The 54,793-nt window shown below is 68.0% G+C and carries 61 protein-coding genes and 2 tRNA genes (2 of these 63 running past the window's edge); 30 read left to right on the top strand and 33 right to left on the bottom strand.

The annotated features are described in order from the left end of the window. On the bottom strand, positions 1-93 hold the 5' end (the start) of the coding sequence (gene clpB / locus ACYVBN_RS12365) for an ATP-dependent Clp protease ATP-binding subunit (RefSeq protein ID WP_460600767.1). Its footprint begins 2,496 nt before the window's first position; the window shows 93 of its 2,589 coding nt (coding positions 1-93); its start codon is at positions 91-93; its stop codon lies off the left edge, out of view. A gap of 213 nt (positions 94-306) precedes the next feature. On the opposite strand from clpB, the gene ACYVBN_RS12360 reads away from it, so the two are divergent. Further along, complete coding sequence (locus ACYVBN_RS12360; protein WP_460600766.1) at positions 307-768, top strand: SRPBCC family protein; 462 nt, start codon at positions 307-309, stop codon at positions 766-768. A 96-nt stretch (positions 769-864) separates the two neighbouring features. Here ACYVBN_RS12360 and ACYVBN_RS12355 read toward each other — a convergent pair whose 3' ends face one another. Then, the gene (locus tag ACYVBN_RS12355; RefSeq protein ID WP_460600765.1) at positions 865-1,026 is read right to left on the bottom strand and encodes a hypothetical protein; all 162 of its coding nucleotides are present in this window, start codon (positions 1,024-1,026) and stop codon (positions 865-867) included. An 82-nt stretch (positions 1,027-1,108) separates the two neighbouring features. On the opposite strand from ACYVBN_RS12355, the gene ACYVBN_RS12350 reads away from it, so the two are divergent. After that, positions 1,109-2,002 (top strand): LysR family transcriptional regulator, encoded by an 894-nt coding sequence (locus tag ACYVBN_RS12350; protein WP_440284121.1) that lies wholly within the window; start codon positions 1,109-1,111, stop codon positions 2,000-2,002. Here the strand turns inward: ACYVBN_RS12350 and ACYVBN_RS12345 are convergent. The 6 genes from ACYVBN_RS12345 to dnaK all read right to left on the bottom strand — a co-directional run bounded on the left by ACYVBN_RS12345 (position 1,999) and on the right by dnaK (position 7,519). Then, positions 1,999-3,009 carry a GNAT family N-acetyltransferase gene (locus tag ACYVBN_RS12345; protein WP_460600764.1) on the bottom strand — a complete coding sequence of 337 codons (1,011 nt, stop codon included), beginning with the start codon at positions 3,007-3,009 and terminating at the stop codon, positions 1,999-2,001. The two genes, ACYVBN_RS12350 and ACYVBN_RS12345, sit on opposite strands and share 4 nt — an antisense overlap. Before the next feature lie 81 nt (positions 3,010-3,090). Continuing rightward, a complete protein-coding gene (locus ACYVBN_RS12340) occupies positions 3,091-3,366 on the bottom strand; it encodes a hypothetical protein (RefSeq protein WP_460600763.1) in 276 nt (91 codons plus the stop codon). A gap of 34 nt (positions 3,367-3,400) precedes the next feature. Further along, a complete protein-coding gene (locus ACYVBN_RS12335; protein ID WP_460600762.1) occupies positions 3,401-3,853 on the bottom strand; it encodes a MerR family transcriptional regulator in 453 nt (150 codons plus the stop codon). Next, the gene (locus ACYVBN_RS12330) at positions 3,853-4,860 is read right to left on the bottom strand and encodes a DnaJ C-terminal domain-containing protein (RefSeq protein ID WP_440281882.1); all 1,008 of its coding nucleotides are present in this window, start codon (positions 4,858-4,860) and stop codon (positions 3,853-3,855) included. Before ACYVBN_RS12330 ends, ACYVBN_RS12335 begins: the two co-directional genes overlap by 1 nt. Before the next feature lie 86 nt (positions 4,861-4,946). Continuing rightward, complete coding sequence (locus ACYVBN_RS12325) at positions 4,947-5,615, bottom strand: nucleotide exchange factor GrpE (RefSeq protein WP_460600761.1); 669 nt, start codon at positions 5,613-5,615, stop codon at positions 4,947-4,949. Further along, positions 5,612-7,519, bottom strand: coding sequence for an Hsp70 family protein (gene dnaK / locus ACYVBN_RS12320; protein WP_460600760.1), 1,908 nt, complete (start codon positions 7,517-7,519; stop codon positions 5,612-5,614). The genes ACYVBN_RS12325 and dnaK overlap by 4 nt, the downstream gene beginning before the upstream one ends. Before the next feature lie 291 nt (positions 7,520-7,810). Between dnaK and ACYVBN_RS12315 the strand changes: the two genes are divergently transcribed. The 3 genes from ACYVBN_RS12315 to ACYVBN_RS12305 all read left to right on the top strand — a co-directional run bounded on the left by ACYVBN_RS12315 (position 7,811) and on the right by ACYVBN_RS12305 (position 10,927). After that, a complete protein-coding gene (locus ACYVBN_RS12315; protein WP_460600759.1) occupies positions 7,811-8,557 on the top strand; it encodes a TnsA-like heteromeric transposase endonuclease subunit in 747 nt (248 codons plus the stop codon). Next, entirely contained in the window at positions 8,554-10,560 is a 2,007-nt protein-coding gene (locus ACYVBN_RS12310; RefSeq protein ID WP_460600758.1) for a helix-turn-helix domain-containing protein, read from the top strand. The genes ACYVBN_RS12315 and ACYVBN_RS12310 overlap by 4 nt, the downstream gene beginning before the upstream one ends. A gap of 97 nt (positions 10,561-10,657) precedes the next feature. After that, entirely contained in the window at positions 10,658-10,927 is a 270-nt protein-coding gene (locus tag ACYVBN_RS12305; protein ID WP_460600856.1) for a hypothetical protein, read from the top strand. 108 nt (positions 10,928-11,035) lie between these two features. Here ACYVBN_RS12305 and ACYVBN_RS12300 read toward each other — a convergent pair whose 3' ends face one another. Then, entirely contained in the window at positions 11,036-11,638 is a 603-nt protein-coding gene (locus ACYVBN_RS12300) for an ATP-binding protein (RefSeq protein WP_460600757.1), read from the bottom strand. 358 nt (positions 11,639-11,996) lie between these two features. Here ACYVBN_RS12300 and ACYVBN_RS12295 point away from each other — a divergent pair, with 358 nt between their 5' ends. Then, the gene (locus ACYVBN_RS12295; protein WP_460600756.1) at positions 11,997-12,719 is read left to right on the top strand and encodes a nucleotidyltransferase domain-containing protein; all 723 of its coding nucleotides are present in this window, start codon (positions 11,997-11,999) and stop codon (positions 12,717-12,719) included. A gap of 81 nt (positions 12,720-12,800) precedes the next feature. Here the strand turns inward: ACYVBN_RS12295 and ACYVBN_RS12290 are convergent, their stop codons facing one another. Continuing rightward, positions 12,801-13,424, bottom strand: coding sequence for a phosphotransferase-like protein (locus tag ACYVBN_RS12290; protein WP_460600755.1), 624 nt, complete (start codon positions 13,422-13,424; stop codon positions 12,801-12,803). A gap of 48 nt (positions 13,425-13,472) precedes the next feature. Between ACYVBN_RS12290 and ACYVBN_RS12285 the strand changes: the two genes are divergently transcribed. Both ACYVBN_RS12285 and ACYVBN_RS12280 read left to right on the top strand, forming a co-directional pair. After that, positions 13,473-13,874: a hypothetical protein gene (locus tag ACYVBN_RS12285; protein WP_460600754.1), complete on the top strand. Its 402-nt coding sequence runs from the start codon at positions 13,473-13,475 to the stop codon at positions 13,872-13,874. Positions 13,875-14,226: 352 nt separating this feature from the next. Continuing rightward, positions 14,227-15,024, top strand: a complete 798-nt coding sequence (locus ACYVBN_RS12280; protein WP_440281885.1) for a sigma-70 family RNA polymerase sigma factor — start codon at positions 14,227-14,229, stop codon at positions 15,022-15,024. A 22-nt stretch (positions 15,025-15,046) separates the two neighbouring features. Here ACYVBN_RS12280 and ACYVBN_RS12275 read toward each other — a convergent pair whose 3' ends face one another. Then, positions 15,047-15,508: a phage tail protein gene (locus tag ACYVBN_RS12275; protein WP_460600753.1), complete on the bottom strand. Its 462-nt coding sequence runs from the start codon at positions 15,506-15,508 to the stop codon at positions 15,047-15,049. Between the two features lie 71 nt (positions 15,509-15,579). On the opposite strand from ACYVBN_RS12275, the gene ACYVBN_RS12270 reads away from it, so the two are divergent. The 4 genes from ACYVBN_RS12270 (at position 15,580) to ACYVBN_RS12255 (ending at position 18,092) form a co-directional block, all read left to right on the top strand. Further along, on the top strand, positions 15,580-15,912 hold the full coding sequence (locus ACYVBN_RS12270) for a YnfA family protein (RefSeq protein WP_460600752.1): 333 nt from the start codon (positions 15,580-15,582) through the stop codon (positions 15,910-15,912). Between the two features lie 164 nt (positions 15,913-16,076). Next, positions 16,077-16,463, top strand: a complete 387-nt coding sequence (locus ACYVBN_RS12265) for a YciI family protein (RefSeq protein ID WP_440281888.1) — start codon at positions 16,077-16,079, stop codon at positions 16,461-16,463. 1 nt (position 16,464) lies between these two features. Continuing rightward, complete coding sequence (locus ACYVBN_RS12260; protein WP_460600751.1) at positions 16,465-16,851, top strand: YciI family protein; 387 nt, start codon at positions 16,465-16,467, stop codon at positions 16,849-16,851. Then, positions 16,848-18,092: an RNA polymerase sigma factor gene (locus tag ACYVBN_RS12255; RefSeq protein ID WP_460600750.1), complete on the top strand. Its 1,245-nt coding sequence runs from the start codon at positions 16,848-16,850 to the stop codon at positions 18,090-18,092. The genes ACYVBN_RS12260 and ACYVBN_RS12255 overlap by 4 nt, the downstream gene beginning before the upstream one ends. A gap of 33 nt (positions 18,093-18,125) precedes the next feature. Here ACYVBN_RS12255 and ACYVBN_RS12250 read toward each other — a convergent pair whose 3' ends face one another. Continuing rightward, entirely contained in the window at positions 18,126-18,293 is a 168-nt protein-coding gene (locus tag ACYVBN_RS12250) for a D-arabinono-1,4-lactone oxidase (protein WP_460600852.1), read from the bottom strand. Positions 18,294-18,725: 432 nt separating this feature from the next. Between ACYVBN_RS12250 and ACYVBN_RS12245 the strand changes: the two genes are divergently transcribed. Next, positions 18,726-19,436, top strand: a complete 711-nt coding sequence (locus ACYVBN_RS12245; RefSeq protein WP_460600749.1) for a YciI family protein — start codon at positions 18,726-18,728, stop codon at positions 19,434-19,436. Positions 19,437-19,458: 22 nt separating this feature from the next. Continuing rightward, positions 19,459-20,643 carry an RNA polymerase sigma factor gene (locus ACYVBN_RS12240; protein WP_460600748.1) on the top strand — a complete coding sequence of 395 codons (1,185 nt, stop codon included), beginning with the start codon at positions 19,459-19,461 and terminating at the stop codon, positions 20,641-20,643. A 74-nt stretch (positions 20,644-20,717) separates the two neighbouring features. Here ACYVBN_RS12240 and ACYVBN_RS12235 read toward each other — a convergent pair whose 3' ends face one another. Then, the gene (locus tag ACYVBN_RS12235; RefSeq protein WP_460600747.1) at positions 20,718-22,397 is read right to left on the bottom strand and encodes a peptide-N4-asparagine amidase; all 1,680 of its coding nucleotides are present in this window, start codon (positions 22,395-22,397) and stop codon (positions 20,718-20,720) included. 147 nt (positions 22,398-22,544) lie between these two features. Here ACYVBN_RS12235 and ACYVBN_RS12230 point away from each other — a divergent pair, with 147 nt between their 5' ends. Beyond that, positions 22,545-23,258 carry a class I SAM-dependent methyltransferase gene (locus tag ACYVBN_RS12230; RefSeq protein ID WP_460600746.1) on the top strand — a complete coding sequence of 238 codons (714 nt, stop codon included), beginning with the start codon at positions 22,545-22,547 and terminating at the stop codon, positions 23,256-23,258. Positions 23,259-23,777: 519 nt separating this feature from the next. On the opposite strand, the gene tadA is transcribed toward ACYVBN_RS12230, so the two are convergent. Beyond that, on the bottom strand, positions 23,778-24,401 hold the full coding sequence (gene tadA, locus ACYVBN_RS12225; protein ID WP_460600745.1) for a tRNA adenosine(34) deaminase TadA: 624 nt from the start codon (positions 24,399-24,401) through the stop codon (positions 23,778-23,780). Positions 24,402-24,417: 16 nt separating this feature from the next. On the opposite strand from tadA, the gene upp reads away from it, so the two are divergent. Next, positions 24,418-25,056 (top strand): uracil phosphoribosyltransferase, encoded by a 639-nt coding sequence (gene upp, locus ACYVBN_RS12220; protein ID WP_460600744.1) that lies wholly within the window; start codon positions 24,418-24,420, stop codon positions 25,054-25,056. On the opposite strand, the gene ACYVBN_RS12215 is transcribed toward upp, so the two are convergent. Genes ACYVBN_RS12215 through ACYVBN_RS12205 form a run of 3 tightly spaced genes read right to left on the bottom strand, consistent with a single transcriptional unit; the run spans position 25,041 to position 27,868 of the window. Beyond that, positions 25,041-26,297, bottom strand: a complete 1,257-nt coding sequence (locus ACYVBN_RS12215) for an MFS transporter (protein ID WP_460600743.1) — start codon at positions 26,295-26,297, stop codon at positions 25,041-25,043. The genes upp and ACYVBN_RS12215 overlap by 16 nt on opposite strands. Beyond that, on the bottom strand, positions 26,294-26,854 hold the full coding sequence (locus ACYVBN_RS12210; protein ID WP_460600742.1) for an ArsR/SmtB family transcription factor: 561 nt from the start codon (positions 26,852-26,854) through the stop codon (positions 26,294-26,296). The genes ACYVBN_RS12215 and ACYVBN_RS12210 overlap by 4 nt, the downstream gene beginning before the upstream one ends. A gap of 57 nt (positions 26,855-26,911) precedes the next feature. Next, the gene (locus tag ACYVBN_RS12205; protein ID WP_460600741.1) at positions 26,912-27,868 is read right to left on the bottom strand and encodes a small ribosomal subunit Rsm22 family protein; all 957 of its coding nucleotides are present in this window, start codon (positions 27,866-27,868) and stop codon (positions 26,912-26,914) included. A 219-nt stretch (positions 27,869-28,087) separates the two neighbouring features. On the opposite strand from ACYVBN_RS12205, the gene ACYVBN_RS12200 reads away from it, so the two are divergent. The 8 genes from ACYVBN_RS12200 to ACYVBN_RS12165 all read left to right on the top strand — a co-directional run bounded on the left by ACYVBN_RS12200 (position 28,088) and on the right by ACYVBN_RS12165 (position 33,373). Further along, positions 28,088-28,261, top strand: a complete 174-nt coding sequence (locus tag ACYVBN_RS12200) for a hypothetical protein (protein WP_440281902.1) — start codon at positions 28,088-28,090, stop codon at positions 28,259-28,261. A gap of 9 nt (positions 28,262-28,270) precedes the next feature. Further along, positions 28,271-29,131 carry a YdbT family protein gene (locus ACYVBN_RS12195; RefSeq protein WP_460600740.1) on the top strand — a complete coding sequence of 287 codons (861 nt, stop codon included), beginning with the start codon at positions 28,271-28,273 and terminating at the stop codon, positions 29,129-29,131. Between the two features lie 117 nt (positions 29,132-29,248). Beyond that, positions 29,249-29,824, top strand: coding sequence for a peptide deformylase (def, locus tag ACYVBN_RS12190; protein ID WP_460600739.1), 576 nt, complete (start codon positions 29,249-29,251; stop codon positions 29,822-29,824). A gap of 73 nt (positions 29,825-29,897) precedes the next feature. Further along, on the top strand, positions 29,898-30,767 hold the full coding sequence (locus ACYVBN_RS12185; protein WP_460600738.1) for an SMP-30/gluconolactonase/LRE family protein: 870 nt from the start codon (positions 29,898-29,900) through the stop codon (positions 30,765-30,767). Positions 30,768-30,841: 74 nt separating this feature from the next. Next, positions 30,842-30,914, top strand: a tRNA-Arg gene (locus ACYVBN_RS12180). An 84-nt stretch (positions 30,915-30,998) separates the two neighbouring features. Continuing rightward, positions 30,999-31,394 carry a (deoxy)nucleoside triphosphate pyrophosphohydrolase gene (locus ACYVBN_RS12175; protein ID WP_460600737.1) on the top strand — a complete coding sequence of 132 codons (396 nt, stop codon included), beginning with the start codon at positions 30,999-31,001 and terminating at the stop codon, positions 31,392-31,394. A gap of 50 nt (positions 31,395-31,444) precedes the next feature. Beyond that, complete coding sequence (locus tag ACYVBN_RS12170; protein ID WP_440281907.1) at positions 31,445-32,356, top strand: glutaminase; 912 nt, start codon at positions 31,445-31,447, stop codon at positions 32,354-32,356. 309 nt (positions 32,357-32,665) lie between these two features. After that, on the top strand, positions 32,666-33,373 hold the full coding sequence (locus ACYVBN_RS12165; RefSeq protein ID WP_460600736.1) for a hypothetical protein: 708 nt from the start codon (positions 32,666-32,668) through the stop codon (positions 33,371-33,373). Positions 33,374-33,508: 135 nt separating this feature from the next. On the opposite strand, the gene ACYVBN_RS12160 is transcribed toward ACYVBN_RS12165, so the two are convergent. Further along, positions 33,509-33,595 (bottom strand) — tRNA-Ser (locus ACYVBN_RS12160). 117 nt (positions 33,596-33,712) lie between these two features. Between ACYVBN_RS12160 and ACYVBN_RS12155 the strand changes: the two genes are divergently transcribed. Continuing rightward, positions 33,713-34,087 (top strand): YtxH domain-containing protein, encoded by a 375-nt coding sequence (locus ACYVBN_RS12155; RefSeq protein ID WP_440281909.1) that lies wholly within the window; start codon positions 33,713-33,715, stop codon positions 34,085-34,087. Between the two features lie 184 nt (positions 34,088-34,271). Continuing rightward, the gene (locus tag ACYVBN_RS12150) at positions 34,272-34,550 is read left to right on the top strand and encodes an HU family DNA-binding protein (protein ID WP_188836899.1); all 279 of its coding nucleotides are present in this window, start codon (positions 34,272-34,274) and stop codon (positions 34,548-34,550) included. Positions 34,551-34,650: 100 nt separating this feature from the next. On the opposite strand, the gene ACYVBN_RS12145 is transcribed toward ACYVBN_RS12150, so the two are convergent. From ACYVBN_RS12145 to cysK, 3 genes are all read right to left on the bottom strand, one after another. Next, entirely contained in the window at positions 34,651-35,091 is a 441-nt protein-coding gene (locus ACYVBN_RS12145) for an SPW repeat protein (protein WP_460600735.1), read from the bottom strand. 274 nt (positions 35,092-35,365) lie between these two features. After that, on the bottom strand, positions 35,366-36,001 hold the full coding sequence (gene epsC / locus ACYVBN_RS12140) for a serine O-acetyltransferase (RefSeq protein ID WP_460600734.1): 636 nt from the start codon (positions 35,999-36,001) through the stop codon (positions 35,366-35,368). Positions 36,002-36,007: 6 nt separating this feature from the next. Beyond that, positions 36,008-36,937 carry a PLP-dependent cysteine synthase family protein gene (gene cysK / locus ACYVBN_RS12135; RefSeq protein ID WP_460600733.1) on the bottom strand — a complete coding sequence of 310 codons (930 nt, stop codon included), beginning with the start codon at positions 36,935-36,937 and terminating at the stop codon, positions 36,008-36,010. Positions 36,938-37,124: 187 nt separating this feature from the next. Between cysK and ACYVBN_RS12130 the strand changes: the two genes are divergently transcribed. Further along, positions 37,125-39,389, top strand: coding sequence for a (Fe-S)-binding protein (locus ACYVBN_RS12130; RefSeq protein WP_460600732.1), 2,265 nt, complete (start codon positions 37,125-37,127; stop codon positions 39,387-39,389). 191 nt (positions 39,390-39,580) lie between these two features. On the opposite strand, the gene ACYVBN_RS12125 is transcribed toward ACYVBN_RS12130, so the two are convergent. From ACYVBN_RS12125 to ACYVBN_RS12110, 4 genes are all read right to left on the bottom strand, one after another. Next, entirely contained in the window at positions 39,581-40,324 is a 744-nt protein-coding gene (locus tag ACYVBN_RS12125) for an amino acid ABC transporter ATP-binding protein (RefSeq protein ID WP_440281513.1), read from the bottom strand. A 1-nt stretch (position 40,325) separates the two neighbouring features. Further along, positions 40,326-41,420, bottom strand: a complete 1,095-nt coding sequence (locus ACYVBN_RS12120; protein WP_440281512.1) for an amino acid ABC transporter permease — start codon at positions 41,418-41,420, stop codon at positions 40,326-40,328. A 34-nt stretch (positions 41,421-41,454) separates the two neighbouring features. Next, positions 41,455-42,333: an ABC transporter substrate-binding protein gene (locus ACYVBN_RS12115; protein ID WP_460600731.1), complete on the bottom strand. Its 879-nt coding sequence runs from the start codon at positions 42,331-42,333 to the stop codon at positions 41,455-41,457. A gap of 125 nt (positions 42,334-42,458) precedes the next feature. After that, on the bottom strand, positions 42,459-43,544 hold the full coding sequence (locus ACYVBN_RS12110; RefSeq protein ID WP_460600851.1) for a tellurite resistance/C4-dicarboxylate transporter family protein: 1,086 nt from the start codon (positions 43,542-43,544) through the stop codon (positions 42,459-42,461). Between the two features lie 174 nt (positions 43,545-43,718). Between ACYVBN_RS12110 and ACYVBN_RS12105 the strand changes: the two genes are divergently transcribed. From ACYVBN_RS12105 to ACYVBN_RS12095, 3 genes are read left to right on the top strand one after another with little or no spacing between them, the layout of a single operon-like run. Further along, positions 43,719-44,018, top strand: coding sequence for a hypothetical protein (locus ACYVBN_RS12105; RefSeq protein ID WP_460600730.1), 300 nt, complete (start codon positions 43,719-43,721; stop codon positions 44,016-44,018). Next, positions 44,015-44,662, top strand: a complete 648-nt coding sequence (locus ACYVBN_RS12100; RefSeq protein ID WP_460600729.1) for a hypothetical protein — start codon at positions 44,015-44,017, stop codon at positions 44,660-44,662. Before ACYVBN_RS12105 ends, ACYVBN_RS12100 begins: the two co-directional genes overlap by 4 nt. Next, on the top strand, positions 44,649-46,106 hold the full coding sequence (locus ACYVBN_RS12095; RefSeq protein WP_460600728.1) for an alpha/beta hydrolase family protein: 1,458 nt from the start codon (positions 44,649-44,651) through the stop codon (positions 46,104-46,106). Before ACYVBN_RS12100 ends, ACYVBN_RS12095 begins: the two co-directional genes overlap by 14 nt. Positions 46,107-46,112: 6 nt before the next feature. Here ACYVBN_RS12095 and ACYVBN_RS12090 read toward each other — a convergent pair whose 3' ends face one another. The 8 genes from ACYVBN_RS12090 to ACYVBN_RS12055 all read right to left on the bottom strand — a co-directional run. Next, the gene (locus ACYVBN_RS12090) at positions 46,113-48,116 is read right to left on the bottom strand and encodes an ABC transporter ATP-binding protein (protein WP_460600727.1); all 2,004 of its coding nucleotides are present in this window, start codon (positions 48,114-48,116) and stop codon (positions 46,113-46,115) included. Next, a complete protein-coding gene (locus tag ACYVBN_RS12085; RefSeq protein ID WP_460600726.1) occupies positions 48,116-49,852 on the bottom strand; it encodes an ABC transporter ATP-binding protein in 1,737 nt (578 codons plus the stop codon). Before ACYVBN_RS12085 ends, ACYVBN_RS12090 begins: the two co-directional genes overlap by 1 nt. Further along, positions 49,853-50,530: a TetR/AcrR family transcriptional regulator gene (locus ACYVBN_RS12080; RefSeq protein ID WP_460600725.1), complete on the bottom strand. Its 678-nt coding sequence runs from the start codon at positions 50,528-50,530 to the stop codon at positions 49,853-49,855. Positions 50,531-50,683: 153 nt separating this feature from the next. Continuing rightward, positions 50,684-51,616, bottom strand: coding sequence for an ABC transporter substrate-binding protein (locus tag ACYVBN_RS12075; protein WP_460600724.1), 933 nt, complete (start codon positions 51,614-51,616; stop codon positions 50,684-50,686). A gap of 64 nt (positions 51,617-51,680) precedes the next feature. Continuing rightward, positions 51,681-52,418 carry an ABC transporter permease gene (locus tag ACYVBN_RS12070; RefSeq protein WP_440281503.1) on the bottom strand — a complete coding sequence of 246 codons (738 nt, stop codon included), beginning with the start codon at positions 52,416-52,418 and terminating at the stop codon, positions 51,681-51,683. Continuing rightward, positions 52,415-53,059 carry an ABC transporter permease gene (locus tag ACYVBN_RS12065; RefSeq protein ID WP_440281502.1) on the bottom strand — a complete coding sequence of 215 codons (645 nt, stop codon included), beginning with the start codon at positions 53,057-53,059 and terminating at the stop codon, positions 52,415-52,417. The genes ACYVBN_RS12070 and ACYVBN_RS12065 overlap by 4 nt, the downstream gene beginning before the upstream one ends. 6 nt (positions 53,060-53,065) lie before the next feature. Further along, positions 53,066-54,229, bottom strand: coding sequence for an ABC transporter ATP-binding protein (locus tag ACYVBN_RS12060; RefSeq protein ID WP_460600723.1), 1,164 nt, complete (start codon positions 54,227-54,229; stop codon positions 53,066-53,068). A 100-nt stretch (positions 54,230-54,329) separates the two neighbouring features. Then, positions 54,330-54,793, bottom strand: partial view of an alpha/beta hydrolase family protein gene (locus tag ACYVBN_RS12055; RefSeq protein ID WP_460600722.1) — the 3' portion only. 202 nt of this gene lie beyond the right edge of the window; only the last 464 of its 666 coding nucleotides appear in the window; the start codon falls outside the window, past its right edge; it ends in the stop codon at positions 54,330-54,332.

Raw genomic sequence — 54,793 nt, 5'->3', positions numbered from 1 at the left:
TGCCGGCTCCACCTGGGGGTTGCCGGCGGTGGTGGCGAGCTGGACTGCGTCGGAGACAGCCTCTTGCGCCTTGGTGGTCAGCTGTAGAGCCACGTTGGTTGGTCCTCCCTGGTCGGGTCGTCTGTCGTTCGCTGGTGTGCCGGTCTCCCCTCTACCCACCTTTGCGCGGTGGGCGACACCGGGGCAAGGACGGCACACGCCTCGCCATACACAACGATCAAAAAGTTGAGTCTATTCCGCTCAACTATGCGTCACCATGCACCGCGCGCGGTTGCGGAAACCAGGTCGAGGAGGCAGGTTGGAGACATGAGTGATGACACGAGGATCAGCGTTTCCCGCACGATCGACGCGCCTGCCGCGGCGATTTTCGAGGTGCTCACGCTGCCGGCCAATCACGTCCGACTGGACGGTTCCGGTTTCGTGCGCAGCGCCGTGGGCACCGACCGGATCAGCGGCACCGGCGACGTCTTCACGATGAACATGGAGGGCGATCACATGGGCGGTGAATACCAGACCGACAACCACGTGACCGGCTACGAGAAGGACAAGCTGCTGGCCTGGCAGACCGCCCCGGCCGGCACTCAGCCACCCGGCTGGGAGTGGGTCTGGGAGCTCACCCCGCAGGGACCCGACCAGACCGAGGTCACCCAGACCTATGACTGGAGCCGGGTGACCGACAAGGAGCTGCTCAGCCAGAATCTCTTCCCGCTGGTGAGCCGGGATCAGCTCGAGGACACCCTGGCCAAGGTCGCCGAGCTGGTCGCGTAGCGAGCAGCCGCGCCGGGCCTTCTCGCCGAGAACACCAAACGGCCCCTGACCTCGTCGGTCAGGGGCCGTTCTGCGGATGGTGGACGGGTATGGCGCTCAACGGCGACGCAGCCAGGGCGCCTGCTTCTCCAGCAACAGCTCCTGGGCGTCCTGCTGATCGCGCCAGAACGCGCGGATCCGCCCGGCGAAGCCGACCGGCGCCCGGCCGTGGTCGTGGTGCTGCCGCGATGACTTGTTCAGTGACTGTGTTGTGTTCATAAACATCATTCTGAACTGCTTAACAATTCAGCACAAGCTGTGATTTCTTCATGATCATTAAGTGTTGCTGTAGTCTGATGCGATGCTCGACATCCACCGGCTGAGGGTCTTCCGTTCCGTCGTCGCCAGCGGCTCGGTGCAGGCGGCCGCCGCCCACTTGGGCTACACCCCCTCGGCGGTCAGCCAGCACATCAACCAGCTGCAGCGGGAGACCGGCCTGACGCTCTTCGAGAAGGCCGGACGCGGGATCTGCCCCACGCCCACCGGCCGGCTCCTGGCCCAACAGAGCGAGGACGCGATGGGCGCGCTCGCCCGACTGGACAACGTCGTCACCGACCTGCGGCACGGTCGCACCGGCAGCTTGTCCATCGCCTGCTTCGCGTCGGCCGGCGAGGAGTGGGTGCCGCAGCTGGTCGCGAAGCTGCAGCGCGAGTTCAAGGACGTCCTGATCACGGTCGACCTCAACGAGCACCACGAGGCGGCCCGCTCCGACTGCGACCTGGACATCCGCACCGAGGACCTGACCGAACGCCCCGTGACACCCAAGGGCTACACCCGGCACGCGCTGATGACCGAGCCGTATGTCGCGGTCCTGCCCGCGAAACATCCGCTCGCCGAGGCCGATGAGGTCTCGATGGGTGACCTGGCCGACGAACCGTGGATCGACGACAGCAACGAGGACCAGACCTGCGGGCGCATCCTGCGCCGGGCGCTCAACAAGACCGGCATCGCACCGCGCACCGTGGCCGAATGCCAGGACCACCACACGAGTTTCGCGCTGGTCGCGGCCGGCATCGGCATTACCCTCGCGCCGCGGCTGACCCTCGGCTCACTCCCGCGGCGCGCACGAGCGGTGCCGCTGACCGATCCGGTGGTGCAGCGCGGCATCTCGGTGCACGTGCGGGATGCCGCGGCCGGCAGCCCGGTCACTCGCCGCGCACTCGAGCTGCTGCACGAGATCTGCGCCGCGGGTTAGCGAGCGGACAACTCCGCCACCCACTCGATCGCGGTCTCCACGACCTCGAAGCCGAGCTCCAGGTTGATCGACACCATGTGCGCGTTGGTTTCGGCATTGGTCGTGCGCACGAACGGGCGCCCGGGGTAGTCGCGTTGCAGCCGCTGTAGATTCGCCACCTTCACCATGGCCCCGAGCCGGTGACCACGGTGCAGCCGGTGGACGTAGGTGCCCTCCTGCTCGACCGGGTCGAGCGTGTCATCGAAGACCAGATCGGTCTGCGCCGCAACGACACCGGTCCGATGCTCGATCGCCAGTGTCGACAAGCGGACCCGGCCCTGCTCCGCCTCGCGTGCATAGATGTGGCGCAGCCGCTCCGGCGTCACCGCCTCCGCCTCGAAGTCGACGTCGCCGGACGGCGCGTCGACGGCGAGCATGGCCATCAGATCGGCCAGTCCGGGCAGCAGGTCGTCCGGCACCCGACCGACGAACGTCTCGATCCGGTAGCCGGCGCTGCGCGACGCCGCCGCGGCAGTGAGGTCGCCCAGTCGGGGGTCGGGCACCGGCAACTGCAGGTGCCGGGTGGTCTCACGCCAGGCCGTGGTGAATCCCCGCGAGGTGGCGAAGGATCGGTGTCCATCTGCACCGGACCCGTCACCGGGCGCCAGCGACTCGGTGAACAACGTCGAGCGGCCGAGTTGGCGGACACGACGCTTCGCGTGGTCGACGAGCGCGCTGCCCACGCCGTGGCGCCGGTGCTGCGGCGCCACGGCGAGGTCGGCATACACCTTCTCCAGGTTGTCGTGCTCCGGGATGAACAGCAGGGTGCTGCCGAGGCAGCCGCCGCCCTCGGTGCAGAAGCCGTAGAGCTCCCGCGACTCCTCGGGGTCCGGGTCGCGCATGCCGATCAGCCACGACGTGTATGACGGCGGCGAGAACCACGGGCGGCCAAGGCTTTTCGAGGCGCAGCCGACGTCGTAGACCTGCCGCATCAGAGCGTCGTCGGCGGGATCGATGAGTCGGATCACGTGCACGACGCTAGGCGGCGACGCAGGTGCGTCACCACCGAATTTGCCGGCGCACGCCGGACTGCCGGACGGCGACCGACGTCATTCGACCGAGGAGCGGTCCTCGTCCAGCCAGCCGTCGTTCTCCTCGGCCAGAGCGGTGAAGCGCTCGGCCAGCCCACGGGCGACCGCACCGGAGGGATCGTCGATGGTGTCCACTACCACGTGCACGACCCAGTCGACGTCCTCGGCGTCGTCCTCACCCGCGAGAGCTTCGGAAATGACGCGCACCGAGGCGAATTCGTCATCATCGGAGAGTTGGTCGGCCACTTCCTCCGCCACGTCGCGGTCGGGGAAGACCATGAGGTGCTCGATCACGGAGTCCACTGTGCCAGACGGTCGTCACCCACGGTCAGCCACGCTTGCGCCATACGACCAGGGCCCGCTCGGCACGGACCTGGGTGACCCGCTCTCCGGGGCGCAACGGCGTGATCTGTCCGTCCGGCGCGGCTGCGAAGACGCGGCCGATGCCCTTACTGCGTTCGCGCGCGAGTTCGTCGGACAACTCGACCACCCGCGAGCGCAGAGCCTCGATCTGGTCCTCGAGCTGGAGGATCCGGCGGATGCCGGCGAGCGAGACACCCTCCTCCTGGGAGAGCCGCTGCACTTCACGCAGCACGTCGAGATCGTGCATCGAGTAGCGCCGCCCGCCGCCTTGCGTGCGGGACGGCGTGACGATGCCCAGGCGGTCGTACTGGCGCAGGGTCTGGGCGTGGATGCCGGCCAGTTGCGCCGCCGCCGAGATCGCGTAGATCGGCGCATCTCTCGGCGGCGGCGACGTGCCCTGCCAGGACGACCGCACCATCACTGCGCGGCTTTCGCGCTCAGCTCGGCGCGTGGGTCGACACCGTCGGCCCGCTCCTGCTCGGCGATCGTCTCGACCGCCTTCTTGGCGTCACCGGTCAGCTTCTCGGGCACGACGACCTGCACGGTCGCGATCAGGTCGCCGGTGCCGCTCTTGGCCTGGATGCCCTGGCCCTTGACCCGCAGCTTGCGACCCGAGGGTGTGCCGGCCTTGATCTTGACCTTGACCTGCTTGCCGGTGAGCGTCGGCACCGTGACGGTGGCGCCCAGCGCGGCCTCGGCGAAGGTCACCGGCAGCTCGAGCGTCAGGTTGTTGCCGTCCCGGTGGAAGACCGGGTGCGGCTGCACGGTGATGTGCAGCAGCAGGTCGCCGGGCTGCCCGCCGTTCGGGCTCGGACGGCCCTTGCCGCGCAGCCGGATCGTCTGCCCGTCCTTGACCCCGGCCGGGATGCGCGTCTTGATGCTCTGGCCGTCGGCCGCCTGCAGCGACACGGTCTCACCGGTCGCGGCGTCCCGGAAGCTCAGCGTGGTGCGCGCCTCCAGGTCGGCACCCTTGCGCGGGCCCGCCTGGTAGCCGCCGTACGGCGAGCCGTAGCCGCCCCCGCCGAACTGGCCGAGGATGTCGTCGAGGTTGATCTGCTCGCCGCCGCCACCGGTGGAGAAGCGGACGTTCTGACCGCCGCCACCGCCGAACATCGAGCCGAACAGATCCTCGAAACCGCCACCGCCGGTCGCGCCACCCGGACCGCCGGCGGTGAATCGAGCGCCGCCACCGACCATCTGGCGCAGCTGGTCGTACTCCTGCCGCTTGGCCGGGTCGGCCAGCACCGAGTTGGCCTCACCGATGTCCTTGAACTTCTGCTCGGCCGCGGCGTCGCCCGGGTTCTGGTCCGGGTGCCATTTGCGGGCCAGTTTGCGATAGGCCTTCTTGATGTCGTCCTGCGAGGCGTCCTGGGAGACGCCGAGGATCTTGTAGAAGTCCTTCTCCAGCCAGTCCTGACTAGCCATGCATCACTCCTTGGAAGTTGAAAGTCGTTGATCGAGCGGGGCGTTCACTGAGCGCGAGCCCCGCTCGATCAACGGCTCGGGCTGCATCAGGACGGGTCTGCCACCGCGACGCGGGCGGGTCGCACCATGCGGTCACCCAGCCGGTAACCGGGCTGCATGACCTGCACGATGGTGGTGCCCTCCGAACCCTCCGGCACCTCCGCCTCGATGTGCATCAGGGCCTCGTGGTGCGTCGGGTCGAACGGCTCGCCCACGGCACCGAACGGTGTCAGGCCCAGCCGGGTGAGGGTCGTGTCGAGCTTGTCGGCGATCTTCTCGAAGGGCGTGCCCTCCAGGTCGCCGTGCTCGCGCGCCAGGTAGATGTCGTCGAGCACCGGCAGCAGGGACTCCAGGACGCGTGCTGTGGTCGCGTCCTTCTGGGCCTCACGGTCGCGTTCGACGCGCTTCTTGTAGTTGAAGTACTCCGCCTGGGTGCGCTGCAGGTCGGCGAGCCGTTCGGCGGCGAGCGCCGTGTCGGGGTGTTCGCCGGCCTCCCCGGCAGTCGTCCGATCCTCGGCGTTCTGGCCGGCGGTGTCGCCCGTCACCTTGCCCTCCACTCTGCCCTCCGATCCGTCCTCCGTTGCGGCACGCAGGTCACCGTTCTCGTCGATCCGGCGCTTGTCGCGGATCACCGGCCCGGCCTGCTCCTCGTCCTCCGGCCGCCGGCCGGGCTCCGCCGAAGCGGAGCCCGGCTGCGGACCCTTGGGGTCGGTCACTTGGAGTCACCCTTGGAGTCGGACTCGTCATCGACGACCTCGGCGTCCACCACGTCGTCGTCGGCCGAGCTGGCCGAACCACCGGCAGCGCCCGCGCCGGCGGTACCGGCCGCGTCACCGGCCGCGGTGTCGGCACCGGACTGTTGCTCGGCGGCATACAGGGCGGCGCCCATCTTCTGGGACGTCTCGTTGACCTTGGTGGTCTTGGCGGAGATGTCCTCGGCGGTGGAGTTCTCGTCCTTGAGGGCGTCCTTGAGCTCGGTGAGCGCCGACTCGACCTCGGACTTGGAGTCGTCCGGGACCTTGTCGCCGTTGTCGGCCAGGAACTTCTCGGTCGAGTAGACCAGCTGCTCCGCGGTGTTGCGGGCCTCGGTCTCCTCACGGCGCTTCTTGTCCTCGGCGGCGTGCTCCTCGGCGTCGCGGACCATCCGGTCGATGTCCTCCTTCGGCAGCGCGGAGCCACCGGAGATCGTCATCGACTGCTCCTTGTTGGTGCCGCGGTCCTTGGCGGACACGTGCACGATGCCGTTGGCGTCGATGTCGAAGGTGACCTCGATCTGCGGCACACCGCGCGGCGCCGGCGCGATGCCGGACAGCTCGAAGTTGCCCAGCGGCTTGTTGTCCTTGGCCAGCTCGCGCTCGCCCTGGAACACCTGGATCTCGACCGAAGGCTGGTTGTCCTCGGCGGTGGAGAAAACCTCCGAACGCTTGGTCGGGATCGCGGTGTTGCGCTCGATCAGCTTGGTGAACAGGCCACCCTTGGTCTCGATGCCGAGCGACAGCGGCGTGACGTCGATCAGCAGCACGTCCTTGCGCTCACCCTTGAGCACACCGGCCTGCAGGGCGGCGCCGACGGCGACGACCTCGTCCGGGTTGACACCCTTGTTGGGTTCCTTGCCGGTGAGGTCCTTGACGACCTGGGTGACGGCCGGCATACGGGTCGAGCCACCCACCAGCACGACGTGGTCGATGTCGCTGACGGTGACGCCGGCGTCCTTCATGACCTGCTCGAACGGCTGCTTGGTGCGCTCCAGCAGGTCCTTGGTCATCTGCTCGAACTGCGCACGGGTGATGGTCTCGTCCAGGTGGATCGGGCCGTTCTCGCCCATGGACAGGTACTGCAGGCTGACGCCCGTGGACGTCGAGCTGGACAGCTCCTTCTTGGCCTGCTCGGCGGCGTCCTGCAGGCGCTGCATGGCGATCTTGTCCTTGGACAGGTCGACACCGGTCTGGTTCTTGACCTGCTGGACTAGGTGGTTGACGATCCGCTGGTCCCAGTCGTCACCACCGAGCTTGTTGTCACCGCTGGTCGCCTTGACCTGGATGGTGGAGAAGCCGTCCTCCGGGTCCTTGCCGACCTCGAGGAGGGACACGTCGAAGGTGCCGCCGCCGAGGTCGAAGACCAGGATGAGCTCGTCCTCCTTGCCCTTGTCCAGGCCGTAGGCAAGCGCCGCCGCGGTCGGCTCGTTGATGATGCGCAGCACGTTGAGGCCGGCGATCTCGCCGGCCTCCTTGGTGGCCTGCCGCTCGGCGTCGTCGAAGTATGCCGGCACGGTGATGACCGCGTCGGTGACGTCCTCACCCAGGTAGGACTCGGCGTCGCGCTTCAGCTTCTGCAGGATGCGGGCCGAGATCTCCTGCGGGGTGTACTTCTTGCCGTCGACCTCGGTGCTCCAGTCGGTGCCCATGTGGCGCTTGACCGAGCGGACCGTGCGGTCGACGTTGGTGACGGCCTGGCGCTTGGCGATGTCGCCGGCCAGCACGTCGCCGTTCTTGGCGAACGCCACGACCGACGGCGTGGTGCGGCCGCCTTCCGCGTTGGCGATGATTTCCGGGTCGTTGCCCTCCAGGACCGCGACCGCGGAGTTGGTGGTGCCGAGGTCGATACCTACCGCACGTCCCATGTTGGTGTTCTCCCTTGGTTGAGATGGTGGTCTGTCGTTGTCTCCTCGCCGGACACAGTGATGCCTCGCGTCATACGAGCGAAGTTGACTGCATCCGACTCAACTCCGGTGGACCCGACCGTGTCAAACCGGCCGCACCAAAGTTGCGCTTACTTGACTCAACTTTCCACTCGGCCGAATGATTCCCCGTCCGCGGGACGAATTTCGGGCGGCCTCGTGTCGGATCCGGAATAACGTGTCGTAATCCAGGTTTCATGTCATCGGCGTGTCCAAATCCAGTCTTGCTGTCGCATGCGGCACGCTGCTGGCATGGATGTGAGGGTGCGGTGGCGTCCCCCGGCTGACGAGGACTTGGTGGAGTGGGATCAAAGCCTGCCGGATGTACGTCGACTGGCTCATGGCCGGCCAACGCGGAAACCAGGTTCGCGGCGGGGGCAACGGAATTACCCGGGCGTGATGTGGATGGCCACGACGGGCTCGATGGTGCTCTACGAGAGCCTGCTGGAGCGCGATCGGTTGTGGCTGGCCGACTTCGACCCTGATGTGGTGGCCGTCGCCGCGCAGCCCGTTCTACTGTCCGGGCGAGACTGCCCTGACAGAAATGGTCACTTCCCGGACTTCATACTCGAACATCGCAACGGGCGGGTGACCGTTGTGGACGTCAAGCCCGAGCAGCGTCTGACCAAACCGGAGGTGGTTGCCCAGTTCGAGTGGACGGGCAAGGCATGCGCGCATCTGGGTTGGGGATACGAGGTGTGGTCGGGCGCTGATCCCGTCGCCTTGTCGAACATCACCTACCTGGCCGCGGGTCGGCGTCTCTTCTTGCTTAATGAGGCGACAACCCAGGCCGTCGCGTCGGTTGGTGTATCTGGTATGACCCTGGCAGAGGCCGAGGCCGCCGCGGCGGCGCATATCGAGGATCACGCGACTGTCCGGCTCTCGGCTTTGGCGTTGTTGTGGTTCGGCCAGTGGTCGGTGGACATGTCGATCCCGCTGAGCGGAGAGTCGGTGCTGACCTGCCAGGAGGTCGCAGCATGACCAAGGTCTTGTCATTGCATGTTGGCGCGCGACTCTGGCTGGATGGCGAGGTCTGGTCCGTCAGTGAGCACGTCGGGGACGGTGTGCGCCTGACAGCGGGTCAACGCGCCCGTTTCATCCGTTCCGCTGACCTGATCGATGCGGCGTGCTCGGCCGACGATGACCCTGAAACGGATGCGTATCGAGACGAGTTGCCGGGCAGCGTGACGCTGTCGGCGGTGCCGGCGCAGCAGCGTCGGCGAGCCGAATCGCAAGCGGCGGTGATCGGTCCGTTGGTACGTGGGCTGTCGCATGGCCAGAAAGACGCAGCCATGCGGGCGGCGGCCACCGAGCTTGGCGTCAGTGTCCGCACCGTGCAGCGGATGATCGACAGGTACCGCAATGACGGGGTGGCGGGCCTGCTGGATTCACGGATGCTGCGGACGACGCGGACGTCGGTCGACCCAGCGTGGGATGCCATCTGCCGGGAGACGCTCGCCTCGTACCGGGACCGGTCGAACCCTACGATCAAGACCGTCATCAAGCATGCGAATGATGCCTACTTGGCGGCGTTCCCGGACCGCACCCCACCGAAACGCTCGGTCGCGTACGTGCGTGTTCGGGAACTCGACAAAGGCCGATACACCTTCGGTGCCGCCAAACAGCGACGGTCGGTGGCGGATCGGCCGGAAGGCGTTCTGGGCCGGCTCTCAGCGCAGCGCCCTGGCCAGTTCGTCGTGATGGACACGACGCGGTTAGACGTGCACGCGATGGAACCCGTGTCGTTGCGATGGGTGAACACCGAACTCACGGTCGCGATGGACGTGTACTCACGGTGCGTCACTGGTGTGTCGCTCCGTCCGGTCGCTGCGACCTCGGTTGACGCGGCGAGTGTGCTGCACCAGACGGTGACTCCTCAGCAGTGGGGCCGGGCTGCCAACGCCCCGGTGGGCCCGTACGTCGGTGTGCCGGAGAATATCTGGTCCGAGACGGGCATCGTCCCCGACACGGTGATCGTCGATCACGGCAAGATCTACCTCTCGCGGCATCTGCTGTCGGTGTGTGACCGACTGGGTATTAATGTGCAGCCGGCGATCCCACACAAGCCCACCGACAAGCCGTGGATCGAGAGGTTCTTCCTGACTCTGCGGCACGGCTTGCTGGAGCACCTGCCCGCGTACAAGGGGCCTGACGTGGCATCCCGTGGCAGGAATGTGGAGGACGAGGCGTTCTTGTACGTCCCGGAACTGGAGCAACTCATCCGCGAGTGGGTCGGGGTCTACCACGCGACACCGCATGACGGTTTGTGCGACCCGCGGTTACCCGACGTGCAGTTGTCGCCGCGCGAGATGTTCGAGCGGGGCGTCGCGATTTCCGGCGCGCTGCGGCTGCCCGCGACCGCTGACGTGGCGATGGAGTTCCTGGAAACTCATTGGCGCAAGATTCACCACTACGGTGTCGAACTGCTGGGGCGACGCTACGACGGTCCGGCATTGAATCCGTACCGGGGAATGAAGTCGACCTACGGTGGCGAGCACACCGGCGCGTGGCCGTTCATGGTGAACCGGGACGACGTGCGGTCGGTGTTCTTCAAGGATCCTGCCGACGGCGTGTGGCATCGGCTGGAGTGGGAGCACGCCGCCGCTCTGGATGCACCGTTCAGCGCCGAGGCCGCTGACTTCACCCGGCGGCTGAGTGTCCAACAGCAACGGTTCGTCGACCCGGACGAGGCGCTTGGTGCGTTGCTGGCTGACTGGGCACACGGCGAAGTCACCGAGCGTCGTGACCGCAACCTGGCCATCCGGTTGTCGGCGCAGCGAGCGGCAGCCACAACAGGCCAGTCTCCCGGCGACGACCCGACGCAGGATCCGCGCGACCGTGCCTCCGTGCCGGGTGTCATCGACTTGTTCGCCAAGCAACAGGCCAAGACTGCGAGCAAGAACACTGCCTCGGGTGGTGACCTGGACGTATTCGACGAGTACTACCAGAAGCATCCCGACGGCGGGTTGGAGGTTCTGGAGTGAACCCGAATCCGTGGGCGGACTGGCTGCGGGACCACGAGCCGCGCCCGTAGAGGGTGTCAGATGGTCTGTGTAAGGGGTCGGTCCTGAAAGGACCATGATGACCGACACGATGTCCGGTGTGACGGACGAGATTTCTGGGACTGATGTGACTGATACGCCTGCGCCGAAGCGGCCGAGCCGGCTGGCTGAGCGGCGCGCGATCCGGGCCGGGTCACCGGCCCGGGCCGCGGTGTCCGAGCTGGCCGAGTCCGGTGCGTTGGATGGGCTGTTCGCCAAGATCGACGACGGCGATGTCGACCTGACCGGGGACGGCGGGTTCGTCGGTGAACTGCAGACGTCGATGTTCGGCAGACATTGTGTGCGGTGATGACCGGTGGCGTCCTCCGCGCCCTCGCACGATGAACAGAGTCAGTCTCCCGCACCGCCGTTCCGGAACCCGTTGGTCCGGGACTGACCGCGATGAACGGCAACAGGCTCAATCGTGCGTGTCATCGAGGACGATCGCCAACGACCTGAACGCAGACAGGTCTGACGGCCTGAGGACTCGGTCGGTGTCTACGCGGGTGTCGAGGGTGAAGGTGACGGTTGTTCCCGTCATGCCGTCGCCGGGGGCCTCGGCCAGCTCGGATGCGGGAATCCCACGGTGATACGTCTGCATCCAACGGCCCTCCACCCGGCGGTTCTCGTGCACGAGTGTGGTGCTCAATGCGGCGACCACCGACATACCCCACCGCGGCAGGCCGTCGGGCAACACTGGCCGGCCGGGGTTGTCGAAGAACCGAACGTCCCTGGTCGCCATGACAGGCTTACGGACGATACGCCCCTGCGGGGTTCGCCGGGTGTCGGTTCCGCGCCCGTCGTCGCGCACGGACACCAGCCCGCCGGATCCGATCGCGACCACGGCTGTTCCCATCCGACCGGCCGCGGCTGCTTCGTCGTCGGCGTAGGCCAGCACCTCCAGCACCATGTGCCGCAGCCCACCCGGCGCGTAGACGGTGGCGTTCTGCTGGATGTGTGCCAGGTGCTCTTCGTCGACCGACACGGCCCAGTCGTGAGTCGTGACAATCCACTGGGACATGTCGTTCACCTCGGAAGTCTAGGAGCCCCGTCGGCTCGGCCCAGCCGGCAGCGGCACTCCATCGTGGTACGGACGAGCACTTTCGAGAGGGGCGTTTGAATCTGTAGGTGAGTTCCGAGAGCGTTCGCCGATGAGTTTCGACAGCGCCAAGGCATGTCGCTGATTGGGTGTCAGTGAGCGTCTCCGATGTCGCCGCATGGACTCTGGAGCGCCGCCCGAAAGGCCCAGGGACGGAGTGCAAACGGGAGGTGGCTGCAGATCGTCGGCAAGGACACCTTCTTGTGCCGCTCGCCGTTACGGGTTCGGCGTGCGGCGATGTGCCCGGGTAGAACCAACGCACCCGAGAGATGATGCTTGCATGCTAGAGACGCCGCCGGGTGTGCTGATCCTCGCCGATGAGTTGAAGCGTCTCGGCTGGATCAGCGAGTTGTTCGTCGGTGGGTCGGCGGCGACCGGTGACTATCGCCCGACAGTGAGCGATCTGGACCTGGTCGCATTGACGATCGGCCCGATCGACCGGGAGAGACGCGCCACCCTGGAGCGGATTCATCGCTCGCTCGACCGAGGAGCGGCGTATGGGATGCGGTTGGGCTGCATGTACCTCGACGTCGACCGCCTCCACGATATTCAGGCACTCCATCCAACGTGGACCCACGGCGCAATGGTCGAGCGCGCCTGGTCCCTGGTGGCCAGGGCAGAGGTCGTTCGCCATGGGTATGCCGTATTCGGCCGGTCGCCACGGACACTGCTGCCGCCGGTCGACGACCAGGACATTCGGCGGGCCGCTTTGGCAGAACTGACTGGCTACTGGGCCAAGGCGGCTGCTAGGCCGTGGTGGTGGCTCGACCGGAGCATGATCGACCTGGGCCTGACCTCGATGGCCAGGGGTCGTCACGCTCTTCACACAGGACAGCTCTTGACGAAGACCGCCGCCATCGAAGCCATCGACGCCCCACCGTGGCTCGTCGCTCAAATACGGGCGCGGCGACAGGGGAAGTCTGCGCGGTCGCCGCTTCTCCGGGGTGCCTGGTATGCCTGGCGCGATGCGCGCCGCACGACTTCCCGAGCCACGCGGAGCTGACAATCAGCCTCGGCAGCGCTGCCTGCCCACACGGCGGCAAACTCAAAGTCGCGGGCAGCAGCAGTGAAGTGGCAGATGGCCTCAGAACTCATCAACATTACGACGGATGCAGATTGCCGGGCGCGTGCCTGTGTTACCGGCCAAGAGCGCCTTCACGATGGCCGCTGCAGTATCGGCGGGCGAGGACGTCTCGGTGTCGACGACCAGGTCCCAGTCGTCGCCCACCGCCACATCCAGGTGGCCGCGCGCGTTGCCGAGCACCCGGCCCTTGGCGCGGACCAGTTCCCGCTGTTCGAGTACCGGCAGCGACGCCGTGAGATGGACCCATAAGACGGAGGCAGCGCGCAGGTCGCGCCGCCAAGCGGGAACGACCGTGTCGTGGACGGGCATCTCATCGAGGATGACATTGTTCCCCGTCGCCAGCAGCGCGTTCACCGCCGCGCGCATCCCGGCAAACAGCTTGGCACCGTCCGTGCCGTACCGGATCCGGGCGCGGGGAGAGCCGTCTGGATCGGTGGTCTTCTCGACCCAGAAGCCCGGGCCCGGCCGGCGCGGGTGATCCAGCCACTCGTACGGGAACATCGAGAAGAAATGGTCGATGCCGACGTGCAGGTACGGCTCGCGCAAGGCGAGTTGCAACTGCTCGGCCACCGAGGTCTTTCCGACGCTGGACACTCCGACGAGGACGATCGCGTTTGCGGGCACCGCGGAAGTGTCGCAGACGATGTCACCACCCTTGGAGACAATGGGACGATGCGATACAACGGCGTCCAGGCGACGATCGACTCCGGCGACGGGAGCCAGTTCGAGGTCCTGGGGACGTTCTGGCGACTCATGCGCAGCCAAGCCGACCCATCACAGCTGCGCGGCATCGGGCACACCTGGGACCCGGCCGGGCCCACCTTCGAGTACCTGATCGGCGTGCAGGGAGACCACCTCTGGAGCGCCGATGAGGTTTCCCGGTTGCCCGGTCTGGGCACCGCTCGTCTCGGTGAGATCGAGTTGCCCGACGACGGCTGGCAGACGCACCGGTGCGCACCGGCGGACATCGCGGAGATGTATGCCGCGATCTGGCGGCACGGCGACCTGTGGTACGAAATGGAGCACTTCGACGCCGACGGAACATTCGTGACAGACGTTCTGTACGCCGGGTAGTTTCACGCTGTTTGAGCGGCTCCGGGTGCTTGCGGGCCTCTCAGACTCCCTGGTGTCCACCGCGGCTATCCGGCAGCGTCGACATCGCCCGCCGAGTAGTGCCCTGGCTGTCGAGAGAATACGACAGAAAATTCGGATATCCGGTTGGACAACTATTCCGGATTCGATCAGCTGCCACTGGCAGATACGACAGGAACGCCCGGAACCTACACCTCGCACAACGGCAACGCGCACGGACGGCGGGCGCCCTCGGCCTGTCTCCGGTTTGCCACCACTTGCCGGAGGTGTCACCATGAGGAGGATGTTCCGGCTCAAGAAGGTGGTCGGTCTGGTTCCACACGGGAGCAGAGCTATGCCGCCTCACCCTGCAGTTTCCAGCTCACCGGAGCGTTCATCCAGCGTCGAGGACTCACTGCGCAAGGCCCAACGGGTCAACCGCGGTCGCGCTGCCCAGTTGCGCCATCAGGTGGTGCTGGACCATCGGGGGCTGGCCATCTCGATCGCGCACCGTTACGACGGTCGCGGCCTGGAGCGACAGGACCTGGAACAGGTGGCCCTGCTCGCGCTCGTGCAGGCGGTGCGGCGTTACCAGCCCGGCCGTGGCCACGGGTTCGTGGCCTTCGCGGTGCCCACCATCACCGGTGAGTTGAAGCGATACTTCCGGGATCACGGCTGGGCCGTGCGGCCCCCGCGGGAGCTGCAGGAGCGGTGCCTGGCCGTGCGTTCGTGTGTGGACAGGCTGACGCAGCAACTCGGTCGAGAGCCCCGCGCCGCCGACGTCGCCGCGGCGCTCGGCCTGACGATCCGCGACGTCGAGCACGCTGTGGTGGCCGACGGACAATACGTCGCCGGTTCGATGGACGCACCCACCGAGCATCATCCCGAGATCACGGTGAGCGAGACCCTGGGCGCCGTCTCCACCGACCTGCAACGGGTCGAAGACTTCGAGCAACTGCGATCAGTGCTGCGCACGCTCACCCCCCGCGACCGGCTCATCGTCCGGTTGCGTTTCGTGGACGAGCTGACGCAACGGCAGATCGGCCGGCGCATCGGCGTCAGCCAGATGCAGGTCTCGCGGCTCTTGGCCGGCATCCTGGACGAGCTGCGCGGTGCGATGGCGCCTGGACGGGACGTCGGCGCCGCATCGTGACACCCCGGGGACGCAGCCGCGGTCAGTGCTCACCCTTGAGCACGAAGTAGGACCCACGGATGGTGCCGGCGAGCTTCGACCTCTGCCGGGCGAACTTGAACGCAGCCAACTCCTGCGGCACCTCCATGCCGTCGGACAGTTTGAAGCCGACAGCGCGCTTGCCGCCCTCGGCGAGGGTGTACATCACATTGATCGACAAGCCGCTGCGGTAGAAGACGTAGGCCATCCGGATGCCGTCGACCTCGAACTCGGTGGCCTCCAGCGCGGGCGAGGCGATCACGATGTCTCGCTCCTCGGCGAGGATCTCGCTCACCCAGTCCACGGCCGACGCTGCTTCGTCGGCGGGCTCGACGGTGAACACGTGGTCGTACGTGTTCTTGAAGTAGCGGGCTTCGTTGGCGCGCAGGCCCGCGAGCGCCTCCGCGACCGGCGACGACTCGAGCCCGATTGTCGACACAGCGGTGAAATCAACTGCGTAGGACACGGATCCTCCCAGGGTCGCGGTGCGGCGGGCGCCATACGGCCTGGTCAGCGTATGCCGTCTACCGTGCTGCTGTGACGACCCTGCGGATCTACGGCCTGTTCGTCCTGGCCGCGCTGGCCGAGATCGGCGGCTGCTGGTTGATCTGGCAGTCGGTCCGTGAACACCGGCCCTGGTGGCTCGCCGTCGGTGGCGTGGCCGCGCTCGCGGCATACGGCTTCATCGCCACCGCCCAGCCGGATGCCCACTTCGGCCGGGTGCTGGCGGCATACGGGGGCGTCTTCATCGCCGGGTCGCTGGCCTGGGGCGTCCTCGCGGACGGTTTCCGGCCCACTCGGTGGGACCTGCTCGGTGCCGTCGTGTGCCTGATCGGCGTCGCCGTCATCATGCTGGCGCCGCGGCGCTGACCGGGCCACGGGACCGCCGGCCCGGGCCCCTTGAAAATGTTCCGGGTCCGGTGTCGGATCGGTGTCGTATTCGGGCCCGCGCGTTCGTGGAGTCGGTATGGCGGCCGAGCGGCCGTCGGGACGGGGCCGCAGCCGGTTCCCGACCGACCTGAGAGGAGAAGGCAGTGCCGAACTATCTGATCGCGTTCAACGACGAGTGGGTCCCCGACCAGACACCGGAGGACCTGCGCCGCAAGAGCGAGGCCTCGCGCGCGGTGCTGGAGGAGATGAAGGCGGCGGGCGTCTTCCTGTATGCCGACGGAGGGATCGACGCGTCCACGGCGATCTGCAGCGTCGTGGCCACAGCCGGTGAGCCGGTCTTCAGCGACGGGCCGTATGTCGAGACGAAGGAGCACCTGGGCGGATTGACCGCGATCACCGCCGCCGATGACGACGCCGCCCGTTACTGGGCCGGTCGCCTGGCGGTCTGTCTCGACTGGCCGCAGGAGGTGCACCGGTTCCCTTCCGGTGTGGCAGAGATCATCGACCGCCAGACGCAGGAGGGCCAGTGACATGCCCAGGTACATGATGTCGGTGTTCGGAGCACCCGAGCTGGGCGACTACGGCAACTACCCGTCCAAGGAGGCGATGCTCGCGTCGTTCGCGGACACTGCGGCCTTCAACGAGAAGCTCGAACGGGAGGGGCATTTCGTCTTCGCCGACGGACTCGCCGAGGCGACGACCGCCACCACCGTCGACGGCACGGGCGACAAGCCGATCGTCACCGACGGCCCCTATCTGGAAGCCAAGGAATACCTCGGCGGCTTCTGGGTCATCGAAGCCGCCGACCTCGACGAGGCCCTGGCGCTCGCCGCCGAGGGGTCCAAGGCATGCCGCGGCAAGGTTGAGGTGCGTCCCTTCCAGACCGCCGATTCCTTTCAGGCACTCATGGATTCGTGACACTTCCACCCGTCGAGGCGGCGATCACCCGGGCCCACCACGAGGAGTGGGCCCGGGTGGTGGCGGGTCTCGCACGTCGCTTCGGCGACCTGGACCTGGCCGAGGACGCCGCCGGCGAGGCGTTCGTCGCGGCCGTCGAGCACTGGCCGCGCCAGGGCGTCCCGGCGAACCCGGGCGGCTGGTTGACCACCACCGCGACGCGCAAGGCGATCGACCGGTTGCGTCGTGAGTCCCAGCGGGACGGGAAACAACGGGCGGCATACCTGCTCATCGACGAAACCCCAGTGGCCGCAACGAGTCCGGTGCAGGACGACCGGCTCCGGCTGGTCTTCACCTGCTGTCACCCCGCGCTGGCGATGGAGGCCCGGGTGGCACTCACGTTGCGGCTGCTCGGCGGGCTCAGCGTCGCCGAGATCGCGCACGCGTTCCTGGTGCAGGAGACCGCCATGGCGCAGCGCATCACCCGAGCCAAGGCGAAGATCAAGGCCGCGCACATCCCTTATCGAGTGCCGTCGGCCGCCGACATACGCGACCGGCTCGGCGGGGTGCTCGCCGTCGTCTACCTGATCTTCAACGAGGGTTACCTCGCCTCGGCGGGGGACGACCCCTTGCGGACCGACCTGTCGGACGAGGCGATCCGGCTCGGGCGGCTGCTGCACGAGCTGCGACCCGAGGACGGCGAGGTGACCGGGCTCTTGGCCCTGATGCTGCTGACCGACGCGCGGCGCGCGGCGCGGCTGTCCGTCACCGGCGAGCTGGTCACCCTCGACGAGCAGGACCGCGGCGCCTGGGATCGCGCCCTCATCGCCGAGGGGCATGCGCTCGTCCGTGATTGCCTCGCCGCCGTCGCAGCCGGCGGTGAAGCTCCTGGCCGGTATCAACTGCTCGCGGCGATCAATGCGGTGCACACCTACGCACGGTCCGCGCGCGACACCGACTGGTCACAGGTCGTCACGCTCTACGACCGTATGGCGCGCATCGACCCCTCGCCCATCGTGCGCCTGAACCGGGCGGTCGCACTCGCCGAACTCGACGGACCGGAGCTGGCGTTGGCCGAGATCGACCGGGTGGCAACGCAACTGAAGGATTACCACGCCCTGCACGCGGCGCGCGCCGAGATGTTGCGGCGTCTCGGCCGCAGCGCCGACGCGCGAGCGGCATACGACCGCGCGATCGTGCTCGCCGGCAATCCGGGCGAGCTCGCTCATCTCAACCGGCGGCGGGACCAGTTGCGCGGCTGATCCGTTGCGGAGCAGTCGGGTTCGCCACAGGCTTCAGCTGCCGAGGACGCGGTCCAGGAAGGGATTGGCGAACATCCGGTCGGGGTCGAACGCGTCGCGGACCGCGACGAAGTCCGCGAAGCGCGGGAAGAGCGCGCGCGGCTCAGGCGCGCGGTGATCCAGTTCCTTGCCCCAGTGCGGCCGGGCGCCGAGGTCGCGCAGCCGGCGCTACAACTCGGCGACGTAAGGGTCGCAGTCACCGACGACCGTGCGCAGCGCCGCGTCCCACGCGCCGGCCTCGGTGTGACGGACGGGCATCGGTCTCGGTGCCGGGGAGCTCCCAGCGACTCGGAGCGGAGCCCTCCGTGCGGACCCAGTTGGCGAACCGCACATCCCGGAGCTGGGGCGGCCGGCGCCAGCGGGGTGCGCTGGTGCGCGTCATACGCGGACCTCACCGAAAAGTAACTTCCCCTGGGTGGTCCATCGCCGATCCGCCGCCGACATCAGGAACGTGCGCGATCACCGGTCACTGTCCCGTCCGGCCGTCATCGTCGCTGGTCCGACCGACTCTGACGGCGAGATGCACCAGTGACGGCCGGATCCGACCGTCACTGGTGAATCCGACCGTCAGAGTCACCGCTGTAGCGTCGGAGCATGGGGAGCCCACTGGGATTCGAAGCGCTCTTCGACGAGTCCTCCGTCGACTACGCGAATGCCGACATCACCGGCACCTTCGATGCGCCGACCGCACCGGCGCGGAGGTGCTGCGCCTGGCCGCCCACCTCCAGCTCGTATGAAGAGCGCGGGTCTCGATACACCTCCCCCGCTGCGCTCCTCCGGCACTCGACCAGCTTGCTGCAAATGATTCTCGCGACCATGTCGAGATCGCGCCGACAGCATCGTCCCCTGGATATCGGCGACCAGAATGGGTCGCACGCGATGAAGGGACACATGATGGCGAAGTACCTGCTGCTGAAGCACTACCGGGGCGGACCGGCCGCCACGAACAACGTGCCGATGGACCAGTGGACCCCGGAAGAGGTCGACGCACACATGAAGTACATGGACGACTTCGCCACGGAGCTGGAGCGGTCCGGCGAGTTCGTCTCCGGCGACGCGCTGTCGATGGACGGCATGTGGGTGCGGTATGACGGCGAGGGGAAGCCACCGGTGACCGACGGCCCGTTCGCCGAGACCAAGGATCTCATCGCCGGGTGGATGATCATCGACGTCGACTCGCAGGAGCGGGCGATCCAGTTGGCCGGCGAGCTGTCCGCGGCGCCCGCCGCCGGCGGCGAACCGCTGGGTGAATGGCTCGAGGTCCGGCCGTTCCTGACCTGGGATCGCGAGGCCACGGCGGAGTGACGTGCCGTCCGGCGGACCGACCATGGACGACGACCTGGTGCGAGAGCTGGTCCCCGCTGCGATCAGCGCCCTCTGCCGACGCGGAGCCGACTTCGCGTCGGCGGAGGACGCGGTCCAGGACGCGTTGATCAACGCCCTTGGCAGCTGGCCCGATGCGCCACCGCGGGACCCACTGGCGTGGCTGATCACCGCCTCTTGGCGACGCTTCCTCGACCAGGTCAGGGCGACCGATGCCCGGCGCGCCCGCGAACTGCGCGTCGCGGACCATCCCGAGCCGGGCAGCACCCCGAGCGTCGACGACACCCTGCAGCTCTACTTCCTCTGCGCGCACCCGAAACTCTCAAACTCCGCCGCCGTCGCGCTCACCCTGCGAGCCGTCGGCGGCTTGACCACCCGCCAGATCGCCGATGCCCACCTGGTGCCCGAAGCCACCATGGCGCAACGCATCAGCCGTGCCAAACGGCTGCTGCGCGACACCCGACTCGATGCGCCGGGTGACCTCGGCACCGTCCTGCGAGTGCTGTATCTGGTCTTCAACGAGGGGTATGGCGGTTCGCTGGACCTCAGTGCCGAGGCGATCCGGCTGACCCGCCGACTCGCCTCTCGCACCAGCGAGCCCGAGGTCCGCGGCCTGCTGGCGTTGATGCTGCTGCACCACGCCCGCCGCGCCTCGCGCACCGGACCGCAAGGACAACTCGTGCCGCTACGGGACCAGGACCGCAGTCAGTGGGACACCCGCCTCATCACCGAGGCGGTGACGATCCTGCAGCGCGCCCTGGCCGACGACCGGCTGGGCGAATACCAGGCGCAGGCAGCGATTGCCGCGCTGCATGCCGATGCCCGGACCGTCGAGGAGACCGACTGGGTGCAGATCGTCGGATGGTATGACGAACTCCTGGCGCTCACCGATTCGCCGGTGGTCCGGCTCAACCGGGCAGTGGCGGTCGGCGAGGCGGACGGGCCTGCGGTAGGCCTCGCGGCGCTTGCCGGTGTCGACGCACAGGTCCCCCGGCACGCCGCGGTGACGGCATACCTGCACGAGCAGGCAGGCGACCTGCCGGCCGCGGCGCGGCACTATGCCGACGCGGCACGCCGGGCGACCAACGCCAAGGAGCGTGATCATCTGCTGCGCGAGGCGGCCCGGCTGCGCGATTTCCTTTACGGTGTGAAGAGCGAGGTGACAACCACTCGAATCACCGGGTCGTGACCACACGTGGTCTCGATACGGGAACTCCCCCGCTTCGCTCCTCCACTCCCTACTCGACCGACGTGACCGGCGTGTCAGTGCTGACGGTCGCTCACGACCTGGCCGTGATCGGTGGCGACCCGGTGCCAGTAGGGCCGTCCGGTGTCATCGGTGCCGACGTAGCTCGTGGTGGAGTGCCCGTCCGACTCGCTGGTGACACCGTTCGTGCGAGCGAGGACGCCGTATGACGTGACGTTCCAGTCCCAGCCCCGCCGGGTGTGTTGCCGGCCGTCACGTACGACGCTCGACACGCGCTGCGTCATGTCGACCGTGCCGTGGAGTGAGAAGTTCTGGTCGTCGACGTAGTCGGCGGCGGAGAAGTCGACGGTGATCGGGTAGGACTCGCGCAGTGACTCATCGCGCACGACCCGGTGCCCGACCCGGGAGACGGACCGGGTGGTCATCGCATCGGACTGTGTCACATGCTGCACCATCCCGGCGTCGCCCACGCTGCCCGAGTTCTTCCAGTCACGAGTGGTTTTCACGGTCGTGACGACGCGGCCGGCGGAGGTGTCGACATACCCACTGATGACGTCGGAGCGTCGCGCGGCCTCGGCATACTGCACGGTGCCGTCGACCGGGTCGCCGGAGCTCGTGTGAGAGGTCGGTGCCGCGGCCACGGTGTCCTGGGTGAGTGCGCCGGAGGTCTGCGCGCGGTGGTGATCGGTCCACAGGAAGAGCGCGGCCCGGACGTTCCAGGTGTCACCGATCGGGTTCATGGCCCAGGAGATCGAGTGAGTGCCGCCGTTGACCAAACGTCCCGCGAAGGGCGTCAGGTCAAGGGACTCGGTGCGCATGTCGAGCGTGTCGATCGCCACGACCGGGCGCCACAACGTCGGCACGATGCCGCCGGAGTAGATGTGCGGGAAGGTCCCGACCGCGCCGGCCGGGGTGCCGTCGACGGACACCGACGCCTCCCGGTAGGCGCCCGCCGCGCACAGACCGTCGCCGGGGAACTTCGCCGCGACCTCGTCCGGCACCGCGGTGAACCACTGTTCGTCGCAGCCGTTGCCCTTCAAGGTCGTCTCCAGTCGCGCGCGAGTGATGTTGCGCGGCAGGCCGGACAGCGTGGCCGAGGCGGTGCGGTGCGACGGCGACAGGTCCGCGACCGGGACACCGACGACCTTGTCCGGCACCTCCGGCGCCGGGTGCTTGTGGTCGGCCAGGTAGAAGGTGATCGTCACCGTCTGGTCGTAGTTGCCGGTGTAGACGTCGGACATGTAGTTGGTGTAGCCACCGGAGAACGGCTGCGACGACCGGAACAACGAGCTGAACTCGGTGATGTCCTTGGCGAACGAGAACGTCGTCGGCCGAGCGCCATTCGGCTCCTGGGTGGTGCCGAACCACACCGGCACGCCGCCGATCTCGAGCTCGCCGGAGCGGTCGTACTGCCGGCCGGTCACGGACGTCGTCGCATCGAGCACGACCTTCGACCACGGTCCCTGGCACTTGTCCGGCACCTGCAAGGTCCCGGAGTAGTGCTGTGGCGACAGGTCCGCCGCATTGGACATGAAGTGGTCGGCGAGCGTCACCGTGCAATGGGTGGTGTCGGGCCGGGACACTCCGGGCTGGGCCGACACCGTGTCCCCGCCGGACGACTCGATCACTCCACTGGCCGCAGCCGGACCAGTCGCCGCACTCGCACCGGCAGAGCCGGCCAGCGCCATACCCACGGACAGGACGGAAACCCCGACGACACTCAGCAGACGACGCACCACAACTCCTCACAGCTGGAACAGGACCACTGCACGACGCTAGTCGTGTGGCGACCCCGGTGGGTCTTTGGCGAACGCCCACTGCCGACCGGCAACGACGCCGAGGTGCGCTGGCTGACCGGATCGACACGACCTAGATTGGGCGGTATGACGAGCCAGCCCGACAGCGAGCAGCGGTCCGAGGCACCGGACCCGGCGGCCTACAGCGACAGCCAGGTCGCGGCGGCATACAACGCGGTGGCCAGCGAATACGCCGACGCCATGCGCGACGAGCTCGCCGGCAAGCCGCTGGACCGGGCACTGCTGGCGGCGGTCGTGGAGATGTGCGACGGAGGCCGGATCGCCGACATCGGCTGCGGCCCCGGGCACATCACCCGCCATCTCGCGTCGCTGGGCGCCGAACCACTGGGCATCGACATCTCTCCGGCGATGATCGACATCGCGCGCACCGACAACCCCACGGCCGAATTCCGCGTGGAGTCGATGACCGACCTGACCGAGCCGGACCAGAGCCTGGCCGGCGTGGTGATGTTCTACGCGATCATCAACCTCAGCCCCACCGAGCGGGCACGGACCTTCGCGCAGGTCTTCCGCACGTTGCGTCCCGGCGGGATCGCGTTGGTGTCGTTCCACATTCGCAGCGAAGAATTCGCCGCCGGCCAGACCCAACACCTGCAGACGTGGTTCGGGCACAGCGTGGACATCACCGGACACTTCCTCGAACCGGACCAGGTCATCGATGAGATCGCCGATGCCGGCCTCGACATCGTGTCGGTCACCACCCGCCTGCCGCACCCGGGGGTGGAGATCCCCACCGAACGCGCCTACGTGCTCGCCCAACGCCCCGCCAGCCCGGACTGATCCACCTGCGACCTGCGTCGACAAGGTGCCGGTCTCGGCTGACACCATGCCGGACGGTCATCACTGAATGGACCGACCGTCTCGAGCGGATCCCCGCCGGCTACGCCGAGATTCATACCGTCGACAGCACACCGGACTTGATGTTGATGAAGCTCGTCGAGGAGATCGGGGTCAGCCAGGCCTTGCTAGTGGCCCGTGGCCGGAGACACAGCCGCGGCAAGACCGTCGAGGAGCAGCGAGCGGCGGTCGTCGCCGAATGCGCCGACGTCGTCGCGATGGCAGCCCGTCGCGCATGGGATGGGTCTAGACGTCGAGGCCGCCCTACGGGACAAGTGGCTACCTTGGGAGGGCTTCCATGTACGGCGCCGCGCCGGCTCGGACCCGGCGCTGGGGGTGCCGCCGATCTCGTGGGACAGCAATGTCATTGGCCCCGGCATGGCCGGATCCTGACGGTCAGCTGTGCGACACTGGGGTTACTCGCCGATCGAGGAAGTGATCTCCATGCGTGACTGGCCCTCCTCAGCCAAGGTCGTCGTCGTGCTGCTGGTCCTGCTGATCGTGGTGCCGGCCGTCTTCAAGCTGGTGTGGCTTGCCTTCACCGCCGCTGTGATCCTCGGCGTCGGCTACGTGGTGGTGCAGGCCATCGGGCGCAAACGCTGAGTCGTCTCGCGTCTGCGGCCGGCGACGCCGCGCGCGGAAGAACGTCGTCAGCAGTTGCGCGCATTGCTGCTCCCGTATACCGCCCACCGCATCCACCTGGTGCGGGCTGGTGTTGTCGGCGATGACGTCCCAGGCGCTGCCGCACGCGCCGGCTTTCGGGTCCCACGCGCCGAACACGATGTGTGCGATGCGTGACTGCATGATCGCTCCGGCACACATCAGGCACGGTTCCAGGGTCACGACCATCGTGCAGTCGTCCAGCCGGTAGTGACCGAACGTCTCGGCGGCCGAGCGGATCGCGACGATCTCTGCGTGCGCCAGCGGATCACTGTCGGCCACTCGGCGATTCGGGGCAGCGCCGACCACAGCGCCGTCGGCATCCAGCACCACCGCCCCGACCGGGACGTCGTCGGTGGCGAGCGCCATCCCGGCCTGCTCGAGAGCGAGCGACATCCAACGGTCATGAGCATCCGGCGTGAGCACGACTAGAGTTTGCGCCATGCGTGTCGAGCTGGCCAAGCACCCCCTCATCGCCCACAAGCTGACCTATTTGCGCGACAAGCGCACCGACAGTCCCACCTTCCGGCGCCTCGCCGAGGAACTGGTCACGCTGCTGGCGTACGAGGCGACACGCGACGTCCGTGTCGAGCCGTTCGACATCGAGACCCCGGTGAGCGCCACCACCGGCATCAAACTCTCGTCGCCGAAACCGCTGGTGGTGCCGATCCTGCGCGCCGGACTCGGCATGCTCGAGGGCATGGTGCGGCTGCTGCCCAGTGCGGAGGTCGGGTTCCTCGGCATGCAGCGCAACGAGGAGACCCTCGAGGCCATCACCTACGCCAACCGGCTGCCGGACGACCTGTCGGGCCGCCAGTGCTATGTCCTGGACCCGATGCTCGCGACCGGCGGCACGCTCGCGATGGCGATCCGCTACCTCGCCGAGCGGGGCGCCGACGACATCACCGCCGTCACCCTCCTGTCGGCCCCGGAAGGCATCCAGGCGGTCGACGAACAACTCGCCGACCTGCACATCCCGGTCTCCCTGGTCACCGGCGCGATCGACGAGCGACTCAACGAGCACGGCTACATCGTGCCGGGCCTGGGCGATGCCGGCGACCGGCTCTACGGCGTGGTCTGAAGCTCGCCGCGTTCCTTCGGCTCATCGGGCAGCCGGCTCAGCCCGCGCACGGAAGGCACCAGCAGGGTGGCCAGCGCCACCACGGCGTAGCAGCATGCGGCCGTAATCATCAGCGGCCGCACGTCGAGGTGACTGGCCAGCCAGCCGAAGGTCAAGGTCCCGATCGGTATGGCGACGAACGACCCCAACATGTCGTAGCTGGCGACCCGGGACAGCACGGGGCCGGGGATCTGCTCCATCATCGCGACCGTCCACGCGGTGCTGAACACCTGCGTGCCGGCACCACCGATGAAGGCGACCACCACCAGCAATGCCGTCTGCGGGTGGATTCCCAACAACAGCAGCGGGATCGCGATCAGTGAGATTCCCGCCATACCATCGCGCAGCAGGCGCTGGATGTGCACTCGCAGCAACACGATCGACATCACCAGCATGCCGACGGCCTCGGCGCCCAGGACGACACCCCAGCCCTTGATGCCGAGCGCCGGGTTGTTCTTCGCCACGACCGGTCCGACGACGACCCAGGCGCCCATCTGGATCGCGTTGAGCACTCCGAAGGCCAGCACGATGACCCACAGCCAGGTCCGGGAGACGAATTCGCCCCAGCCCTCGCGCAATTGGACGAACATCGACGTCGCAGCACGAGCGGCCGGCGGGAGCACGACCCGGGCAAGCAACGCCGCCGCCACCAGGAAGGAACACCCGTCGACGGCGAGTGCCAGCTCGGGTCCGATGGACGCCACGAGGACGGTGCCGAGGACCGGCCCGATGAACGTGGCGCCGTTGCGGACGGACGACATCAGCGAGTCGGCCTGCTGCAGCTGCGCGCGCGTGACCAGCTGCGGGATGAGCCCCTGCTGCGCCGGCATCGAAAACGCAGCAACCCCACCGGCAATCGCGCCGAGCACGGTCATCGACGCCACCGTCGCCCACCCCACCCACAGCGAGACGCACATGGTGACCTGCACCGCCGCCATCGCCAGGTAGCACGTCTGCATGACTGCACGCCGTGGCAGCCGGTCGGCGATCACCCCACCGAAGAGCAGGCACAGCACGTTCATGCCCATCTCGGCCGCCAGGACGATGCCGAGCGCACTCGCCGAGTTGTCGATCTTCAGCACCGCGAAGGCGATGGTCACCGGTGTCATCATGCCGCCGACGGTGTTGATCGACCGGGACAGGAAGAACCACCGGAAGTTCCTCTCGTGCAGCACCGGCAGGGCGGCCGTCAGCTTGCTCATGCGCCGGCCTCGGGCTCATCGTGCTCGTCGCGCATCCGGAAGAGCTCGGCCTGGAAGTTGACGTGGACCGACCCGGAGGCATGCGGCCGCAGCGCCTCCTGATGGACCAATTGTGAGGCTTGCGCGACCAATTCCCTTGCCCGCTGCCAGGTTTCGGGCCGCACCCACACCTCCGCGTCGGCGCTGAGCGCCTGCCCGCCAACGCGCTGCTCCGAACGCCGGACCAGTTCGCGATGCAGCGCGTGGAGGTATTGCCGCCACTCCCCGGCCGAGACGCCGCACGCACCTGGCCGGGCCGCGCCGCCCCGCTCGGCGGGGTAGCGATAGCGATACTTCTTCGCCTGCCCGCCGCGCACCGACTCGGTCGCGGCGACCTCCACCTCGCCGGCCCTGGCCAGCATCCGCAGGTGGTAGCTGGCATTGGCCTGGGTGATGTCCAGCTCGCGTGCGAGCTCGGCCGCACTCATCGCCGCGCCGGTCAGCAGGGACATCATCCGCAGGCGCACCGGATGCGCCGACGCGCGCAGCTCGGTGAGCGCCTCATCCTCCAAAGACATGTTTGGCAGTATGGCGCGCCGAACACCGACCGTCAAAGAGTTATTTGACGGTGGCGCTCAGCCGTCACTCCAGGTGTCGCCCCACCGCACGTCCCGTGCGTCCTTGTATGCCGCCCCCTGCCGTTTCGTCACCACGTCACGGCTCGCGGTGCCGTCCGGTCGACACAGCTGCAGTTCGACCAGCCCCTTGCGTTTCAGCGGGTGCCGCAGGATCCGGGCGTCGCCCGTCGGCGGCCCGTCCGGCACCGCCACGACATACGAGAACTTCTCGTCCTCGTGACCCAGCTCGCCGCGTTTGAGCTGCCGGTGCGTCGCGGAACGCTCGACCCGGGCGCTGAAGTGGCACCAATCGGGCGGCCGCACCGGGCAGGCGTCCTGGTGCGGACACGGCGCGATGACCTGCCAGCCGGCGTCGAGCAGCACCCGCCGCGCCTGCAGGACGCGCTGATGACCGGACGGCGTCCCGGGTTCGATGACCGCGACAGCGCGTCCGGCCGCAGCCAGCGCTGCGGCCAGCAGCGCCTCCTGGTCCGGCGCCGACAGCTCGGACAGGACGTAGGACACGGTCACCAGATCGGCCGCCGGCACCGCCGCACCGGCCCGCCAGCGCACGAAGTCGACCATGCCGGACTCGTCCGTCCGCAGCTGCCGGCCGAGCTGCAACGCCTCGGCGACCTGGTCGAGCACGGTGATCCGCGCCGCCGGCCAGGTCTCGCGCGCTGCCCACGCCGCGGCGCCGGTGCCGCCGCCGAGGTCGACGACGGTCGCGATCCCCGGCAGCCGGACGGCGCTCTGCCGGAACATCGCGGAGCATGCCGCGAGCGTGGCCGGCATGCGGTAGAGCGCGTAGGCCAGCACGTCCGTGGCGCCGGCCAGGATGGGGGTCGCGGCCGCACCCCCCTCGCGATACCGACCGATCAGCCGGTCGACGGAGGCGGCCAGCGGACCGCGCGGCACGCCGGCGGCGGCCGCATCGAGCGCGTCGCGCAGCCGCAGGTCGGCGGCACGTGACAAGGCGGAGATGGTGGGACCTCACGGGGGCAGAAGGGTTGCGGAACGGCCGACATCATAGTCACCGCGCCGGCGGCGAGCGCGGTGACGTGCTGCGGCCGACGGCGCCGTACGACACTCCCGGCGCCCGGCAAACCGAGTCACAGGCGTCACATCTGCCACAATCAGTCTCAGACCCGTGCGCCCACCGCGCGCCCCACACTCACGAGAGCCGGAGGAATCATGGCCCTGGACAAGGTCCGCAAGGTCGTGATCTGGCTGGTCGTCGCGTTCATCGCCTACGCGATCTTCACCTCGCCCGGCCGGTCGGCGGACATCGTGCACAACGTCTGGTCGATCATTACCAACGGCGCCGACCAGATCGGCACGTTCTTCGACAAGATCCTCAACGGCTAGCCCGACGCCATGGATCACGTCGATCCACGCGCCGAGTCGGCGATGGCGCGCTTCCTGCTCGACGACGAGACGCTGGTCGTCGCCCAACGGCAGCACTGGGCGTCGGTCGCGCCGCCGGTCGCCATGGCGGTGGCCGGCTTCTTCCTGGCCCTCATCGCCGGGTTCTCCGCGCCGGCCCGACTGGGCGCACTGACCGATTTCGCCTGGAAACTCTGGTTCCTCCTGCTGGCGTATGCCGTCATCCGGCTGGTGATCTGGCGGCTCGACTGGTTCGTCGCCACCGACAAGCGCCTGCTGATGATGTATGGCGTGCTCAAGCGCCGCGTCGCGATGATGCCGCTGGCGAAAGTGACCGACATGTCCTTCAACCGGACCCTGCTCGGTCAGCTGTTCGGCTACGGGCAGTTCGTGCTGGAGAGCGCCGGGCGCGAGCAGGCACTGCGGCGCATCGACTTCATCCGGGACGCCGAGGGCACCTACCTGGCCATCGTCGGCGAGATCTTCGGGGAGGACGACCCGGAGGCGGCCGCGACGTATGACGCCCAGGACGACACCGACCCGTTCCTGCACCTGCAGCTCGCCGGTGCGCGCTCCCCGGGCCGCCGGCAGCACAGCGACGACCCGCGGCACGACCCGCGGCACGAGCCGACATACGACCCGGCATACGACCCGACCGACGTGCCGATCCGGCCCATCGGCACCTACCTGCCGCGGCCCGAGCGCCCGCGCCGCAGTGGTTTGCGCGAGCGCATCCTGCGGCGCGCCAAGGACGATCGGCCCCCGGCCTTCGGCCACGAGGGCGACACCGGCTGGACGGACCAGGATCCGCCGGCCGGACACCGTCGCCCGCGCGACCTCGGCGACGACTGACACGTCCGGCTTCCGCCGCCGGGGCGGCGCACGGCCCGGTCCGCCGGATAACCTTCGGGTTCGAGTCAGTACGCGGTGGAGCGCCGCACTCGGGAGCACGAGCTGGAGTTGAGGTTCATGGCAGTCCGTCCGATTACCGTCATCGGGCACAAGGCGTTGCACCAGCCGACCAAGAAGGTCAAGGAGATCACGCCGGAGATCCGCACCCTCGTGCAGGACATGTTCGACACGCTGGACGCCGCCCACGGCGCCGGCCTGGCCGCGAACCAGGTGGGCGTGCGCCTGCGCATCTTCGTCTACGACTGCGCCGACGAGTCCGAGGTGGCGCAACGCGGCGTCGTGATCAACCCCGTCCTGGAGAAGGGCACCGTCCCGCCGGGCGACCCGTCGCCGGACGACGGCGCCGAGGGGTGTCTCTCGGTGCCCGGTGAGTGGTTCCCCACCGCTCGGGCCCACTGGGCCAGGGTCACCGGCACGGACCTGGACGGCCACGAGGTCGTCATCGAGGCCACCGGAGGCACGCTGGCCCGGTGCCTGCAGCACGAGACCGACCATCTGGACGGCAAGCTGTATGTCGAGCGGCTGACCCCGACATACCGCGGCAAGGCCCGTGAGGCGATGAAGGCCCGCGGCTGGGAGGCCGCCCACATCACCAAGTGGGACCCGCAGACCCAGGAAGCCGAGAAGGTCTGACGCCTCGCTGATCGAGTGGCAGCGAGGAACGAGCCGCGTATCGAGATCAAGAGGCCGCGCATAGGCTGGCACCATGCGCGCCGAACCGATCGCCAAGCCCCACGCCTTCCACGCCGAAGGGCCGGTCTGGTGGCCCGAGTGGTCCCTCGAGGGGCCGGGTGAGTTGCGGTATGTCGACATGATGGCCGGCGACGTGCTGATCGCCCGCGGGGAGGACGTCGAACGCATCCACGTCGGCAAGGTGGCCGCGGCGATGCGGCCGCGCGGTGCCGGCGGCGCATTGATCGCGGTCGAGCGCGGTTTCGCGCTGGCCTCCCGCAACGACCTGTCGGACCTGCAGGTGATGCAGCCGATCTGGGACGACCCGTCGGTGCGGTTCAACGACGGCGGCTGCGACCCGATGGGCAACTTCTACTGCGGCACCATGGCCTACGACCAGCACAAGGGCGGCGCCTCGCTCTACCTGCTGACCACCGAGGGTATGGCGTCACCGGTCCTCGACGACCTGACGATCGCCAACGGGATCGGCTGGTCACCGGACGGCTCCACGACATACTTCAACGACACCCCGACGCGGACCATCTGGGCGTTCGACTGGGACCCGGAGACCGGCCTGACCGAACGCCGCCCGTGGGTCACCCTCCCCGATGACGTCGAGGGCAACCCCGACGGCCTCTGGGTCGACCAGGAGGGCGGCGTGTGGGTCGCCCTGTATGGCGGTTCGGCCGTGCACCGCTACGTCCGGCGCGAGCTCAGCGAGGTGGTCGAGGTGCCCGGCGTCACCAACGTCACGGCCTGCACCTTCGGCGGGGAGGCCCTGCAGACGCTCTACATCACCACGACCCGGGAGAACGTCCCGGACGGTGAACAACCACTCGCCGGAGCGGTGTTCGCCGTCGAGCCGGGCGTCGGCGGTATGCCGGTGCTGCCGTTCGGCGCCTGAGCGGCAGCCGATTTCGCACCTGGGCATCCGCTCGGGTAGAGTGTCTCAGCGTTGCGCGGGTGACTGCGCGGCACGCACCCGTAGCTCAACGGATAGAGCATCTGACTACGGATCAGAAGGTTTGGGGTTCGAATCCCTACGGGTGCACGTACTGAGTTGAGACAGTGCACGAGCCCTGGTGGAGCGGAGACGCTCCCCAGGGCTTTCTCGTGGATCCAGGGAGGCGGCCCAGTGACCCAGCGGATCGACGTCGTCGGCGCAGTGCTGGTGCGTGCCGGCCTGGTCCTGGCCGCACGACGCGGCCCGGCAATGGCGCAGGCCGGCCTGTGGGAGTTCCCGGGCGGCAAGATCGAGCCGGGCGAGTCACCGCGGGAGGCACTCCGACGCGAACTGCGCGAAGAGCTGCACTGCGACGTCGATGTCGGCGAGCTCGTCGAAACCACCTCGCACCGTTACAGCTTCGGCATCGTCCGGTTGACGACGTTCTTCGCGACCCTGCGATCCGGCGAACCCTCGGCCACGGAGCACGCCGAGCTGCGGTGGCTCCCGGTGACCGACCTGCCCGGCCTCGACTGGGCACCCGCGGACATGCCGGCTGTCGAGCGCGTCATCCGAACGCTGGGATAGGCGGCCGCCTCGGTTGTCGCTCCGACCCGGCTGTGCCGCACAGTGGACCCATGGACATGGACCAACTGATCGCCCGGGTCGTCCGTGCGGTCGAGCCACAGATCGGCACCGGCTCGGTCGCCGACTACATCCCGGCACTCGCCGCGGTGGACCCGCGTCAGTTCGGTATGGCGGTGGCACTCCCGGACGGCTCCTGTCATGGGGCCGGAGACTGGACGAAACCCTTTTCGTTGCAGAGCATCTCCAAGCTCTTCACCCTCGCCCTGGCGCTCTCGGAGAACGACGAGGACATCTGGTGGCGAGTCGGCCGCGAACCATCGGGCAACGCGTTCAACTCGTTGGTCCAACTGGAGTACGAGAACGGCATCCCGCGCAACCCGTTCATCAACGCGGGCGCGCTGGTGGTCACCGACCACCTGGCCGGCGTCGTCGGGGACGCCGCCGAGGCGGTGCTGGAGTTCCTCCGCACCGAATCCGGCAACCCCGACATCCACTGCGACCAGGAGGTGGCCGCGTCGGAGGCCGCACACGGCGACCGCAATCTGGCGTTGACGCACTTCCTGGCGTCATACGGCAACATCCGTGGCGACGTGCACACGATCGTGGATCAGTACGTCCGGCAGTGCTCGATCGCGATCAACTGCCGCGACCTCGCCCTGGCCGGTCTCTTCCTGGCCCGGCACGGACTGTTGCGTGACGGCTCCCGGCTGCTGTCCCCCGGTCGCACCAAACGCATCAACGCCGTCATGCTGACCTGCGGAACGTATGACGCCGCAGGCGAATTCGCCTACCGCGTCGGCATACCCGGCAAGAGCGGCGTCGGCGGCGGCATACTCGCCGTCGTGCCCGGCCGCTGCTCGGTCGCGGTCTGGGGCCCTGGGCTGGACCGGCGCGGCAACTCGGTCGCCGGTGTCGCGGCGCTGGACCGCTTCACCGAACTCACCGACTGGTCCGTGTTCTGACCGGCTGCGACGGCCGCTTTCGCCCCGCCACGGACCAACTGTCAGTTTGCTGAGCCGGCCCTGAGCGCCGCTCGGGCATCGTCAGTGCGAACACACAAGGGGGCCGACGGTATGTCGGGACGTGGAATCAGGGGCACCACCCGAGCTGCGGCGACGGCGGTGGCGACACTGCTCGGAATATTGCTGATATTCGCCATGGCGGGACCGGCGACTGCTCAACCGTCGGGTTCGGGGACAGCTCCCGTCTCGGCAGCCGCCATCCCTGTCACGGCGATCGCGCCGACCGGCAGAACCATCGGCTGTGGCGGCATGGACAACCTCTTCACCATCCCGCGGGTGACCGGTGTGCAGTACCTCGTCAACGATGAGGTCCTGACGCCGAGCGACTACCTGGTGTCGGATTACAGCAGCGACGACACCGTGCAGGTGAGCGCCCGGGCGCTCGCGGGCTACGTGCTGACGGGTCGCAGCTCGTGGACAGTTGTCGTTGCGGCGCCGACCTGCACGCCGCCCGCAGTGATCCCGCACTGCCGCAGCTTCACGGTGACGAACAAGGCGTCATACGCCATCGGCTTCTCATGGCGGGCGCACGGCTCGACAACGGAGGACGGCTACTACTCGGCACTGGCTCCCGGCGCCACGAGAACAGTCACGACGAGGCGCTCCCAGGTCGACTACTTCTACGCGCCCGCGGACCACGGCATGCAGTTCAGCATCGGGCAGGTCACCGTGCCGCAGAACTGCGCGGCGCCGTCGCCCAGCGCCACACCGACCAGCACGGGCCCGGCCACGCCGCGTCCGACGCAGCCTTCCGCCACCACAATGCCCGCCAGGACATCCGCCACGACATCCGCCACGACATCCTCGGCCACCACGAAGGTCACCGGACCGGCCATCGTCACCGACGGCGGGTCGACCGGAGGGGACCTGAACGGCCTGCTCCTCACCGGAGCGCTCGGCTGCGCCGTGGGTGCCGCGCTCGCCGGCACCGGCCTGTGGCGGCGACTGACACACTGACGCGCCGGACCGACCGGCGCCTCACGTCACGCTTCGGTCATACAGAACGCGTGCAATACCGCGCGTTCTGTACGACGTACCCCGTTCGCGGAGGCGTGGGAACCGTCGGCCCTCAGTGGGCGCTGACGCGACGAGCGGAGGGCGTGGGATTCGAACCCACGATGCGCGTGAACGCATAGCGGTTTTCAAGACCGCCGCACTAGGCCACTATGCGAGCCCTCCTCGCCCGCACGGCCGAGCCCCGCGAGCGCGCACCATCCTAGGGGACGCATCCCGAGCACGCCGCGAGCGCCATACAGCGGCAGGTAGGGTCGGACGGAATCGACGAAAGGAACCTCGATGGGCAAGCTGGCATTCGTCGTCGGCATCGCCGCGGGCTACGTGCTCGGCGCACGCGCCGGCCGCGACCGCTACGAGCAGATCAAGCAGGTCAGCGGCCGCGCCTGGAACCACCCTGCCGTGGTGGAGCAGCGGGCGAAGACCACCGAACAGATCAAGCAGCGCGGCCCGGAAGTCGCCGCGGCCGCAGGGCAGGCCGCCATCAAGGGCGTCGGCCAAGCCGCGAAAAGCGCTGCCACTGCAGGCTTTCACGCCGCCCTGGGCCAACGGCAGGGCCCGGTGGTGGGTGGCAGTCTCGCCGAACCCGCCAACTCGACGACCGCCGCCGACCCGTCGACCTCCTCCGTCACCGAGACCACCGGGACGACGCGCTGACGGGGTGTCGTGGACCTCGTCGCACTCTGCGTCTAACGTGGTGCGCGGGCCACACCCTTGCAATGGCGCGGAATATCCGACCTGTCGCAGGTGCTGACTCAACAGACCGCCGACCCTCGGCGGACTAGCCACGTTCGACGGATCGGCCCACACCGGTCCCCGAGACAAGGAACAGGACCCATTCATGAACCGCACTGACCTTGCCAGCACCATCGCTCAGCGCACCGGTGTGAGCGTCAAGGACGCCAACGCCGTCATCGGCGGCTTCAACGACGTCATCCTCGAGGCGATCGGCCGTGGCGAGAAGGTCCAGCTGCCGGGCCTGCTCACCATCGAGCGCGTCGACCGCGCGGCCCGCACCGGCCGCAACCCGCGCACGCGCGAGGAGATCCAGATCCCGGCGTCCAAGGCCGCCAAGGTGACCGTCGGCTCGAAGCTGAAGGCTGCCGCCAAGGGCGAGTGACCCACTCCCCTCAGCAACACTTCAAGGGGCTCGGCGACCGATCGGTCGCCGAGCCCCTTGGTGTATGCCACGCGGACGACACTGCGGCCGCGCGGACCGGTCAGGTGCGGTCGGGCCGCATCGTGGCCCCCATCACCGCGGCGCCGAGCACCAGCACGCAGGCCCCGACGACGATGTTGCTGATCGTCGTGCCGACGGACGGGTTGATGCCGTGCATGACCCAGTTGGCGACGATGAGCCACAGACCCATCACCGGTGTCACCCACGCCATGCCGTACATCCGGCCGCCCGAACCGGCACATGCGATCGTCATCACCATCATCGCCACACCGACGATCAGATCGTTGATCGCCAGCGGTGTGGTGCTGCCGCTGAAGCCGATGATCCAGGGTGAGATCGCTGCGTACCCGCCGGCGAGGACCATCAGGCCCTCGGCAAGCTGAGCACGTGGAGTCCCCGCCGCCCGGTCGTAGCGGTCCCGCAGGGCCACGATGTCCGGGTGGTGTGCCATCGACGTGTCGAAAATGTGGTGCGTTGCCATGACCCACCTCCTGTGTGGGGGAGAAGTTGCCCCTCCATTGTCCTCCCAACCCGGCGAAATGACTCCGCTCCGGCAACCGCCTCATCCGCCGCTGCGCGTGTCGTACGCAGCCATCCTGTGGTCGCACGCGGCGATCTGCTCGGGCGCGGGTGCGCGACCGATTAACTGCGATGCAGTCGCTACTGTCGTCGGTTACTCGCCGACATTGCCACGAAACCGCGAATAAGTGGCGACAGTATGGACATTGGTGACCCTGGCGCGGAGTGGATCGGGCTCAGATGAACAACGCCGGGTCGGCGTAGGGGTCCGGCTGCGCGGCCACCGGCTGCGACGGGCGCACCTTCGCCGGGACCCCCACTGCCACGCTGTATGACGGGACGTCGCGCACCACGACGGCATTGGCGCCGATCTGCGCTTCCTCGCCGACGGTGAGCGGACCGAGCAGCCGTGCGCCGGCGCCGATCGTGACCTTGTTGCCCACCGTCGGGTGCCGTTTGACCCGGTCGAGCGAACGGCCGCCGAGGGTGACTCCGTGGTAGAGCATCACGTCGTCACCGACCTCGGCGGTCTCGCCGATGACCACGCCCATGCCGTGATCGATGAAGAAGCGCCGGCCGATCTGTGCCCCCGGGTGAATCTCCACGCCGGTCGCCGTGCGAGCCGCCTGGGAGACCAGCCGGGCCGGCAGCCGCCAGCGGCCACCCTTGCGCCACATGCGGTGCGCGACCCGGTGCGCCCAGATGGCGTGCAGCCCCGGCGACGCCAGCGCCATCTCCAGGCGCGAGGTCGTCGCGGGGTCACGCTGCATGGCGGCGTCGAGATCCTCGCGCACCGACGCGACGGCAGCGCGCACCGACTGCGTCACCGGTTTCGAACGGTGACCAGTGGTGAGCAGCGTGCCGTGGGCCATGACTGGCTAGTCAACCAAACCTTCGAAGAGCGCCGTCGACAGGTAGCGCTCGCCGAAGCTGGGGATGATGACCACGATGGTCTTGCCGGCCGACTCAGGCCGGGCGGCGACCTGTGCCGCGGCCGCCAGCGCCGCACCGGAGGAGATGCCGACCAGCAGGCCCTCCTGCGTCGCGGCCTTGCGGGCCCATTCGATGGCCTGCTCGAAGTTGATGTCGAGCACCTCGTCATACACGTCGGTGTCCAGCACCTCGGGCACGAAGTTGGCGCCCAGGCCCTGAATCTTGTGCGGGCCGGGCTTGCCGCCGTTGAGGATGGGCGACTCCGCGGGCTCCACGGCCACGACCCGGACCTCCGGCTTGCGCTCCTTGAGCACTTGGCCGACACCGGTGATGGTGCCGCCGGTGCCGATGCCCGAGACGAGGATGTCGACCTTGCCGTCGGTGTCGCGCCAGACCTCCTCGGCGGTCGTCTCGCGGTGCACCCGGGCGTTGGCCTCGTTGGCGAACTGACGGGCCAGCACCCCGCCACGCTCCTGGGCGATCTGCTCGGCCTGCTCGACCGCGCCCTTCATGCCGCCCGCCGGGTCGGTCAGCACCAGCTCCGCGCCGAACGCGCGCAGCAGCGCGCGGCGCTCCTTGCTCGCACTCTCCGGCATCGCGAGGACCACGTCGTAACCCTTGGCCGCACCCACCATCGCCAGCGCGATGCCGGTGTTGCCGCTGGTCGCCTCGACGATCGTGCCACCCGGCTTCAACTCGCCGGCGTCCTCGGCGGCCTTGATGATCGCGGCGCCGATGCGGTCCTTGACCGAAGCGCCGGGGTTGTTGAACTCCAGCTTGGCGGCAACGGTGCCCTCGGGTGCGTCGATGATCCGGTTGATGCGCACGAGCGGTGTGTTGCCGATCGCCTGGGTGACGTCGTCGAAGATGGGCACGTCTGTTGCCTTTCCTTGTCCGGAGAGCGCCGGGCCTGCGTCCGGCCGCGCCCGGTCCAACACGAGGACCGGTTATGCGTATTCCAACAGGTTGTTATTGAACGCGCAAACAGTGTCCATCGCCCGATCGGTGCGCGAGTCACACGGCAGAAGTTACCGACCAGTAACAGGTGATTAGACTGCCCGCATGACAGCCTTGCAGATCGTGGCCGCGATCATCACCCTGGCGATCACCGCCGCCGGCATCGCCGTCGCCATACCCGCCGTCCGAGGTTTCGTGCAGACGTTCCGTCTCGGCCGCCCGGAAAGCCGTGGCGATCACAAGGGACGCCGCACGGCGACGCTCGTGCGGGAGGTGTTCGGGCACACCCGGATGGCGCGCCTGCCGATCGTGGCGATGGCGCACTGGGTCACCATGATCTCGTTCATCGTCCTGTCGCTGGCGGTGCTCACGTCGTACTTCCAGGTGTGGGACCCGACGTTCGCACTCCCGCTCATCGGCCACTTCGTGCTCTACGAATGGCTCGTGGAGGTGCTGGGCTGGACCGGCCTGGTCGGCATCTGCTGGCTCATCTGGAACCGCCGCGACAAGCACCCCGCGCGCTCGGCCGGCCGGGACGGACGCCGGTCGCGCTTCTTCGGCTCGACATTCTGGCAGGCCTACTTCGTCGAGATGGTCATCCTCATCGAGATCATCTGCGTGCTGGCGCTGCGCGGCCTGGAATACGCGATCGGCCGGTACGAGGGCGAGGGCTCGGCGAGCGGACTGCACTTCCCGCTCACTGCCTGGTACGGCGAGTGGCTGCATCACCTGGACGCCGGCACCGTCAAGGCGCTGATCGTGGTGATCTCCACCATCAAGATCCTCACCGCGATGACCTGGCTGATCGTCATCGCCCGCAACATCACGATGGGTGTGGCGTGGCATCGATTCCTGGCCTTCTTCAACATCTTCTTCAAGCGGCACGCGGACGGCCGCACCTCACTGGGTGCGCTGCAGCCGATGACCGTGGCCGGCACCCCGGTGACCATGGAGTCGCTGGAGGACATGGACGAGGACACCACCTTCGGCGTCGGCCAGGTGGAGGAGTTCACCTGGAAGGGCCTGCTGGACTTCTCCACCTGCACCGAGTGCGGCCGTTGCCAGTCGCAGTGCCCGGCCTGGAACACCGACAAGCCGTTGTCGCCGAAGCTGCTGATGATGACGCTGCGGGAGAACGCCCACGCCAAGGCGCCCTACCTGCAGGCCGCTCAGGCGGCCGCCGGCACCGGACCGGCCACCGCGGACAACCCGATCATGCAGATCCCCCTGGTCGGCGCCACCGGGTATGACGTGGGCTCGCCGCTGACGGCATACAACCCGCTGGGCGAGGCCGGCGCGATCATCGACTCCGACGTGCTGTGGTCGTGCACGACCTGCGGGGCATGTGTCGAGCAGTGCCCGGTGGACATCGAGCACGTCGACCACATCGTCGACATGCGCCGCTACCAGACCCTTATCGAGTCGGCCTTCCCCTCCGAGCTCGGCGGCCTGTTCAAGAACCTCGAGGGCAAGCAGAACCCGTGGGGTATGGCGGCCCGCGCCCGTCTGGACTGGGCCAAGGGTCTGCCGTTCGAGGTGAAGGTCTTCGGCCAGGACGTCGAATCGCTCGACGAGGTCGACTACCTCTTCTGGGTCGGCTGCGCCGGCGCGTACGAGGACCGCGCCAAGAAGACGACCCGTGCCGTCGCCGAGCTCCTGGACACTGCAGGGGTTTCGTTCGCAGTCCTCGGTGACGGCGAGGCGTGCACCGGTGACCCGGCACGTCGCGCGGGCAACGAGATGCTCTTCCAGGCACTGGCTGCGCAGAACGTCGAGACACTCAACGAGGCCGGCGCGACCAAGATCGTCGTGACCTGTGCGCACTGCTTCAACACGCTGAAGAACGAATACCCGCAGCTGGGCGGCGACTACCAGGTGCTGCACCACACTCAGCTGCTCAACAAGCTGGTGCGGGACAAGCGGCTGGTGCCGGTCGCCCGGCCGGACGAAGCCATCGCCGGCGACAGCGCCGCCTCGACCGGCGCCTCGGTCACCTACCACGACCCGTGCTACCTGGGCCGGCACAACGGCGTCTACGCACCGCCGCGTGAACTCATCGGGGCACTGCCCGGCGTCGAATACCGCGAGATGGAACGCTCCGGTGAGAAGTCGTTCTGCTGCGGCGCGGGCGGTGCGCGCATGTGGATGGAGGAGAAGCTCGGCTCACGGATCAACGTGGGCCGCACGAAGGAGGCCGTCGCGACCGGCGCCGACCGGATCGCGATCGGCTGCCCGTTCTGCCGGGTGATGATGACCGACGGCCTCACCGCCGAACAGTCCGACGGCAACGCCCGCGAGGACGTGGAGGTCGTCGACGTCGCGAACATGCTGCTCGCCGCCGTCCGCCGCGGCACTACGTCGGTCGAGTAGCACCTGGAGGAGCGAAGCGGAGGAAGGTGAGTATCGAGACCAGCACCGAACGCGCTTGGTCTCGATACACCTCCCCCGCTCCGGCACCCCACGAAGTTTCTCCTCCGCCACGCTCCTCCGAATACTTCGCGGGGACCCCGCCCGCTCCTCCGGCACTCGACCAGCGTGACGCGGCACTCGATCGGCGTGTCTTACAGGCGGCCGGACTTGACCACCCGGCTGAGGAACTGCTGGGTGCGCTCCTCCTGCGGGTTCTCGAAGATCTGCTGCGGCGGCCCCTTCTCCAGGATCTGACCCTGCTCCAGGAAGCACACCTGGGTGGCGACCTCCTTGGCGAAGCCCATCTCGTGCGTCGCCAGCAGCATGGTCAGCCCGTCGTGGGCCAGTTCGCGCACGATCTCCAGGACGTCGCCCACGAGCTCCGGGTCGAGCGCCGCGGTGATCTCGTCCAGCAGCATGATGCGCGGCTCCATGGCCAGCGCCCGCACGATCGCGACGCGCTGTTGCTGGCCACCGGACAGCATGTCGGGGTAGGCCTCGGCCTTCTCCGCCATACCGACCGAGTCCAGCAGTGCCATGGCCTTCTCACGTGCCTGCTTGTCCTTGACCCCGGCCACCATCGTCGGGGCGAGCATGATGTTCTTCAGCACCGACATGTGCGGGAAGAGGTTGTAGCTCTGGAAGACGATGCCGACATCCCGCCGCAACCGGTTGAGGTCGACGCCGGCGCCCGTGACGGTGTCACCCTCGATGAGGATCTCACCGCCGTTGACCTGCTCCAGCTGGTTGACGCAGCGCAGCAGGGTCGACTTGCCCGACCCGGACGCCCCGATCAGGCACACCACCTCGTGGCGTTCGACGCTGATCGACACGCCCTTGAGCACTTCGTTGTGTCCGTATGACTTTCGGACGTCGTTGATCTCCAGGAAAGCCATCTCAACCACCCGCCCGTTTCGCTGCATCCCGGTTGATCAGGTAATCCACAAAACGCGCCTGCGGGATCGTGACGATGATGAAGAACACTGCGGCCAGGGTCACCGGAGCAAGGGTGAACAGTTTGGACTCCCACAATTTGGTGACCGTCAGGACCTCCGGGATGGCGGCGATCGACAGCAACGCCGTGTCCTTCTGCAGGCTGATGAAGTCGTTCAGCAACGGCGGCACCATCCGGCGGACCGCCTGCGGGACCAGCACCGCCCGCAGCGTCTGCGCGTAGCTGAGGCCGAGCGACCGCGAGCCGGCGGTCTGGCTGGGATGGATCGACGCCAGGCCGGCCCGGTAGACCTCTGCGACATACGCCGAATAGGTCAGGGTCAGCGCGACGACACCGAGGTACGCGGCGTTCCAGGTCTGGGTGAAGGTGAACGCCAGGGGGACCCCGAAGACCACCAGGAGGACCGTCACGATCGCCGGGATCGCCCGGAACACATCGCAATAGACCGTCGCGATGAGTCGCAGCGGCGCACCGGCGCGTCCCGGCAGCATCCGCATGATCGCCAGGATGAGACCGAAGATCAGCACCAGCACGAAGGAGACCACGGCGACCCAGACGTTGATCCAGAAGCCTTGGATGGCCTCGGGGAACGACTGCCGCCAGGCATCCACCCGGAAGAATGTGTCGGCGACCGCACCCTGGTTGGTCAACGCCAACCACATCAGGCAACCGACGATGATCGCCGCCACCCCGTAGCCGAGACCGATGGCGGCGTCCTCGCGACCGCGTGCCGCCGCTCGGCGGGCGGCGACCAGTTGGTTGTCGTCCAGCAGCTTCGCCCGCTTCGACGCGCCCGAGAAGCCCTGAACCGTGGGCCACAGCGGATAGAGCGACATCAGCACCAGGATGGCCCCGACGACGGTCGAGAAGGCATTGCCGTGGTTGTAGTCGCGCAGCAACTTCGCGCCGTACAACACCAGCGCGATGCCGACGACATCGACGACCAGCGCGGCGACCGCGAACCCGGTCACCTTGTGCGGTGGACTGGGCTCGGGCGCCTGCTGCGTCTCTTCGTTGACGAGAGCACGCATGCTCATGGGGTCAACCCCCTTCGCGTTCGGTCAGACCGACTCACTTGACGGTCCACACCGGGACCGCCGACGGGTCGCCACCGAAGGCCGGGCCGAGGTAGTCCTTGGACAGCGTCTTGAGCGTGCCGTCGTTCACCAGCGTGGTGATGCCCTTGTCGAACTCCTTCTCGTTCGCCGAACCCTTCGGGTAGATCGCGCCGTACTTCTCACCCGTCTTGTACTGGCCCGCGACCTCCAGCTTGCCGCCGGTCTGCTTGGCCTCCGCCAGCACGATCGCGGTGTCCAGCAACGCGACATCGGACTGCCCGGACAGGACGCCCTGATAGAGGGTCTGGTTGTCCGGGTAGACCTTCTGCGTCTTGCACTTGAGCTTGTTCTTGAGGAAGTCGACCGAGGTGGTGCCGGAGTATGCCGCGCACCGCTTGCTCTTGATGTTGTCGGCGGTGACGCCGGCACCCTTCTTGGTCAGCACCCCGATGTTGGAGTCGAAGTAGGGCTTGGAGAAGTCGACGACCTTGGCACGGGCCGGGGTGATCGAGATCTCCGCAAGCGCGATGTCGAAGTTGTTGGTGTGCCCGGCGACCAGCTGGTCGAACGACACGTTCTTGATGGACAGCTTCTTCAGCCCGGCCATGTTGGCCAGCTCGGCGGCCATGCAGTATTCGTAGCCGTCCTTGATGGACGAGGCGGTGGTGCCGTTCCACCAGCCCTGCGCCGGCAACGTCGTCTCCACGGTCAGCGTGTCCTTGACCGCCGGCGTGATCTTGATCGAGTTGGCCTTGCTGGTGATCTTGCAGTTGCCGTATTTGCCGGAGCCGCCCGCCGACGAACCGCCGCCGCTCGAGCTCGAACCGCATGCTGCCAGGGAGCTGGCCAGAGCCACTGCGCCGACGATGCTGAGAGTACGTGTGAATGCCATGACCTGGAATTCCTTCCGCAGGGACATCGCCGAGCATCGGGGAATGCCGCCCGGCCTGTGTGCGAGTCACCATATGGCGGTCGACCGGGATTACGTGGGAATTCTGCTGAATGAGCGACTATTCGTTATCGAGCGGCGGTGCTGCCGTCCTGTGTTGCGGTATGGCGTTCGGCGCGCGACGCGCCACGGCTCCGCAGCAGTGTGCGGTGGAGGTGGCGCACGAAACCGACCGAGACGACGCACCAGATCGCGAAGGCAAGCCACAGCTCGACGCGGCCGATGTGTTCGACCCACGGCAGTTCCTCGACCTGTCCCAGGTGCATCGAGGCCACGGCATACATGCCGAGCGGGAAGACCACACTCCAGAGGCTGACGTCATACGCCAGGGACATGCGCCGCACGAAGTGCCGCCAGCAGAACGCCACCATCAGCATCGGCAGCAACCAGGAGGCGAACGACCAGAACATCACGGTGGCCGCGTCCAGGATCGGTTGCACGTTGGTCACCACCGCGGAGCCGGGCGAGTCCAGGATCTCGGCGCCGGCCAGCACGGTGATCGACGCGGCACCCATGCAGACCCAATAGGACGGCGCGAAGTCGGCGTCGTAGAGCATCTCCCGCAACGCGATCAGCATGCTCTCGGCGCCATACAGGAAGACGCCGACCGACCAGGCGACGACTGCGAGCATGGCAAAGAGGTGCTCGGCAGCGTGCAGGTGCCGCTCGAGTATGGCGGCCATCGTCGCGACCGACTGGCTGGAGACCACCCACAGGAACCAGGAACCGTTGGCGTTGCGCACGGTCGGGCGGTGCGATCGATCGAGCATGGTCGCCCAGGGCACGGCATACCCCAGCAGCAGCCAGGCGGTGAAGCCGAGGACGAAGAGCACCAGCGCGAGCACGATCAGACCGTGGGCGGACACGCCGCCGGCGAGCACCCCGGCCGCGGCGACCGAGGTGAAGTAGCCGAACGCCAACTGGGGGTCGAAGAAGTCGGCGACCGCTCGCGAGGTGAATTCGATCAGTCGCCAGACGTTGCAGATCGCCAGCACGACGAACGCCGCACCGGCGATGATCAACAACAGGTCCGCCAGTCGGGTCGCCCCATCCAGTCGCAGGCCGGAGGAGACGATGCCGGTGGCCATCACGAGCGCGAAATAGCCCGGCGACAACCGGCTGACGGCCTCCCGCGTCCGCTCGAGCACCTCCATGACCACGGGGCGACGCTACCGCCGTCGGCTCGGCTCCGGCTGGGTGGCGCGGTGGTCGTTCACGGCCGCCGCCGATGAGCGCGTTGTGCACACCCCCAAGGTCGCTGCCGGGTCGTCCACAGGAAGGACGTTCGCCGCTGCCCCGCAACCGAGGACATACCTACTGTCGTCGGCATGTCCGACGACCCAGATCAGATCCGCGAACAAGCACGCCGTGCCGCCCGACTGGCGACGCAGGCGCGCAGCGCAGCCACTTCGGTCAGCAGCAACAGTTCGGTGCGCTGGCAGAGCCTGGGCGCCGAGCGATACCGCAAAAAGCTCACCGATCGGGCGACCGAGTTCCGGGACCGGGCCGACGACCTCGACCACCTCAGTCGCCTGCTCTACAGCCACGCCCGCCACGTGTCGGACCACGAGAACGTCGTCAAGTCCGTCGTGCACCTCGTCGCACCCGTCACCGGGTTCCTGTCGTGACCGCCGTGAGCGTCACCCTCGCGCAGCGGCCGGTCCGGCAGTCGGAGTTGCGGACGGTCACCGACCGACTGACGGCCGGGGCACACGCGTCGATCAGTGCCCGCACCCGGACTCGTGCACTCGCCGTGCTGGCCCGCGCGACCGGCGAGGACTTCGAGCTGCTGCTGCCCTCCGACGGGGTGTGGCGACTCATCAGCGGCCCGGCTGACCGGCTCGGCGCAGAGCTCGTCGGCCTCGCCACCATGCTGGAAGATGTCACCGGGACAGGACCGACGAGCGAGGCATCACCACTCCCGGACATCCCGCCGCTGGCTCCCGGTGAGCTCCTCGCGCTGGCAGAGGTGATCCGGCAAGGTGACTGCGAACGCCTCGACGCGGCCCGTGACGAGCTCGAACTGCCGGGGCTTCCTTGGTGGGTCACCCAATTCGCGTGGGGTGCCGAAGCGGTCTTGGCGCTGCGACTGACCGCGCCGGGCATCGAGGGCTTCGCCACCATGCTGCACCTGTTACCCGGCGGCTGGGGCTGTCTGAGCGCCGACGCCGACGACGACCTGGCCTTCCGGCCCATGACGAGCATCCAGGTGCAGGCACGGATCAATGCCTTCGCCGACCTGCTGCAGGGGTGTGCCCATGCCAACCACTGACACCGCACCGCAGTGCACGGTCGGCGGCGGCTCCGGGTCCACCGAGGCCCACTTCCTCGACATGCGCACGACGGCAACGCGGCTGGACACCTCCGGCGACGACGCACGACACCTGTGCACCTCGGTGGTGCGCATCGGATTGTCGCTGCCCGCCAAGAGCGCCATCCTCTCCCCCGGATCGGCGCTGCGCATCACCGAGCAGATCGCCACGTTGACGGTCGATCTCGGCGGACTGGCACTGCGGATGGAGTTCGTCGCACGCACGCTGCGGTGGAGCGCCACGGCATACGAACTCGCGGACGCGACGCAACGTGCGGCCTTTGCGGCGCTCACCATCGCCACGACCCCGCAGCGATTGCTGACCGACATCGCGCTCGCCGCGACCCAGGCCTCGCTCGAACACCCCCTTCCACCGTCCACCGGGTCACGTTCGGAATACGGCGCCGAGTTCGTCCGCAACGGCAAGGCGTGGTTCGACAGCTTCGATTCGCACCTGCAGCAGGACGTGGCGGACGATCCCGCGCTGGTCGACGGCGCGGTCGCCTGGACCAGCTTCCTGACGCCGGTCGTGTCGCACAGTTCGCCTGTGGTGACGGCAGCGTTCGGTCCGGCCCCCACCGACTACGAAGGACAGATCGGCTGGCTGCTCGCCAGCGGCCGGAGGCTCGGCTGGTTCGCAGACTCGAAACCGTTGCGCATCAACCAAACTCGAAGCTCACAGCAGCCTACCAAGCAGCGGCGGTTGAGCGACATCGTCGCGCAAGCCGCCGCGACGGAGCATGAGTCCAACTCCGACCACTCGGTGGTGCACGTTCGTCGTGTCGTCGGAGCCGACGGCACGGGCGCCTGGGTGGTGTCCATCCCCGGCACGACGCACTGGAACCTCACCAGCGACCACGGCCCGTCGTCCACTGCCGCCAACCTGGCGAGCATGGCCGGCACGAAACACGCGCTTTACCCCGCGATCGACAAGGCGATGACAGCCGCCATGAGGGAGGCAGGCGTGCGACCCGGCAGCGAGCCGGTCATGATGGCCGGACACAGCCAGGGCGGCATCGTCGCCACCCGGCTGGCGGCCGACCAGCACTTCCGCGAGAAGTTCGACGTCACGGAGGTCGTCACCGCCGGGTCGCCGATCGGCCGGATCGACGTGCCCAAGAGCGTCAACGTGCTGTCCGTGGAGAACATCCACGACCCGGTGCCGCGGGCCGATGGTGTGCCCAACCCGGACACGACCAACCGGACCAACATCGTCTGCGAGACGCCGAAGGGCGAAAGGCTGGACGGCCTCGTCGACGCGCACGACGCGTCGCGTTACGCCCGCTCGGCCGCGGAACTGACGCCGGATCGTGGCGAAGGACAACTCTCGCAGTGGTACGCGCGCAACCACCGATTCCTCGACGGCAAGGACACCGATTTCACCTTCCAGCTGCGACGACCGTGACGAGCTTCATGCTGGATCCAGTGCGTTCGGGTCCGACTCGGTCATCGCTCCCTCGAACTGCGACATGTAGAGACGGTGATAGGCGCCCTCGGCCGCGAGCAGATCGTCGTGGCCGCCCTGTTCGACGATGTGGCCGTCCTCCATGACCAGGATCGTGTCGGCATCGCGGATCGTCGAGAGCCGGTGTGCGATCACGAAACTGGTGCGGTCCGACCGCAGCGCCGCCATCGCCTCCTGCAGCAGCACCTCGGTGCGCGTGTCCACCGACGAGGTCGCCTCGTCCAGGATCAGCATCGCCGGGTCGGCCAGGAACGCCCGAGCGATGGTGATCAGCTGTCGTTCGCCGACCGATACCCCGGAGCCCTCCTCGTCGATGACGGTGTCGTAGCCGTCGGGCAGCGACCGCACGAAGCGGTCGACGAAGGTCGCCTCCGCCGCGGCGTGGATCTGCTCCTCGGTCGCGTCCATCCGGCCGTAGGCGATGTTGTCGCGGATCGACCCGTGGAAGAGCCAGGCGTCCTGCAGCACCATGCCGATCCGCGAGCGCAGATCATGCCTGCTGATCGTGGTGATGTCCTGACCGTCGATGAGGATGCGCCCGGAGTCCAGCTCGTAGAAGCGCATGATCAGGTTGACCAGTGTCGTCTTGCCGGCGCCGGTCGGTCCCACGATCGCCACCGTCTGGCCCGGCCGGACCGCGAGCGACAGGTCTTCGATCAGCGGCGCGTCCGGCGCATAACCGAAGCCCACGCGCTCGAACTCCACCGCGCCACGTGTCGGCGCCATCGGCGTGTGCGCGTCCGGGCGCTGCTCCGGCGCGTCCAACACCTCGAAGACGCGTTCGGCGCTCGCCACACCCGACTGCATGAGGTTGACCATCGAGGCCATCTGGGTCAACGGCTGGGTGAACTGCCGCGAATACTGCACGAACGCGGTGACGTTGCCCAGCGTCATCGACCCGTTGGCCACCTGCAACCCGCCGAGCACACACACCACGACGTACTGCAGGTTGCCGACGAACATCATGATCGGCATCACCAGTCCGCTGACGAACTGCGCCCGCCAGCTGACCGTGGTGAGCTGGTCGTTCGTGCCGTCGAACGACGCGTCCACCTCGCCCTGCCGGCCGAAGACCTTGACCAGCTCGTGCCCCGTGAACGTCTCCTCGATCTGCGCGTTCAGTGCGCCGGTGTGGCCCCACTGCGCGATGAACAGCTTCTGCGAGCGCTTCATCACCTGCCCGGTGACCAGCATCACGATCGGTATGGCGATCATCGCCACCAGCGTCAGCCACCAGGAGATCGTCAGCATCATCACCACGACACCGATGACCGTCAGCCCGTTGACCAGCAACTGACTGATGGTCTGCTGCATCGACTGGCCGATGTTGTCGATGTCGTTGGTGACCCGCGAGAGCAGCTCGCCGCGGGGCTGGCCGTCCAGGTAACTGAGCGGCACCCTGTTGATCTTCGCCTCGACGTCCTTGCGCAGGGTGTTCATGGTGTCCTGCACGACCCGGTTGAGCAGCCGCGCCTGGACGAACTGGAAGGCACCGGCGGCCAGATACAGGCACAGCACCACCAGCAGGATCCGGCCGAGCGTGCCGAAGTCGATCCCCACGCCGGGCACCAGGTCCATGCCCGACACCATGTCGGCGAAGGTGTCCTGACCGCGGTCGCGCAACGCCTGCACGACCTGTTGTTTGCTCTGCCCCTGCGGGAGATGCGATGCCACCGCCCCCGAGTAGATGGTGTCGACCGCCTTGCCGAGCACCTTGGGCCCGACCACGTTGAGAGCGACAGCCGCGACCGTCAGCACCAGGATGGTGACCAACCGGGCCCGGTGGGGACTCAACCGGCGCAGCAACCGTTGCGCCGAGCCGCTGAAATCCTTGGACTTCTCCGCCATACCGACGCCCATGTGCGGCCCGCCGCCGCGGCGGACGGGTTTGGCCGCGCGGTCCGCGGGCACCGCCGGCAGGTCCTGCTTCGCGGGGGTCTTCCTGACCATCACGCGGCCTCCTCACCGGTGCCGCCCTGAGAGGCGACGATCTCGCGATAGGCCTCGCAGGTCACCAGCAGGTCGTCGTGCGTGCCCATGCCGACCACGTCGCCGTCCTCCAGCACCAGGATGATGTCCGCAGTGCGGATGGTCGAAACCCGCTGGGCGACAATGAAAACTGTCGCATCGAGAACGTGCGGTGCGAGCGCTTCACGCAACCTTCGGTCGGTCGCCAGGTCCAACGCGGAGAAGGAGTCGTCGAAGAGATAGATCCGCGGCTGCGCCACGAGCGCACGAGCGATGCACAGGCGCTGGCGTTGTCCACCGGACACGTTGGTGCCGCCCTGCGTGACGGCGGCGTCGAGCCCGCCGTCCATCCGCTCGACGAAGTCGCGGGCCTGGGCGATCTCCAACGCCCGCCAGAGCTGCTCGTCGGTCGCGTCCGGGTTGCCGTAGCGCAGGTTGCTGGCGACGGTGCCGGAGAAGAGGTAGGCCTTCTGCGGAACGATGCCGACGTGTCCCCACAACAGCTGCGGGTCCAGATCCCGCACGTCGACACCGTCGATGCGCACTGCACCGGAGGTCGTGTCGAAGAGACGTGCGATCAGCGAGAGCAGGGTCGACTTGCCCGATCCGGTCGAGCCGATGATCGCCACGGTCTGGCCCGGTTCGGCATGCAGGCTCACCGAGCGCAGCACCGGATCGTCGGCACCCGGGTATTGCATGGTGGCCTCGTCCAGCTCGACGACGCCCCGCACGTGGGTGGGCGTGACCGGCTGCATCGGCGGCTGCACCGAGGGTTGGGTGTCGACCACCTCGGTGATCCGCTCCGCTGCCACCGAGGCACGCGGAATCATCATGAACATGAAGGTCGCCATCATCACCGACATCAGGATCTGGATCAGATAGGTCATGTATGCCGAGAGGGAGCCGATCTGCACGTCACCGTTCGCGACCTGATGGGCACCGAACCACCAGACGCCGATCGTCGACAGGTTCATGACCGTGATGACCGTCGGGAACATGATCATCATCAGGCTGCCGACCTTGGTCGAGATCTCGGTGAGGCTGTCGGTCGCCCCGTCGAAGCGCCGCTCCTCATACCGCTCGCGGGTGAACGCGCGGATCACCCGGACACCCGAGAGGTGTTCGCGCATCACCCGGTTGACGATGTCGATGCGCTGCTGCACCAGGCGGAACCCGGGCACCATCTTGCGGACCACGGAGCCGACCGCCGCGCCGAGCACGATGACCGCGATGAGCACCAGCCACGACAGACCGGCGTCCTGGCGCAGCGACATGATGACCCCGCCGATCATCATGATCGGTGCACCGACCATCAGCGTGCAGCTCATCAGCACCAGCGTCTGGACCTGCTGCACGTCGTTGGTGCTGCGGGTGATCAGGGACGGTGCACCGAACTGGTTCATCTCCCGCGCCGAGAACCGACCGACCGACCGGAAGATCGACGCGCGGGTGTCGCGCCCGAAGAACATCGCGATCCGGGCGCCGAAGAACGCAGCGCCGATCGATCCGACGACCTGCACGAGGGAGACCCCGAGCATGATCGCGCCGGTCCGCCAGATGTAGCCGGTGTCGCCCTGGGTGACGCCATTGTCGATGATGTCGGCGTTGAGCGTCGGTAGGTAGAGGTTGGCGCCGACATTGACCAGTTGCAGCAGCACCAACCCCAGCAACAGCCCGCGATACGGCGCGAGCCGGTCCCGAATGAGTATGAAGAGCATCTACTTCCCCCGAATCTGTTTCCCTGCCAACCGTTCCGGCATGCCACCCTCGAGCGGACCGGTCGCCCACGGGGCCGGACGCGTCGACACGCCATACAAAATCGTCTGCACGATCACCTCGGGTGCCAGCACCTCGCCGTCGTTGATGTGCTTGTGGCTCCCGCTGAAGGTCAGCAACCGCAACAGCCGGGTGACCTCCGGCACCGGCAGGCGCAGCTGGTCGGCATACGGATCGAGCAGCCGCAGCACACACGAGCCCAGCTCCGCTTCCTGGCGCCGCTGCCGCACGGGGTCCCGGAACCGTTCGGGCGGCCCCACCATGCTGAAGGCGCCCATGATGTCGAAGATCTCCTGGAACCTGGCCTGCAGCACAGCGACCAGGTCGATCATCACCGTTTCCAGGCCCGCGCCGCCATCGATTTTCCCGAGATCCTCCTGCAGCGAGCGTGGGTCGAAGGTCCGCTCGATGACGGCGTCGAAGAAGGAGTCCTTGTTGGCGAAGACCCGGAAGATGGTGCCTTCGGCGACCCCGGCCGCTTCGGCGATCTGCCGGGTGGTGGGCAGCGTATGGCGCTCACGAATGACACCGATCGCCGCCTGGATCAAGGCTTCTCGGCGTTCCTGTGGCGGCAGCGGTGCCGCGCGACCGCTGCTTCTGGTGGACCCGGACGCACCCATGACATCGCACGCTAACACAACTGAGTGAGCACTCACTCAGTTTCCTGAATGGCAGCACGGCAATGCCGGCCGCTCCCCTGACGGGAACGGCCGGCAGCCGGCACGGAGGGGACCCGGTGCAGCGACCCAGCGCTCGGACCCAGCGGGAACGGATCAGCCGAGGCCGTTGTCCGAGACGAACTGCTTGGCCACGCTCGCCGCATCCTTGTGATCGACCTGGACCTGCTTGTCCATGGCCGCCAGCTTGTCGGTGGTCAGCTTGGCCTGCACTGCGTTGAGCACCGACTGCACCTTCGCGGATGCCTTCGCCTTGCGGATCAGCGGCACAACGTTGTCGCTACCGAAGACGTGCTTGGGGTCCTTCAGCACCACGAAACCGTCGGCCTTGATCGACGGGTCGGTGGTGAAGATGTTCGCCGCCTGCGCCTGGCCGTTCTTCAGCGCCTGCACGATGGCGGTGCCCTGCAGTGCCCGGAAGCTCTTCGGCACCAGGTTGTACTTCTCCTTCAGGCCCTTCAGACCCTGCTCGCGCGTCTGGAACTCCGCCGGCGCGGCGAACGTCACCTCACTGGAGTGCTTGGCCAGATCGCCGATCGTCTGCAGGCCCCACTTGTCGGCGGTCTCCTTGGTGACCGTGACCGTGTTGGAGTCCTCGGCCGCGGCCGCGTCGAGCACGATCTCGCCTGCCGGCAGCTTCTTGGTGAGCGCGGCCCGGACGGCGTCGGGCGCCGTCTGGGTGGCGGACGGTTCGTAGAAGGTCAGCAACGAGTAGGCATATTCGGGGACCAGGTCGATCGAGCCCTGCTGCAACGCCTTCAGGTAGACCTCGCGGGCGCCGATCGGGTCCCCGGTGGTCGCCTTGAGGCCCTTGGCGTTGAGCGCCGCGGCATAGATGTCGGCGATGAGCTGCGACTCCGGGAAGTTCGCGGCGCCGACGTGGATCGTGCCGGCCTCGGCCCCGCCGGTCGGCACCGCGGCGCTCGAGCCGGAGCCCGTGCCGAGCGGATTGCTGCTGCCGCCACCGCACGCGGCGAGCGCCAGCGTCGCGGCGATGCCCAGAGCGGTCGCGGAGAGTGTGCGCTTCATGATGGTTCCTTCATCTCGGTGATTGGCCTGGGAATGGTCGTGAGGTGCGTGCATGCCGTCGGAGTCAGGCGGCGTGTGCGGACTCGGCTGCGGCGGCCGTCGTGCGCGACCTCCGGCGGGACGCCCCGGAGGTGCGCAGACCGCCCGGCACGCTGACCTGTTGCAGGACGGCGAGGAGCCCATCGACGACCAGCGCGAGCGCGGCGACCAGGATCGCCCCACCCGCCATCTGCGCGTAATCGGAGTTGGCGAGGCCGTCGATCAGGTAACGGCCGAGGCCGCCGACACTGATCGCCGCCGCGATCGTGGCCGTCGCGATGATCTGCAGGGCCGCGCTGCGCACACCGGAGAAGATGAGCGGCAGGGCGCAGGGCAACTCGACACGGGCAAGCACCTGACGGCCCGACATGCCCATGCCGTATGCCGCGTCGCGCGCCGCGGGATCCACCTCGCTGACGCCGCTGTAGGCACCGGCCAGCAGCGGCGGTATGGCAAGAATGACGAGCACGATCACGGTCGGGACGAGGTAGGCCGAGTCCCCGGTGAGGCGGGACACGAACCACATCGCGACCACGAAGAGCAGGCCGAGGCTCGGGATCGCACGGAAGGCGTTGGCCACCGCGATGATCCACTTGCCCTTGCCGGTGTGCCCGATCAACGCGCCGATCGGCAGTGCGATCAGCGCCGCGATCAGCAGGCTCTCGCCGGAATACTGCAGGTGCTCCAGCAACCGGTGCAGGATGCCGGTGTCGCCCTGCCAGTGCGCGCCATCGGTCAGCCAGCGCCATACGGACCCCGTCATGCGGACACCGCTCGTTGCCACGGCGTCAGCAGCCGGGTGATCGCCTGGATCACCAGGTCGAAGATCAGCGCCAGCACCAGGCAGCCGACCACTCCGGTCCAGACCTCCGCCCAGTAGCTGGTCTGGTAGCCGTCCGTCAGGTAGAACCCGAGTTGGCGGATGCCCAGCAACGCCGCGACGCTCACGATGGCGACGTTGCTGACGGCGGCGACCCGCAGACCGGCGGAGATCACCGGCACCGCGAGCGGCAGCTCGACCCCGAAGAAGCGGCGGATCGGGGTGTATCCCATGGCGATCGCCGCCTGTGTCGTCTCCTCCGAGACCGCACCCAGTGCGTCGGCCACCGTTCGGACCAGCAGCGCCAGGGTGTAGATCGTCATCGCGATGATGACGTTGATCGGGGCGATGATGCTGGTCCCGACGATGAGCGGCATCAGCACGAAGAGCGCGAGCGACGGGATCGTGTAGAGCAGGCTCGAGCCGCCGACGAGCAGGACCCGCAGCCATGACGCGCGACGAGCCAGCCAGCCGAGCGGCAGCGAGATCAGCAGGCCGATGACCAGCGGGAATCCGGCGAGCCACGCGTGCTCGACGCCGCGGCTGAGGATGTCGGACCAGTGGTCCTGGATGAAGGAGAACACCGGTGGCTACTCGCCGTGCGAGGCGTTGACGGTGGCGGCGGTGTCGACGGCCTGTTGCGGCGCGATGTCGGCCTCGTCGACCTCGGGGCGGTCCGTGGCCTCGATCGCCTGCAGCACCTGATGCGCGCGGACGGTGCCCAGCAGCCTGCCGTCATCGGCAGCAATGACGCCGCGACGACTGGGTGACGACAACGCCGCATCGAGCGCCGAACGCAACGGGCCCGAAGCGCGAGCCACCGTGCCGCCGCGGTGCAGCATCGCCGGGTCGATCGGTGCTGTGATCACCGACGGCTGGATCCAGCCGACCGGTCGGCCGTCGTCCACCACGAGCAGCCACTCGTCGTCCGTTGCCGCCCGGGCCTGCTCGGGCGTCGTGCCCAACGGCACCGTGACCTCTGCAGCCAACGGCAGCGGCGGCGTCTCGGCGAAGGTCAACGCTCGATATCCGCGGTCCCGGCCGATGAAGTCGGCGACGAAGTCGTCGATCGGATGGGCGAGCAGGTATGCCGGGTCTGCCAATTGGGCCAGTCGGCCGCCGACCCGCATGACCACGATCTGGTCGCCGAGCTTGAGCGCCTCGTCGATGTCGTGGGTGACGAAGACGATCGTCTTGCCGAGGTCCCGCTGCAGACGCAGGAACTCGTCCTGCAGTTGCTCCCGCACCACCGGGTCCACGGCGCTGAACGGCTCGTCCATCAGCATCACCGGCGGGTCGGCGGCCAGCGCGCGGGCGACGCCGACGCGCTGCTGCTGACCGCCGGACAGCTGTGACGGCCAGCGGTCGGCGAACCGCCCTGGCAGCCCGACGAGTTCGAGCACCTCGCGGGCCCGCTCGCGCGCCCTGGCCTTCGGGGTGCCGAGCAGTTGCGGCACCGTCGCCACGTTGTCGACGACCCGCTTGTTGGGGAACAGGCCGGCGTGCTGGATGACGTAACCGATGCCCCGGCGCAGCTTCGCGGCATTGAAGGTCTGGACGTCCTCACCGTCGATGGAGATGCTGCCGCTGGTGGGCTCGATCATCCGGTTGATCATCCGCAACGACGTCGTCTTGCCGCACCCGGACGGTCCCACCAGGACGGTGATCTGGCCGGTCGGGGCATCGAAGGACAGGTCGTCGACGGCGGTCGCACCGTCGGCGTACTGCTTGACCACCTGCTCGAAGCGGATCATGGTCACCCAACGTAGTGCAGGCCACCGACATCCTGTCACGTCAGACCCGGCAACGTGCCCGGCGAGCGATGCCTTTCTCGCACGCTGCGAGGCTGCGAGGTCAGGGACGCAGCAGCGTCTGCTGCAGGAACTCGTTCGTATGGCGGTGCCACGCGCGCGCTCGCAGCAGCATCGCGTGGGCGTCGGGCAACTGGACGCTGCGCGCGTCCCCGCCCGCCGCGACGATCCGGCCGGCGAGCCGTGAGCTCTCCCGCGGATCGGTGATGACGTCCTTGCGGCCGTGCAACAGCAGCGTGTGTCGGCCGAGGAAGGGCTCGACGTCGTACTGCCGCGGGATCCACGGCGCCATACCGACGATGCTGACCACCCCCTCGCAGCCGGCGAGTTCGAGTGCGACCCGACCCCCCATCGAATGACCGACCAGCGCGAGCGGCACGCCCGGGTAGAGCTCGTGCAACCGCCCCAGCGCCCACCGAGCATCCACGACCGGTGAGCGGGCGTCACCGTTGTATCCGCGCACCGCGTCGCGCAGCACCGCGGGTGCGATGCGGCCGCCGGCACTGT

Source organism: Flexivirga lutea (assembly GCF_054778955.1).
Note: the sequence above shows the minus strand (reverse complement) of the source record. Positions and strands in the feature narration are given on the sequence as shown.

Bases quoted from the DNA above. Each gene is read 5' to 3' on its own strand.
- upp (WP_460600744.1), top strand. From the start codon at position 24,418: ATGCGTGTCGAGCTGGCCAAGCACCCCCTCATCGCCCACAAGCTGACC.
- ACYVBN_RS12165 (WP_460600736.1), top strand. From the start codon at position 32,666: ATGGACAACCTCTTCACCATCCCGCGGGTGACCGGTGTGCAGTACCTC.
- ACYVBN_RS12215 (WP_460600743.1), bottom strand. From the start codon at position 26,297: ATGAGCAAGCTGACGGCCGCCCTGCCGGTGCTGCACGAGAGGAACTTC.
- ACYVBN_RS12085 (WP_460600726.1), bottom strand. From the start codon at position 49,852: ATGCTCTTCATACTCATTCGGGACCGGCTCGCGCCGTATCGCGGGCTG.
- ACYVBN_RS12330 (WP_440281882.1), bottom strand. From the start codon at position 4,860: ATGGCTAGTCAGGACTGGCTGGAGAAGGACTTCTACAAGATCCTCGGC.
- ACYVBN_RS12285 (WP_460600754.1), top strand. From the start codon at position 13,473: ATGCGATACAACGGCGTCCAGGCGACGATCGACTCCGGCGACGGGAGC.
- ACYVBN_RS12245 (WP_460600749.1), top strand. From the start codon at position 18,726: ATGGGGAGCCCACTGGGATTCGAAGCGCTCTTCGACGAGTCCTCCGTC.
- ACYVBN_RS12110 (WP_460600851.1), bottom strand. From the start codon at position 43,544: ATGGAGGTGCTCGAGCGGACGCGGGAGGCCGTCAGCCGGTTGTCGCCG.
- ACYVBN_RS12240 (WP_460600748.1), top strand. From the start codon at position 19,459: ATGGACGACGACCTGGTGCGAGAGCTGGTCCCCGCTGCGATCAGCGCC.
- ACYVBN_RS12090 (WP_460600727.1), bottom strand. From the start codon at position 48,116: ATGGTCAGGAAGACCCCCGCGAAGCAGGACCTGCCGGCGGTGCCCGCG.
- ACYVBN_RS12310 (WP_460600758.1), top strand. From the start codon at position 8,554: ATGACCAAGGTCTTGTCATTGCATGTTGGCGCGCGACTCTGGCTGGAT.
- ACYVBN_RS12360 (WP_460600766.1), top strand. From the start codon at position 307: ATGAGTGATGACACGAGGATCAGCGTTTCCCGCACGATCGACGCGCCT.
- ACYVBN_RS12130 (WP_460600732.1), top strand. From the start codon at position 37,125: ATGACAGCCTTGCAGATCGTGGCCGCGATCATCACCCTGGCGATCACC.
- ACYVBN_RS12145 (WP_460600735.1), bottom strand. From the start codon at position 35,091: ATGGCAACGCACCACATTTTCGACACGTCGATGGCACACCACCCGGAC.
- ACYVBN_RS12295 (WP_460600756.1), top strand. From the start codon at position 11,997: ATGCTAGAGACGCCGCCGGGTGTGCTGATCCTCGCCGATGAGTTGAAG.
- ACYVBN_RS12150 (WP_188836899.1), top strand. From the start codon at position 34,272: ATGAACCGCACTGACCTTGCCAGCACCATCGCTCAGCGCACCGGTGTG.
- def (WP_460600739.1), top strand. From the start codon at position 29,249: ATGGCAGTCCGTCCGATTACCGTCATCGGGCACAAGGCGTTGCACCAG.
- ACYVBN_RS12300 (WP_460600757.1), bottom strand. From the start codon at position 11,638: ATGTCCCAGTGGATTGTCACGACTCACGACTGGGCCGTGTCGGTCGAC.
- ACYVBN_RS12120 (WP_440281512.1), bottom strand. From the start codon at position 41,420: ATGAGCATGCGTGCTCTCGTCAACGAAGAGACGCAGCAGGCGCCCGAG.
- epsC (WP_460600734.1), bottom strand. From the start codon at position 36,001: ATGGCCCACGGCACGCTGCTCACCACTGGTCACCGTTCGAAACCGGTG.
- ACYVBN_RS12080 (WP_460600725.1), bottom strand. From the start codon at position 50,530: ATGGGTGCGTCCGGGTCCACCAGAAGCAGCGGTCGCGCGGCACCGCTG.
- ACYVBN_RS12350 (WP_440284121.1), top strand. From the start codon at position 1,109: ATGCTCGACATCCACCGGCTGAGGGTCTTCCGTTCCGTCGTCGCCAGC.
- dnaK (WP_460600760.1), bottom strand. From the start codon at position 7,519: ATGGGACGTGCGGTAGGTATCGACCTCGGCACCACCAACTCCGCGGTC.
- ACYVBN_RS12260 (WP_460600751.1), top strand. From the start codon at position 16,465: ATGCCCAGGTACATGATGTCGGTGTTCGGAGCACCCGAGCTGGGCGAC.
- ACYVBN_RS12115 (WP_460600731.1), bottom strand. From the start codon at position 42,333: ATGGCATTCACACGTACTCTCAGCATCGTCGGCGCAGTGGCTCTGGCC.
- ACYVBN_RS12155 (WP_440281909.1), top strand. From the start codon at position 33,713: ATGGGCAAGCTGGCATTCGTCGTCGGCATCGCCGCGGGCTACGTGCTC.
- ACYVBN_RS12305 (WP_460600856.1), top strand. From the start codon at position 10,658: ATGACCGACACGATGTCCGGTGTGACGGACGAGATTTCTGGGACTGAT.
- ACYVBN_RS12195 (WP_460600740.1), top strand. From the start codon at position 28,271: ATGGATCACGTCGATCCACGCGCCGAGTCGGCGATGGCGCGCTTCCTG.
- ACYVBN_RS12070 (WP_440281503.1), bottom strand. From the start codon at position 52,418: ATGACGGGGTCCGTATGGCGCTGGCTGACCGATGGCGCGCACTGGCAG.
- ACYVBN_RS12315 (WP_460600759.1), top strand. From the start codon at position 7,811: ATGCGGCACGCTGCTGGCATGGATGTGAGGGTGCGGTGGCGTCCCCCG.
- ACYVBN_RS12125 (WP_440281513.1), bottom strand. From the start codon at position 40,324: ATGGCTTTCCTGGAGATCAACGACGTCCGAAAGTCATACGGACACAAC.
- ACYVBN_RS12335 (WP_460600762.1), bottom strand. From the start codon at position 3,853: ATGGTGCGGTCGTCCTGGCAGGGCACGTCGCCGCCGCCGAGAGATGCG.
- ACYVBN_RS12185 (WP_460600738.1), top strand. From the start codon at position 29,898: ATGCGCGCCGAACCGATCGCCAAGCCCCACGCCTTCCACGCCGAAGGG.
- ACYVBN_RS12105 (WP_460600730.1), top strand. From the start codon at position 43,719: ATGTCCGACGACCCAGATCAGATCCGCGAACAAGCACGCCGTGCCGCC.
- ACYVBN_RS12210 (WP_460600742.1), bottom strand. From the start codon at position 26,854: ATGTCTTTGGAGGATGAGGCGCTCACCGAGCTGCGCGCGTCGGCGCAT.
- ACYVBN_RS12355 (WP_460600765.1), bottom strand. From the start codon at position 1,026: ATGAACACAACACAGTCACTGAACAAGTCATCGCGGCAGCACCACGAC.
- ACYVBN_RS12230 (WP_460600746.1), top strand. From the start codon at position 22,545: ATGACGAGCCAGCCCGACAGCGAGCAGCGGTCCGAGGCACCGGACCCG.
- ACYVBN_RS12075 (WP_460600724.1), bottom strand. From the start codon at position 51,616: ATGAAGCGCACACTCTCCGCGACCGCTCTGGGCATCGCCGCGACGCTG.
- ACYVBN_RS12280 (WP_440281885.1), top strand. From the start codon at position 14,227: ATGCCGCCTCACCCTGCAGTTTCCAGCTCACCGGAGCGTTCATCCAGC.
- ACYVBN_RS12095 (WP_460600728.1), top strand. From the start codon at position 44,649: ATGCCAACCACTGACACCGCACCGCAGTGCACGGTCGGCGGCGGCTCC.
- ACYVBN_RS12200 (WP_440281902.1), top strand. From the start codon at position 28,088: ATGGCCCTGGACAAGGTCCGCAAGGTCGTGATCTGGCTGGTCGTCGCG.
- ACYVBN_RS12060 (WP_460600723.1), bottom strand. From the start codon at position 54,229: ATGATCCGCTTCGAGCAGGTGGTCAAGCAGTACGCCGACGGTGCGACC.
- ACYVBN_RS12170 (WP_440281907.1), top strand. From the start codon at position 31,445: ATGGACATGGACCAACTGATCGCCCGGGTCGTCCGTGCGGTCGAGCCA.